The organism is Agilicoccus flavus (assembly GCF_014857905.1).
GTDB classification, from domain to species: domain Bacteria; phylum Actinomycetota; class Actinomycetes; order Actinomycetales; family Dermatophilaceae; genus Agilicoccus; species Agilicoccus flavus.
Genome location: NZ_JACYXE010000001.1, coordinates 342,593 through 399,117, shown reverse-complemented (window position 1 = coordinate 399,117; position 56,525 = coordinate 342,593). Strand labels below are relative to the sequence as shown.

Genomic DNA, 56,525 nt, shown 5'->3' with positions numbered 1-56,525 from the left:
CGACCGCGTAGACCCAGTCGGCGATCGGCGGGGTTCCGGACGGCCCGCCGGGCGCGGCCGGCGACGACGGCCGCGCCGCGACGACCAGGGTGGCGAGGAGCTGCAGCGGGACGCTCACGAGGATCCCCCCGAGCAACCCGGTCCCGACCCACATCGGCAGCAGCACGACCGGCCCGGGCAGCCGCCGGCCCCACGGCGCGACGAAGGCCACCGCGAGCACGAGAGCGACGACCTCCATGGCGAACGTCAGCGCGTTGGCGACCGCCATGGTCGTGCTGCGGCCGAACGCCGGATCGAGGAGCCCGATCCGGCCCCCGAGCAGCCAGTGCACCTTGAGGGCGAGATACGGCAGGCACGCGGCCACGGCGCCCACGCACAGGGCGCGGCGCAGTCCCGTCACGGCGAGAGGCGGTCGGATCCCCAGCGAGGTCGTCATGCCCCCGAGCCTGCTGGGCGGGGCCGGCGCGGCGCGTCACCCGCGGCGGTCGACCGCCTCCCCCGCTCGGGTGCTGCGCGCTCCCCCGCGAAGGGGAGTGCCGCGCGCCCCCACCGCTGCGAGACTGGGGGCGTGCGTCGCCTCATCGGATGGGGAGAGACCGCCCACGTCTTCCTCGGGGCGGCGCTCGCGCTGCCGCCGACGCTGTTGGCCTGGGCGTTCACCCTGACCGCGACCCAGATGGTGCCGTCGGTGGTCAACGTGTTCCTCGTCGTCGCGCTCGGCCTCGTCGCGATCGTCGGCATCGTCGCGGTCGCCTGCGCTCCGCCGGTCCGATCGGTCGAGATCGCCGCCGCCCGCAGCCTGCTCGGTCTCGATCTGCCGGATCCCGTCGCGCCCGGCGACCTCACGCCGCGCCTGCTCGGCGCCGCGTGGTGCGCGCTCGTCGCGCTCATCGGCGGAGCGGTCCTTTTCGCGCTGCTCCTCTTCGTCCCCCTGGGGTTCGGGCTGCTCGCCTTCCCGCTCACCGGTGAGCGTCCCCTCCTGCTCCCGTTGCGCGCCCGGCCGTTCGACGTGGGAACCGGGTGGGCCGCGGCCTGGCTCGTCGTGCCGGGAGCGCTGTCGCTGGCCGCCGCATGGGGGTGCCTCGTCGGGGGTGGCCGAGCCGTGCGCCGGCTGGCGCCGCGCTTCCTCGGGCCGACCGACGCGGATCGCGCCGCCGTCGCCCTGCGCCGCGAGCGAGAGGTCGCGCACGCGAACGCCCTGGCGCGCGATCTGCACGACAGCGTCGGGCACGCCCTCACGGCTATGACGATCCAGGCCACCGCCGCCCGCGTCGCCCTCGCCCGCGACCCCGAGGCCGCACTGCGCGCGATCACCGCGATCGAGGACACCGGGCGGGCCGCCGTCGGCGAGCTCGACGCGATGCTCGGGGTGTTGCGGCGCGGCGCCGACGGTCTGCCCGTCCTCACCGACCCCACGGGCGAGGATCGTCCGGGTGGCGAGGACGCCCCGGTGGCGTCGGCCGACGAGGTGGAGCCGCGCCTGCCCGACCTCCTCGCCGCCGCCCGCCGCGACGTCGGGCTCCAGGCCCGCGTCGACCTCGACCTCGACGGTCTCGATCCGAGGATCCGTGCGGAACTCGCCCGGATCACGAGCGAGGCGTTGGCGAACGTCGCGCGGCACGGCTGCGCCCCGGCCCGGCTGCATCTCGCCCACCGCGAGGACGGGGGCGTGCATCTCGACGTCGCCAACGCGCTCCCCGTCGCGTCGACCCGGGCGGCGCCGATGCGGTCCGGGGGCCGCGGCCTCGTCGGGATCCGCGAACGCGCCCTCCTCCTCGGCGGTACGGCGCACGCCGGGACTCACGGCGGCGAGTGGCTGGTGACCGTCGACGTCCCGGGCGGGGCGCCGTGATCCGCGTCGCGCTCGTCGACGACGACCCCCTCGTGCGGGCCGGCCTGACGGTCATCCTCGGTGCGGAGCCCGACCTCGACGTCGTCGGCGAGGCCGGGGACGGCGCCGACGTCCAGGCCCTCGTCGCGCGGTGTCGACCCGACGTCGTCCTCATGGACGTGCGGATGCCCGGCGTCGACGGCATCGAGGCGACCAGGGCGCTCGCGGCTCGGCCGGCCGCACCGGCGGTCGTCGTCATCACGACGTTCGAGCACGACTCCCACGTCGCCGACGCGCTGCGGGCCGGTGCCCGCGGTTTCGTCCTCAAGCGCGCCCCGGTCGACCAGCTCGTCACGGCCGTGCGCGTCGCCGCGACGACCGACGCCGTCCTCTTCCCCGCCTCGATCCGCGATCTCGTGGCCCGCGCGGACGCGCCGGTGCCCGCGTGGGTCGGCCGCCTCACGGGTCGGGAGCACGACGTCCTCGACCTCGTCGCCCGCGGCCGGACCAACGCCGAGATCGGCGCCACGCTCTTCGTCGGCGCCGAGACCGTCAAGACCCACGTCGGCTCGCTGCTCGCCAAGAGCGGCGCCCGCGACCGCACCGCCCTCGCCATCGCCGCCCACGAGTGCGGCCTCCTCCGCCCCGATCACCGCGAGGCGCCCTCGTGAGCCTGGCGTCCGTCGAATGTCGCGGGCCGTCCGACTGCGGTCAGCGCCGCCCGGTGTGCAGGTCGGACGGCCGCCGGCGCGTGGCGGGGCGCGGGCCGTTCGGTTCGGCGGCGGCGCGCCGGACGACCTCGGCGAACTCGTCGGGGTGGGAGCGGTGGGCGAGGTGCGATCCGCCGATGGCGTGCACGGTCACGCCCGGGCGCCGCGAGAGCGCGGTCGCCTCCTCCGGGCTGAGCAGGTTGAGGCCGTCCTCGGCCTGCACGACGTGCAGGGGGACCTCGATGAGGTCGTAGAGGTCGGCCGTCGGGAAGTACGCCGCGTCGACGTCGATCGTGTAGGCGGCCCGGACCGCCTCGCGGTCAGGGGTGTGCAGCCAGGTGCCGTCGGGGCGGGGGACGAACGAGTACCGGGTCTCGTCGGCGATCCCCTCGCCGACGTCGCGCAGCAGCCAGTCCGTGCGACTGCGCGCCGCCTGCTCGGTCGCGGCTCCCTCGATGTCCTGGCGTGACCCGACGACCTCGCCCAGCCCGAACCGCCGGCACACGTCGTCGAGGAAGTCGTCGGACTGGGCCAGCTGCAGCTCGGCGTGCACCTGCGCCCGGGGCGAGTCGTGCAGCCCGCACTCGAGGGCGACGACCGAACGGATGAGGTGCGGGCTGTCGGCCGCGGCGGCGAGCGCCATCATCGCGCCGGTGTTGGTGCCCACGACGACGGGGCAGCGCAGCCCGCGGTCCGCGATGACCCGGAGGACGTCGCGCCAGTTGGACCCCGCGTCGAGCAGCGGCGCCTGCGCGCTGAGGGCGTGGCCGCGCAGGTCGAGCGCCACGCAGTGCAGGTCCGTCAGCCGGGACATGACGGGGTCCCAGGTCAGGGCGGACAGCCCCGCCGTGTAGACGAAGAGCACGTCGCCGCCGTCGCCCCCGTTGTCGAGGCCGCCGAGGTGGCCGCCGGCCACGGGCACGCTCCAGGTCGAGTAGTCCACGAGATTCCCATCGGGTCGGAGTCGGCCTCCATGATGCCGCCGTCCGTCGGGTCCGGCAGCACTTGCGCACGGCGGTTTCCGACGACACGCCGGGCTACGCGGCCCCGGGTGACGCGGGCGCTCACCCGAGATCGACGCCGAGACGGGTGTAGGTGCGCCGGGCCTGCGCGTCCCGGCTGTGGAGCGGGAGTCCATGGTGGAGCACGGTCGTCGCGATGAGCCCGTCGTACGTCGCGCCTCCCGAGACACCCGCGCCCGCCAGTTGCGTCGGCAGGCGGATCATCGCCTCGGCGGGCAGGCCGACGACCTGGACCTGCAACCGGGCCAACGCCTCCGCGGCAGCCGCAGGAGCCTGTCGATGCGGCGCGGGAAGGCGGGTGAGCACGCTGTACGTCTCGAGGAGGACGTGCGCCGGGAGATGGGTGACCCGGGCGAGGGTGGCGCGGCTGGCGTCGTGGGCCTCATGCCACGGAAGGAGCGCCGCCACGAGCATGCTCGTGTCGCATGCCAGCCCGGTCACCGGCGGGTGGCCTCGATCGTGGCGCGCACGGTGTCGTCGTCGAGCGCGGCTCCAGGCGCGTCGACGGGCCGAATGATCGGGAGCCCGCCGCGCGTCTCCACCGACGCCGCCATCGGCGGGACCTCGATCTCGAGGCGTCCATCGGTCAGCGCGATATCGACGAGCTGCCCTGGGCCGAGGCCCATGTCCTCGCGCATGGACTTCGGGACCACGATCCGGCCCGCGGCATCGATGGTTGTCTGCATGGTAGAAAAATACCATCATCGCGGGGCGCGCGGCCGTGCCGGCGCCCCGCAAAGCGTCTTCGGCCCCCGATCCAGAAGCGACTGTCGTCCCGTCGGAGCTCGGTCCGGGTTGCAGGCCCGTGCACGGGCGCCCGCCGCGAGCGCGGACCCCGCGGCGGAACGGGAGGCCTCTCTCAGGCGGTGGCGGCGGGGACGCGGGCGTGGTGGCGGCCGATGGGCAGGACCATGGGTTTCCCGGAGACGGGGTCGGGGGTGACCTGACTGCGCATGCCGAAGACCTCCTCGACGAGCTCGGCGGTGAGGACGTCCTGCGGGGCGCCGTCGGCGAGCATCCGGCCGCGGCACATCGCGACGAGGCGGTCGGCGTAGCGGGCGGCGAGGTTGAGGTCGTGCAGCACCATGACGATCGTCGTGGCGCGGGTGCGGTTGAGGTCGGTGAGCAGGTCGAGCACCTCGACCTGGTGGGCGATGTCGAGGAACGTCGTCGGCTCGTCGAGCAGGAGGATGTCGGTGCGCTGGGCCAGCGCCATCGCGATCCACACCCGCTGCCGCTGACCGCCGGACAGCTCGTCGACCGAGCGGTCGGCGAGGGAGGCCGTGTCCGTGAGGTCGAGCGCCTCGGCGACCGCCGCGTCGTCCTCGCGCGACCACCGGGTGAGCATCCGCTGGTGCGGGCTGCGGCCGCGGGCGACAAGGTCGCCGACGACGATGCCCTCCGGCGCGATCGGCGACTGCGGCAGCAGGCCGAGGACGCGCGCGACCTCCTTCGTCGGGCGCTCGTGGAGCTCCTTGCCGTCGAGGACGATCCGCCCCTCCGAGGGCGTGAGCAGGCGCGCGAGCGAGCGCAGCAGCGTCGACTTGCCGCACGCGTTGGCCCCGACGATGACGGTGATCTCGCCGGCCGGCACGGCCAGGTCGAGGCCCTCGACGACGGTCCGGTCGCCGTAGCCGAGCGTCACGCCGTGCGCCGAGAGCGAGTGGGCGCGGCTCGAATCGTCAAGGGTCACAGCGAGCCTCCGGAGCGGTTGGTGCGCACGAGCAGGTAGACGAGGTACGGCGCGCCGCAGGCGCCGGTGATGACGCCGACCGGGTACCGGGCGTCGAAGGCCCACTGCCCGACGAGGTCGGCGCCGAGCACGAGCAACGCCCCGACGAGCCCGGCGGGGACGATGAGCGACCCGCCCGCGGGCACGATCCGCGCGGCGATCGGCCCGGCGAGGAAGGCGACGAAGGCGACCGGCCCGGCGGCCGCGGTCGCGAAGGCGATGAGCCCGACGGCGGCGAGGATGCTGATGACGCGCGTGCGCTCGACCCGCACCCCGAGCGCCGCGGCCGCGTCGTCGCCGAACTGCAGCAGCCGCAGGTTGCCGGCCTGGGAGACGAGGACCGGCCCGAGGACGAGCACGGCGATCGCGAGCGGCGCCAGGGTCGACCACTCGGCGTCGTTGACGCTGCCGATCATCCAGCGCATCGCGGCGGGCAGGTCCCACGCCGCGGCGCCCGCGAGCAGGTAGGAGACGACCGAGTGCAGCATCGCGGCGATGCCGATGCCGATGAGGATGAGCCGCGTCCCGGCCACGCCGTCCTGGTACGACAGCACGTAGATCGCCAGCGCCGTCGCGAGCGCGGCGACGACGGCGAACAGGGAGACGAGTCCCTGGTCGAGGTGGAGCACGACGATCGCGAAGACAGCGGCCGCGCTCGCGCCGGCACTGACGCCGATGATGTCGGGCGAGGCGAGGGCGTTGTGCAGCATCGTCTGGAAGGTGACGCCGGCCATGCCGAGCGCGCCGCCGACGAGGAGCGCGAGCACCGCCCGCGGCAGGCGCAGCTCGCCGACGGTGAAGCTCGCGCCGGGCACGGTCTCGCCGAGGACGACGCGCAACACCTCGCCCGGGCCGTAGAAGGTGTGGCCCACCATGAGGCTGATCGCGAAGGCGGCGACGACGCCCACGGCGATCCCGAGGGCGGCCAGGAGCCGGGCGCGGGAGCGGCGGACGCGGCCCGTCGTGACGACGTCGAGGGTGCTCACAGGGCCCTCGCCTTCTGCCGGCGGACGATCGCGATGAACACGGGGGCTCCGATGAGGGCGGTGAGGATGCCGACGTCGATCTCGTCGGGCCGGGCGACGACGCGGCCGAGCACGTCGGCGAGGGTGAGCAGCCCGGCGCCGACGACGGCGCAGGAGGGGAGCAGCCAGCGGTGATCGAGGCCCGCGAGGAGCCGGCAGGCGTGCGGGACGACGAGCCCGACGAAGGCGATGGGCCCGGCGAGGGCGGTCGCGGCCCCGCACAGCGTCACCGACCCGAGGGCCGCGACGACACGGGTGCGCACGACGCGTTCGCCGAGCCCGGCGGCGAGGTCGTCGCCGAGCGCGAGAGCGTTGAGGCCGGTCGTCGAGGCGGCGCTGAGCAGGGCCCCGACGACGAGGAAGGGCAGGACCTGCAGGGTGCGCTCGGCGGTCGCGCCGCCGACGCCGCCGATCTGCCAGAAGCGGAAGGAGTCCATGACGTCGATCCGCGGCAGGAGCACCGCGCTGATGAGCGAGGTGAACGCGGCCGACACCGCGGCCCCCGCGAGGGTGAGCTTGAGCGGGGTCGCGCCGCCGCGGCCGATCGAGCCGACGACGTAGACGAAGACCGCCGCGACCGCGGCGCCGCCGATGGCGACCCACGTGAAGCCCATGGGCGAACCGAGGCCGAAGAACGCCATCCCGACGACGACGGCGAGCGAGGCGCCGGGCGTGATGCCGAGGAGGCCGGGGTCGGCGAGCGGGTTGCGGGTCAGACCCTGCATGACGGCACCGACGACCCCGAGCGCGGCGCCGACGAGCATCGCGAGGAACGTGCGCGGGATCCGCTTGGCGACGGCCGCCTCGGCGAGCGTCTCGTCGTTCCCCGACAGCGCCGACACGACGTCGCTCCAGGCGATCTCGCGGGCGCCGAAGGTGATCGAGGCGACCCCGATGAGCCCGAGCACGACGAGGGAGACGGCGAGCCAGGCAGACCGGCGGGCCGCCGAGGTACGCCGGTGGGCGGAGGTCCCCGACGGCGACGTGTCGCTCGGCGGCGCGAGGGTGGCGCTCACTTCACCTTGGCGACAGCGGTGTCGATCGTCGCCAGGTACCTGTCGAGGCCCCACGCGATGTTGAGCGGCGAGGGGTTGCCGACGGCGGCGAGCGGGGTGTCGTCCGCCAGGAAGTCGATCGCGCCGTTCTTCACGGGTGTCATCTTCGACCACAGCGGGTCGGCCTGCACGGCCTTGAGTCCGGCGGCCGGGTCCTTGCTGTAGGTGACGATGACGTCGACGTCGGAGAACTGGTCGCTGTTCTCGGCGCTCACCGTGCCGTAGAACTCGCCCTTCTCGCCGGCGGTCTCGGCGAGCTTCGGCGTCGTCATGCCGACGTCCTCGAGCAGCTCGGCGCGCGGGTCGATCGTCGTGTAGAAGCCGACCTTGCTCAGGTCCGCGGTGTCGATGAAGGAGAAGAGCGCGCTCTTGCCCTTGAGGGTCGGGTGCTTGGCGCCGATGTCCGTGATCTGCTTCTCGACGTCGTCGGCGAGCTTCTCGCCCTCCGCGGCCATGCCGATGCCCGCGGCGTCCATCTCGATCATGTCCTCGAGCGAGGTGGCCCAGGCGGTCTTGGGGTAGGCGACGACCGGCGCGATCTTGCTCAGCGTGTCGTACTGCTCCTTCGTCAGCCCCGAGTACGCCGCGAGGATGACGTCGGGCTTCGTGTTGGCCACGGCCTCGAAATCGATGCTGTCGGTGTCGTCGAAGAGCACCGGCGTCTGCGCCCCGAGCTCGGTGAGCTTCTCCTCGACCCACGGCAGCACGCCGTCCTTGTCGTCGTCCCCCCACGTCGCCTTGCTCATCCCGACCGGGACGACGCCCAGGGCCAGCGGCACCTCGTGGTTGCCCCACCCGAGGCTCGCGACGCGCTCGGGCTTCTTCTCGATCGTCGTCTCGCCGAAGGCGTGCTTGATCGTGACGGGGAACGACTGGCCGCCCCCGGTGGACGCCGAGGCGGCGGTCGTCGACTGCGCGGCGGGGGTGGTGGAGTTCGACCCGCAGGCGGTCAGGCCGAGCAGGGTCGTCAGGGTGGCGGCGACGACGAGGGAGCGAGGCGACACGAGGTGATCCTTCGAGAGGGACGATATGGTGTGGCTACCCTAAGTTGCTGACGTCCCGGATGGGAAGTTCAGGTCGTCGGTCTCGGGGCCACCGCGGGGGCTCGGGCACGGCTAGGTTGTGGCGCAGCCGATCTCGAAGGGGAGTGCCATGGCCGGTCCTGTGGTGACGTCGTTCGCCTCGCTCGCGTTGTTGGCCGGGGGGATCGTGACCCCGGCGGGGTCCGCCGCCGCGGCGCCCGCGGGCCCGACCGCGGCGAGCCCCGCGGCCCCGACGGCCTGGTCGGCCGGCCCCGCGACGGGCGGCGTGGACGCCGCCCCGCGCCGGTGCCGTTCGGCCCTGCGCCCCGGCACGACCTCGGTGCCGGTCCGCTACGCCGGCACGACCTACCGGGTGCGCGTCCACGTGCCGCCGCAGAAGAGGGCTCAGCGGCGAGCACCGCTCATGCTCAACCTGCACCCGAGCTCGGGCAACGCCCGTCGGCAGGCGGAGCTGACCCGGATGGATGCGGTGGCCGATCGGCACGGCTTCGTCGTCGCCTACCCGCAGGGGGTCCTCCCGCTGCCCCCGCAGGGCGCGCCCGACCCCGAGGGGAACTGGGCGTGGAACGTGCCGAACGTCCCGACCACCGCGGGGCAGCTGCCGCCGCCGGGGTCGCGCGACGACGTCGCGTTCCTGCGCAAGGTCGTGGCGGACCTCGTGTCCCGCGGCTGCCTCGACGCGCGGCGCGTCTACTCCACCGGATTCTCGGGCGGGGCCCGGATGTCCTCCGCGCTCGCCTGTCACGCCTCGGACGTCGTCGCGGCCGTCGCCCCCGTGGCCGGCGTGCGCGCCGGGCGCCCGGAGCCGGAGGCCACCTCGCGCCCGGAGGAGGCCGACTGCCGCCCGGCGCGGCCGGTCCCGGTCGTGACGTTCCACGGGTACGTCGACCAGGTGAACCCGTTCGCCGGCAACGGCGACCGGCGCTGGGGCTACTCGGTGGCCCTCGCGACGGAACGCTGGGCGCAGCTCGACGGGTGCCGGCCCGTGCCCGTCGCGACGGCGCTGACCCCCCACGTGACCCGCTTCCGCTACGGCGGCTGCGACCGGGGGGCGCTCGTCGAGCGCTACGACATCTCCGACGGCGGTCACACGTGGCCCGGCGCGCCCCCGTCGCTCGGCGGCCCCGGGACGAGCCAGGAGATCGACGCCTCGAGCACGATCTGGAACGTCGTGTCGCGGCACCGCCTGCGCTGACGGGACACCCTCGCGGCACGGACTCGCGCGACCCACCGGTGTCGCCCGCCGCGGTCGTGGGTGATGCTGGCAGGCATGGATCAGGACGCCTTCCCCGCCGCGCCCGACCTCGCGGGCCGACTCGCGCAGACGGGCTACCTGTGCGACGAGGCGCTCGCGACGATCGCGTGGCTGGCGCTGCGGCTGCACCGACCCCTGTTGCTCGAGGGCGAGCCGGGTACGGGGAAGACCGCGCTGGCCGAGGGTCTCGCGGCCGTGCTCGACGTGCCCCTGCTCCGGCTGCAGTGCTACGAGGGCATCGACGCGTCGCAGGCGCTCTACGACTGGGACTTCCCGCGCCAGATCCTCCACCTGCGCGCGGTCGAGGCGGTGGCGGGCGCCCGGGACGCGGCAACCGACCTGGAGGCCGTCGAGGCCGACCTCTTCGACGAGCGCTTCCTCTTGGCGCGGCCCGTGCTGCGCGCGCTGCGCGAGGCGCCGTGCGTGCTCCTCGTCGACGAGATCGACCGCGCCGACGACGAGTTCGAGGCGTTCCTGCTCGAGGTGCTCTCGACCTGGCAGGTGACGATCCCCGAGATCGGCACGATCGGGGCGCGGGTCCCGCCCGTCGTCGTCCTCACGTCCAACCGCACCCGCGAGCTGCACGACGCCCTCAAGCGCCGCTGCCTCTACCACTGGATCGACCACCCGGGGCTCGAGCGGGAGCTCGCCATCGTCGCCGCACGCGCCCCGCAGGTCTCCGACCGCCTCGCCCGCAGCGTCGTCACCCTCGTGCAGAACCTGCGCGCCGACCCCGCGCTGCTCAAGGCCCCCGGCGTCGCCGAGACCCTCGACTGGGTGCGGGCCCTCGCCGAGCTCGGCGCCGACGACCTCGACGTCGAGACGGCCGCCGCCACCCTCGGCGCCGCCGTCAAGCACCGCGAGGACGCCGAGCGGGTGCGGGCCGCCCTCGACCGGTTGCTCGCCCGATGAGCAGCCCCGTCGCGGTCGGCTTCCGCGTCAGCGGGCGCGGCGCATCGCCCGCCACGGACCCGCTGCCCGACGGGCCCTTCGGCGCCACCGCGCTGCTCGGGTTCGCGCGCGCCCTGCGCGCCGCCGGCGTCGGGGTGAGCGCCGACCGCGAGCGCGCGTACCTCGCCGCCGCCGCCGAGGTGGGCCTCGAGCACCGCGCGGGCGTCTTCCACGCCGGCCGCGCCACCCTGTGCGGCTCCCCGGCCGACCTCGAACGGCACGACGCCACCTTCGCCGCCTGGTTCGGCCTAGAGCGGCTCGGCGAGAGGCACACCCCGCCGCCGGCGGTGACGCTCACCCAGGCCGCGCTCGAGTCCGGCGCCGCCGAGGCCTCCGGGGCGGGGGAGGAGGAGGACGTGCTGCGGGCGCGGGCGAGTGACGTCGAGGTCCTGCGTCACCGCGACGTCGCGACGATGAGCGCGCGCGAACGTGAGCGGCTCGCGGCGCTCTTCGCCGGGTTGACCCCCCGCGCGCCGCGCCGGCGGGCGCATCGCGGCACCCCGGCCCCCCGGGGCCGGCTCGACGCCCGCGCCACCCTGCGTGAACAGCTGCGCCGGATGGGGGAGCCCGGCCCGATCTCGTGGCGCCGGCGGGGGACCCGGCCGCGGCGCGTCGTGCTGCTCGTCGACGTGTCCGGGTCGATGAGCCCCTACGCCGACTCGCTGCTGCGCCTCGCCCACGCCTACGTGCGCGCCGGCGTGCCGACCGAGGTGTTCACCCTCGGCACCCGGCTGACCCGCGTGACGGCCGCGCTGGGCCGGCGCGACCCCGAGCGGGCCCTCGCGGCCTGCGGGGACGCCGTCCCCGACTGGTCGGGCGGCACCCGCCTCGCCGACGGCCTCGCCGAGTTCCTGCGCCGCTGGGGCCGTCGCGGGCTCGCGCGCGGCGCGGTCGTCGTCGTGTTCAGCGACGGCTGGGAGCGCGACACCCCCGAGGCGCTCGGCGAGCAGATGCGCCGGCTGCGGGCCCTCGCCCACCGGGTCGTGTGGTCCAACCCGCATCGTGGCCGGCCGGGGTACGAACCGGTCCAGGGCGGAATCGTCGCGGCGCTGCCGCACATCGACGACTTCGTGGCGGGGCACTCCCTCGCCGCGTTCGAACAGGTCTGTGAGGTGGTCGCCCGTGCGTGAGGTCCTCCCCGAACTGGTGCGCTGGTGGCGCGCGGGCGAGCCCGTGGCCGCCGGAACCGTCGTCGCGACGTGGCGGTCGGCACCGCGCCCCGCCGGCGCGACCATGCTCGTCGGGCCCGACGGAGAAGCGGTCGGCTCGGTCTCGGGCGGGTGCGTCGAGGGGGCCGTCTACACCCTCGGTGAGGAGGTGCTCGCCGACGGCCGCCCCCGCCTGGAGCGGTACGGCGTGAGCGACGACGACGCCTTCGCGGTCGGGCTCACCTGCGGCGGCATCCTCGACGTCTTCGTCGAGAAGATCGACGCGGACACCTTCCCGGAGCTGGCGGAGGTGGCCGCCGACGTCGAGGCCGGCCGGCCCGTCGCGATCGCCACCGTCATCGCGCATCCGTCGCCGGAGTGGATCGGGCGGCGACTCGTCGTCCGGCCCGACGACGACGGCCGGGGTGACGACGACGGCCGGGGTGACGGCAGCAGCGGCGGGTCGATGACCTCAGGCGGCCTCGGCAGTCCCCGGGCCGACGCGGCCGTGACCGACGACGCCCGCGGCCTGCTCGCGGCCGGGCGCACGGACACCCTCACCTACGGGCCGGACGGCGAGCGCCGCGGCGACGGCATGCGCGTCTTCGTCTCCTCGTTCGCGCCGCGCCCCCGCATGATCGTCTTCGGCGCCATCGACTTCGCGGCGTCGGTCGCCCACCTCGGCACGTTCCTCGGCTACCGCGTCACCGTGTGCGACGCCCGGCCCGTGTTCGCCACGGCGAGCCGGTTCCCCTCCGCCGACGAGGTCGTCGTCGACTGGCCGCACCGCTACCTGTCGGCCGAACGCGACGCGGGACGGCTCGACTCTCGGACCGTCGTGTGCGTGCTCACCCACGACCCGAAGTTCGACGTGCCGGTCCTCGAGGTCGCGCTGCGGCTCCCGGAGGTCGCCTACGTCGGGGCGATGGGCTCCCGGCGCACCCACGACGACCGCCTGGCCCGTCTCCGGGAGGCGGGGCTGAACTCGGCAGAACTCGCGCGACTCGCGAGCCCCATCGGACTCGACCTCGGCGCCCGCACCCCGGAGGAGACGGCGGTGAGCATCGCCGCGGAGATCATCGCCCAGCACTGGGGCGGCCACGGCGACCGCCTCGCGGACCGCGCCGGCCCCATCCACCATCACGAGCACGGCGTGCCGGAGGGAACCGGGACGACGCCCCCCTGACCGTTCGGTCAGTCGTCGTGTGGACCTGCCGGTCAGTCGATGACCTCCTCGCGCAACAGCCGGCTGATCTCGGCGGCGCGGCGATTCAGGACGACGTCGGGGGCGGCCCAGGATGCGGCCGCGCGTCGACGTCCGGCTCCCGGAGCGCCTCGTCGATGCAGGCGAGTTCGAGGATGAGGCTCCGGCTCGTCGGGCGGGCCGACGGCGACCGGGCCCGCCAGGCCTGCAGGACGTCGGGGTGCGTCTCCTCCGTCGAGGTCCGGGTCATGCTGTCGGTGCTCATCGCCACCGGCCCGCCTCGCGGGTCGGGGCATCCGGTGCGCAGGCCGGTGACGTGGTCGGGAGACGGGTGCGGGTCGGACGATGGACGTGACGTGGATCGCGTTCCTGAGGTGAAACCCCCATCGGGGTCGATCACCAGGAATGTCCGGCAGGAGAGCGGAATGCTCGTGGGGTTCCGCAGCGGACGGCGGGCCCCTCCCGGACCGGCTGAATCTCTCAGCGCCTGGACCCTAACACCGCAAGGCCGACCGACGAAAGGGTTACTGCGCCAGACAAAATGTTCACGATGAGGCCGCCGGAGGCCCCTGCTGCGGGTCATCGAGACCGGCGAGAACCGCCCGGGCGGCCACCGCCCGGGCGGCCACCGCCCGGGCGGCCACCGCCCGGTCGCCGCCGAGTTCCGCGGCGAGCTCGTCCAACCGGCGCTCCGCCGCGTCCGGCGCCCACCCCGTCGCGAGCAGCACCCCGACGGCCTGGTCGATGCTCGAGGCGTCGGCGAGCGAGCTCGACACGACCCGCCCGGGTTCGAGGTGCCCGTCGAGGACGATCTCCCCCAGAGGGCGACCGAGCATCCACGCCAGGTCGGCCGCCAGGTCGACGAACGCCCCCGGCACGCTCGCGTGCACGATCATCTCTGTCGCCTCGTCGGCCAGGGAGCCGAGGCGCACCCAGAGCGACGATCGGGGGGCGTCGGCGTGGGCGTCGTCGTGGGAGGAGAGCCGCACCGGACCGCGCGACGCCGCGAGGACGAGGGTCAGTCCGCAGAAGGACGGCACGGCGTGCCCGAGGGCCTCGAGCACACCGTCGAAGGCGTGGCGCAGGTCGCCGTCCGGCTCGTCGAGCGCCTGCGTGAGCAGGGCGAGCAGAGCGTCGAGGTCACGGCCGACCGCCATGGGCGTGCTCCTTCGAGCGCTCCCGAACGCGGTCCGTCACCTGGCACCGGGCCGCCGGTCTGCAGCCCTCGCGGAGGGGCGGACGGCGTCAGGACCCCGCCCGTCACGATCCTCCAGGCCTCTCACGCTACTCCGCCGCGTCGTCCGATCCCGTCGAGGGGAGGTGCTGGTCCCGGGCCCGACCCACCGCCGAGTCCACCACCTGGCGGGCGACGTCGACCACCTTGATGTGCTCGCGGTGGCTGATCTCGCGCAGGCGGTCGAAGGCCTCGTCGGCGGTGAGGCCGCTGCGGGCACGCAGGACCCCGATCGCCTGGTCGATGACGGGCCGACGCGCCAGGGCGGTCTGCAGCGTCTCGGTCAGCCGGAGCGCCTCGGCGAGGACGTGGGCGTTGTGCAGGGCGACGGCGGCGGGTTGCGCGAAGGCCTCGCCGAACTCGGCGGCCGTCTCGTGGAACGCGTCCTTCTCCCGGGCGTAGGCGTTGATGGCGCCGACGACCTTGCCCGGCAGCTTCAGCGGCAGGGACAGCGCGCTGTGCACGCCGAGGCGGCCGACCCGCGGGCCGAACCGCGGCCACATCTTCTCGCCGCCCAGGGAGCCGGTGCGCACGGTCCGTAGCTCGCGCACCGCGGTGATGCAGGGCCCCTCGCTCAACGTCTCGTACTGGAGGGCGTCGATCTCGACGACGAAGGGGTCGCTCGCCGCGAGCGCCTCGACGCGGCTCGTCGACGCCTCGTGTCGCAGCAGGGTCACGCCCACGCCCTCGGCGCCGGGATGGCGCGTACCGCGTACTGAGCGATCTGCTCCATGAGCCCCTCGAGGCCCCAGTGTCCCGTGACGAGGCTCGCCAGGTCGGTGATGCTGCCCCGGAGGTTGGCCTCGTCGGCCTGGCTCCACCGCTGTCCTGCCTCGTCCATCGTTACCTCGCAGTGAGTCCCGTTGCCTCGCTCGCGCCAGGGCGGGCGAGGTCTACCTCGCTCGAGGCTACTCCCCGCCCGACATGCGTGGATCGCCGAGTGTGACCGGTTGTCCATCCCGGTGCCAGGGGTGAGGATGACGACAGGCACAGCGCTGTGACCGGACACGAAGGAGTGAGGCATGACCCGCATCAACGTCAAGGTCGACGGGGTCGACCACACCGACGAGGTGGAGCCGCGCATGCTCCTCGTCCACTACCTGCGAGAGCAGGTGGGCCGGACGGGGACCGTCGTCGGCTGCGACACGAGCAACTGCGGCGCCTGCACGGTCCACCTCGACGGGCGCAGCGTGAAGTCCTGCAACGTGCTCGCGGTGCAGGCCGACGGGCACGAGGTGACCACCATCGAGGGCATCGCCGACGGCGACCGGCTGCACGCGATGCAGCAGGCGTTCCACGACTGCCACGCCCTCCAGTGCGGGTATTGCACGCCGGGGATGATCATGCAGAGCATCGACCTGCTCAACGACAACCCGAACCCGTCCGAGGACGAGATCCGGCACGGCCTCGAGGGCAACCTCTGCCGCTGCACCGGCTACCACAACATCGTCAAGGCCGTGCAGCAGGCGGCCGGGGCGGGCGTCGGCGGGGGTGGCGGGCGATGAGCGTCCAGACCGAACCCCGGGCGAGCCGCGAGATCGGCAACGCGCGCAAGCGCAAGGAGGACCGCCGGCTCATCACGGGCCGCACCCGCTGGACCGACAACCTCGTCCTGCCCGGGATGCTGCACCTCGCGATGGTCCGCAGCCCGTTCGCGCACGCGAAGATCCTCTCCGTCGACGTCGAGCAGGCGAAGGCCGCGCCCGGGGTCGTCCAGGTCATCACCGGCGCCGACGTCGCCGACGTCCAGGGCGCCCTGCCGTGCGCGTGGCCGATCACGGCCGACCAGAAGGCCCCCGACCACCCGGCGATCGCGGTCGACCGGGTCGCCTTCTCCGGCGAGGTCGTCGCCGTCGTCGTCGCGGCGAGCGCCGCTCAGGCCCGGGACGCCGCCGAGCTCGTCGACGTCGACTACGAGCAGCTCCCCGCGGCCCTCGACCTCAAGAAGGCGCGCGCCGACGAGGCCCTCGCGCACCCCGACCTCGGCACGAACACGAGCGCCGTCTGGCAGTTCGACTCGGCGCAGGCCGGCACGGGCGGCGACGTCGACGAGCTCATCGCCGCGGCCCGCGTCGACGGCGTCGTCGTCGAGCGGGAGTTCCGCAATCAGCGGCTCATCCCCTCCTTCATGGAGCCGCGCTCGACGGTCGTCGACCCCACGGGCGAGCAGTTCGTCATGTGGTCCTCCACGCAGGTCCCGCACATCCTGCGGCTCATGCTCGCGACGACCCTCGGGGTGAGCGAGTCCAAGGTGCGCGTCATCGCGCCCGACGTGGGCGGCGGCTTCGGCGGCAAGCTGCAGGTCACGCCCGAGGAGGTCATCACCTTCCTCGCCGCGCGCCGCACCGGCCGCCCGTGCAAGTACACCGAGACGCGCAGCGAGTCCCTGCTCGCGGCCCACCACGGCCGCGACCAGTGGCAGAAGCTCACGCTCGCCGCCGACAAGGACGGCACCGTCCGGGCGCTCAAGGTCGACATCACCGCCGACATGGGCGCCTACCTCGGCCTCGTCACCGCGGGCACGCCCATCCTCGGCGCCTTCATGTACAACTCGATCTACACGTTCGACGCCTACCAGTTCACGTGCACGAACGTCTTCACGAACAAGACGTGGACCGACGCCTACCGCGGCGCCGGGCGGCCGGAGGCGACGTTCGCGATCGAGCGGATGATGGACGAGCTCGCCGTCGAGCTCGGCCGCGAGCCGATGGAGTTGCGGCAGCAGAACTGGATCCGCCACGAGCAGTTCCCGTTCACGTCGGTGTGCGGGCTCGAGTACGACTCGGGCAACTACGAGGCCGCCACCGCGCGCGCCATGGAGCTCTTCGACTACGACGGGCTCCGGCGCGAACAGACGGAGCGGCGCGAGCGGGGCGACAGCGTCCAGCTCGGCATCGGCATCTCGACGTTCACCGAGATGTGCGGCATCGCGCCGTCGCGGATGCTCGGCGAGCTCAACTACGGAGCGGGTGGCTGGGAGCACGCCGACGTGCGGATGCTGGCCACCGGCAAGGTCGAGGTCGTCACCGGCTCGAGCGCCCACGGCCAGGGCCACGAGACGGCGTGGAGCCAGCTCGTCGCCGACAAGCTCGGCGTCGCGTTCGAGGACGTCGAGGTGCTCCACGGAGACACCCAGATCGCGCCGAAGGGCCTCGACACCTACGGGTCCCGCTCGCTCGTCGTCGGCGGACAGGCCGTCGTCCGCGCCGCCGACAAGGTCATCGAGAAGGCGAAGCCGATCGCGGCGCACCTGCTCGAGGCGGCCGCCGACGACCTCGAGTTCACCGACGGCCGATTCGCAGTCCGGGGCGCGGGCGAGGGTGGGAAGAGCGTGTCGATGGGCGAGGTCGCCCTGGCCACGTTCGCCGCCCACGACCTGCCCGAGGGGATCGAGCCGTCGCTCGACTCCGCGGCGACGTTCGACCCGGTCAACTTCTCGTTCCCGCACGGCACCCACCTGTGCGCCGTCGAGGTCGACACCGAGACCGGTCAGGTGAGCATGCGGCGCTACGTCTGCGTCGACGACGTGGGCACCATCGTCAACCCGCTCATCGTCGAGGGGCAGATCCACGGCGGGCTCGCCCAGGGGATCGCCCAGGCGCTGTGGGAAGAGGCGGTCTTCGACGACCAGGGCACGCTCGTGTCCGGCTCGTTCGTCGACTACACCCTGCCCACGGCGGCCGACACGATCAGCTTCGTCACCGACAACACGGTCACCCCGGCGACGACGAACGACATCGGCGCCAAGGGCGTCGGCGAGGCCGGCTGCATCGCCTCGACCCCCGCAGTCGTCAACTCGGTCATCGACGCCGTCCGGCACCTCGGGGTGAACGACATCCAGATGCCGTGCACGCCGCAGCGGGTGTGGACGGCCATCCGGACCGCGGGCCGGACGACGGCCGACCCGACCACGCCGGAGTCGACGTCGCACTTCGACCCCGACCAGCCCAACCAGGACCCGCCGGGTCCCGGCGACCACACCGGCGTCGACGACCAGAAGGGAACGGGCGCATGATCCCGGCATCGTTCGACTACGTCGCACCGGCCACCCTGGACGAGGCCCTCGCCGCCCTGCAGCGGCACGGCGACGGCGCGAAGATCATCGCCGGCGGGCAGAGCCTGCTGCCGATCCTGCGGATGCGGCTCAACGCCCCCGAGATCCTCGTCGACCTCGGCAAGGTGAGCGAGCTGCGCGGGGTCTTCGACGACGGCCCCGGCCTCGTCATCGGGGCCATGACCCGCTACGACGAGCTGCTGTCCGACCCGCTGGCGGGGGCGCACGCGAAGCTGCTCGTCGACGCGGTCGCCACCGTCGCCGACCCGCAGATCCGGCACCGCGGCACCGTGGGCGGGGCGCTCGCCCACGCCGACCCCGCCGGCGACGTCGGCGCCCCGGCACTCGCGCTCGACGCCCAGTTCGTCGTCGTCGGGCCCCGCGGGCAACGGGTCGTCGACGGGGCCGACTTCTTCGTCGACCACTTCACGACCGCCGTCGGCGACGACGAGATCCTCGCGGCGATCCGCATCCCGAAACACACCGGCTGGGGCACGCGGTACGAGAAGTTCGTGCGCGTCGTGCACCAGTGGTCGATCGTCGGGGTCGCGGCCGCCGTGCGCGTCGAGGGCGACACGATCGCCGAGGCGAAGATCGGGCTGACGAACATGGGCTCCACCCCGGTGCGGGCCCGGTCCGCCGAGCAGGCCCTCGCCGGCGTGCCCATCGAGGAGGGCGCCGTCGCCGCGGCGGTCGCCTCCGTCGCGGAGGGCACGAACCCACCGTCCGATCTCCAAGGAGACGCCGACTACCGCCGCCACCTCGCGCAGGTGCTGACCCGCCGCGCCGTGCTCGCGGCCGCTGGAGCGTGATGAGCCCGTGGAACTGACCCATTCGTTCACCGTCCCCGCCTCGATCGACACGACGTGGGCGACGTTCATGGACCTGCGCGAGGTGGGGGAGTGCTTCCCCGGCGCGACCGTCACCGACGTGTCGGCCGACTCGTTCACCGGCCAGGTCAAGGTCAAGCTCGGCCCGATCGCCATGGTCTACGCCGGCACCGGCACGTTCCTCGAGCGCGACGACGCCGCCCACCGCGCCGTCATCGAGGGCCGCGGCAAGGACAAACGCGGCAACGGCACCGCCGGCGCGACCGCGACGATCGCGCTCTCCGACGCCGGGTCCGGGAGCACGAAGGTCGACGTGACCACCGACCTGCAGATCACCGGCAAGCCCGCCCAGTTCGGCCGCGGCGTCATGCAGGACGTCTCCGACAAGCTGCTCGCCCAGTTCGTGGCGTGCATCGAGGGCAAGGTGAGCGGGGATCGTCCCGCCTCGTCGTCCTCCGGCGCGCCCGCCCCCGCGGCGGCGCCGTCGTCGGCGGGCTCGGGTGCGGACGTCGAGTCCGGGGTGTCGACCGGCCGACCCGCCGCCCCGCGCGAGGTCGGTACCGCCGCGATGTTCGGCGCCACCGCCGGGTCGGACAGCTGGGAGGCCCGCCGCGGTGGGTCGAACGGCTCCTCGGGCGGAGCATCGGCCGGCTCGGGTGGTTCCGCCGGGGCCCCGGCGGCGCAGCGCTCCTCGGTGAGCGCCGCTGCGTCGGGTTCGCCGACCGCCAAGGCCGCACCGATCGCGCCGCAGGGCAGGGCCGGGTCCGACGACGCGCTCGACCTCGGGTCGACGGTGCTGCCGATCATGCTGAAGTCCTACGGCAAGGAGATCGGCATCGGCGTCCTGGGGTTCGTCCTCGGGTGGAAGCTCGGTCGGTTCCTGCCGGGCTGACGTTCCACCACGGTCGGATCTCACGGCGGACGGTGCCTGCGGCGCCGTCCGCCGTGCGGCGTTCTCGGCCCCGGCCAGGGATGGACCGACCGGTCAGGAGCCGTGCGCGCGCTGCAGCGCGACGAGCCCGGCCTCGATGGACCGGGCGTTGCGCTGCGGGGCCTTGAGGCGCTCGAGCAGCGCCGGCACGCGGGAGGTCGAGTAGTCGAACACCTCGGTGACGAGGGTGGTCTCGTCGGCCTGCGGCTCGAACTCCCAGCGCCAGCGGTGCCCGCCCGGGTGCTGCCACTCGACGACCCGGTCGGGTTCGAGGGCGGTCACGGTGCTCGTCATCCGGTACGGCAGCGGCCCCATCCGCATCGCGACCTGGAACCGGTCGCCGAGCCGCAGCTCGCGCGGCCCGATCACCTCGGGGCGGACCGTGCCGCTCCCGTCGACCTCGTGGTGGCGGTGCGGGTTCGCCACGAGGGCGAACAACTCGTGCGCCGGTGCGGCGACGCGGGCCCGCCGGGCGACCTTGCGGGGGCCTGCCTCGACGGGGTGGACGGCGTTCGTCTCCATGTCTGCGACCCTACGGCCGGCGCGCGTCGGAGGAGTACCGTCCCGTCTCCGCGACCGGACCACAAGTCAGCTCGCCGCGTACAAGAAGCTCGATCCGCGGTGGCACGAGTGGGGCTTCGACCTACCGGAACGGCCGGGTGAGCCCCTCCGCGACCCTGGTCCACCGGATGGAGCAACTCGTCGCGCGCTCAGGCGCGCGGGTCGCCGACGCGCGTACGCCCACCGCTCCGGTGCCCCGCGGCGATTCGTCGCTGCCGACGAAGACGGCCGTCGAGCGTCCGTGACAGGGTGGGGGCGGTTCGTCGTGGGAGACCTCCGCCCACGCGCATCGGCGGGAGCAGGCGATGCAGTTCTACGCGGACGGCTTCTACGGTGGCGACCCGGACATCCACGCCCCGGCGCCCGACGTCGCGGCGGGTGAGCAGGCCGACGTCGCCGACGTGATCGTCGTCGGGTCGGGGCCGGCCGGGCTCCTGCTCGCGGCCCAGCTGTCGGCCTTCGAGGACATCACGACCCGGGTGCTCGAGCGGCGCGAGGGGCCGCTCGTCATGGGGCAGGCCGACGGCGTCGCCTGCCGCACCGTCGAGACGTTCGACGCGTTCGGGCTGAGCGCCCGCCTCGTCCGCGAGGCGTACTGGGTCAACGAGGCGACGTTCTGGGGCCCCGACCCCGCCGCCCCCGAGCGGATCGTGCGCACCGGACGGGTGCAGGACGTCGAGGACGGGCTCTCGGAGTTCCCGCACCTCATCGTCAACCAGGCGCGGCTGCAGGCGTTGCTGCTGCAGAAGATGGAGCGGTCACCGCGCCGGCTCGTGCCCGACTACGGCGTCACGGTCACGTCGGTCGAGGTCGGCGCCGCCGACGAGCCGGTGACCGTGCACGTGACCCGCGCCGACGGGTCGACGGGCACGATGCGGGCGAGGTATGTCGTGGGCTGCGACGGCGGGCGCTCGGCGGTGCGCGCCTCGATCGGCCGTGAGCTGCGCGGCGACCGGCAGGACAAGGCGTGGGGGGTGCTCGACGTCCTCGCGGTCACCGACTTCCCCGACATCCGGCGCAAGGTCGTCGTCCAGTCGAGCGAGCACGGCAACATGCTCATCATCCCGCGCGAGGGCGGCCACCTGGTGCGCCTCTACGTCGACCTCGGCGACGTCGAGGCCGGCGACCGCGGGATCCGCGAGCGCACGACCTCCGACGACGTCATCGAGCGGGCGCGTCGCATCCTCGCGCCGCACACGCTCGACGTGCGCGAGCTCGTCTGGTGGTCGGTCTACGAGGTGGGCCAGCGGCTCACCGACAAGTTCGACGACGTCGAGCTCGCCGACCCGCTGCCCGACGACGGGCTCGCCACCGACGCGCCGCTGCCGCGGGTCTTCATCGCCGGCGACGCCTGCCACACCCACAGCGCGAAGGCCCGGCCAGGGCATGAACGTGTCGATGCAGGACGCCTACAACCTGGGCTGGAAGCTCGCGGCGGTGCTCCAGGGCCGCAGCCCGGCGGCGCTGCTGCACACCTATTCGGCCGAGCGGCAGCGGATCGCCCAGGACCTCATCGACTTCGACAAGGACTTCGCCCGCACGATCGGGGGCAAGCACTCGGGCGAGGGTGAGGGTGGGCTCGACAGCGCTGAGGTCGCGCGGCGCTTCCAGGAGGCCGGGCGGTTCACCGCCGGGGTCGCGACGCACTATCCGGCCGGGCCGCTCGTCGGTCCCGGCACCCACCAGGGGCTCGCCGCCGGATTCTCCATCGGGATGCGCCTGCACTCCGCGCCGGTGCTGCGGGTCGCCGACGCCAAGCCGATGCACCTCGGTCACGTGCACACCGCCGACGGCCGGTGGCGGATCTACCTCTTCGCCCCCGCCGACGGGCTCGGTCCGGGTTCGCGCGCGGCGGCGTGGTGCGACGCGGTCGCCCCGATCGTCGCGCGCTCCGCGCCGGCCGGGGGCGACCTCGACGCGGTCGTCGACGTCCGGGCCGTCACGCAGGCGTCCTGGCAGGACCTCGAGGTGGGCGACGTGCCGCCGCTGCTGCGGCCGACGACGGGCCGGCTCGGGCTGACCGACTACGAGAAGGTCTTCTCGAGCGTGACCCCGACGGGCGACGACGTCTACGACCTGCGGGGCGTCTCCCGCGAGGAGGGGGCCGTCGTCGTCGTGCGGCCCGACCAGTACGTCGCGCACGTCCTCCCGCTCGACGCGACCGACGAGCTCGGCGAGTTCTTCGCGCGGTTCACGACGCAGCGGTAGGTCGGCTTCACGAACGGGACGGTCGAGAGGTGCGACACGGGATCGTCGGCGCTCGCGGAACGGCACCACGACGGGTGGACCGCATGCCCGGGCGGGCCGGTCCCCGTGACACGGATGAAGCGCGGCCGAAACCGTGCGGACACACTGCGGCCCTAGCGTCCCCGCCATGACCGTCTCCGGGACCCTGCCCACCCCGAGCCCGACCCGTTCGCTGCGCCGGCTCGGCGTCGAGGAAGAATTCCACCTCGTCGACCTGTCCACGCGACGGCTCGCTCCGCGGGCCCCGGAGCTGCTCGACCGGTTGGCCCGGCACGGCGAGAGCGCCTACGTCGCGGAGATGCAGCGGTGCGTCGTCGAGGCCAACTCCGACGTGTGCGACGGCCTCGCCGAGCTGCGCGACGAGCTCGTCCGGCGCCGCGCCGTCCTCGTCGAGGTGACCGCCGAGCTCGGGCTCGGCATCGTCGCCGCCGGCGCCGTGCCGCTCTCGGTGCCCGCCGACCTGCAGGTCACCGAGACGCCGCGGTTCCGGCGGATGCTCGCCGACTACCAGCTCCTCGCCCGCGAGCAACTCATCTGCGGCACCCAGATCCACGTCGACGTCGCCGACCGGGACGAGGCGGTGGCCGTCGCGGCCCGGGTCGCTCCCTACCTGCCGACGCTGCTCGCGCTGACCGCCTCCTCGCCGTTCTGGGCCGACGGAGAGGACACGGGGTACGCGAGCGCGCGGACCCTCATCTGGCAGCGCTGGCCCATGACGGGGCTCGCGGCCCCGGTCGCGACCGCGGCCGAGTACGACGCGCTCGTCGAGGACCTCGTCCGCTCGGGGGTCATCACCGACCCCGGGATGATCTACTTCGACGTCCGCCCCGCCCGGCAGGCCGGGACGATCGAGCTGCGGATCTGCGACAGCTGCCCGTCGGTCGACACGATCCTCCTCGTGGCGGGGCTGTTCCGGGCGCTCGTGGCCCGGGAGGCCCGCGCGCACCGGGAAGGGCGCCCGCCGCTGACCATGTCCCCGGTCCTCGGCCGGGCGGCGGTCTGGCGCGCGGCCCGCTCCGGTCTCGAGGAGGACCTCGTCGACGTGGTCACCGGCGAGAGCCGGCCCGCCGCGGACGTCGTCCGCTCCCTCGTGGCCTCCCTCGCCGACGACCTCGAGGCCGGCGGCGACCGCGCCCTCGTCGAGCGGCTGACGACGAGCGTGCTCCTCGCCGGCAGCTCCGCCGCGCGGCAGCGCCGGGCCCGCCGCCGCCGTGGCCTCCTCACCGACGTCGTCGACCTCCTCCTCGCCGAGACCGCGCACGCCCGCACCGAGGTCGAGGCGACGAGCGCCGACACGCTCTTCCTCGGCTACCGGCCGGCCGAGGGCACCACCCCCGAGGACAACCTCCCCGTCGACCGCAACGACGAGGCCATGGACCCCCACGGTCGGCCGCGGGAGGCGTACGCGGACATCGTCGAGCGCCTCGACGCCCTCGGCCTGGCCTCGCTGCGCCACCGCGAGTCCCGGATCGAGGACCTGCAGCGCGCCGACGGCGTGACGTTCAAGGTCAGCGGGCACGAGGGGTCCCGCGTGTTCCCGCTCGACGTCGTGCCCCGCATCGTCGGCCCGGACGACTGGGCCCACATCCAGGCCGGCGCGGTGCAGCGCACCCGCGCCCTCGACCGGTTCCTGCGCGACGTGTACTCCGACCAGGAGATCGTCGCCGACGGGATCGTGCCGGAGGAGATCGTCGACCGGTCGCCGGGCTACCGCTCCTCGGGGCTCCTCGGCGGGCGCGGGGTGCGCGCCCACGTCAACGGGCTCGACCTCGTGCGCGACGACCGGGGACGCTGGTGCGTCATCGAGGACAACCTGCGTATCCCCTCCGGCGTCGCCTACGCGATGTGGAACCGCGGCTTCACCTCGCGGTTCCTGCCCGAGCTGCCCACGCCGGCCGGACTGCTCGGGGTGGACACCGTCCCCGAGACGCTCGCCGAGACGCTGCGGGCCTCGCTCCCGCACCGGGCCGCCGACGACGCCGAGATCGTGCTCCTCACGGCCGGGCCCGACGATTCGGCGTACTCCGAGCACTGGCACCTCGCGACGTCGATGAAGGTGCCGATCGTGCGGCCCCAGGACCTCTACGTCGAGAACGCCCAGCTGTACCGCCCGGTCGGCACGGGCCGGCGGCCGGTGGGCGTGGTCTACGCGCGGCTCGACGAGGACGTGTTCCTCTCGTCGATCGGCCACGACGGGGCGCCGCTGCGCAACGGCATCATCGACGCCCTGCACCGCGGCACCATGGCCATGGCCATGGCCAACGCCTCCGGCAACGGCGTCGGTGACGACAAGGCCGTCTACGCCTACGTGCCCGCAATGATCGAGTACTACCTCGGCGAGACGCCGATGCTGCACACCGTGCCCACGTGGGTGTGCGGCGACCGCGAGCACCGCGACCACGTGCTGGCGCACCTCGACTCCCCCTCGTCACCAAGCCGATTGACGGGTACGGCGGATCGGGCGTGCTCATCGGGCCCGACGCGAGCGAGGCGCAGCTCGCCGCCCGCCGCGAGGAGCTGCGGACGATGCCCGAGAAGTTCCTCGCGCAGGAGGTCGTGTCGCTCTCGACGCACCCCACCTTCGACGGCGAGCTCTTCCGCCCCCACCACATCGACCTGCGCGTCTTCACCCACCTGCGGCCCGACGGCCGCGGCGACGCGTCCGGCCTCGTCGTGCCGGCCGCCCTGACCCGCGTCGGCGCGGCGGGCAGCAAGATCGTCAACTCCTCCGCCGGCGGCGGCAGCAAGGACACGTGGATCCTCGGCCCGACCCTCGGCCCGACCCCTGGCCCGACCCCCGACAAGACCGCCGGCCCCTCCGGCGCCGCCTGATGTGCGGTCTGTGCGGCGAGATCCGGTTCGACGGGGGCACCGCGGACGTCGGCGCCGTCGCCGCGATGACGGAGGCGATGACCCCGCGCGAGCCGGACTCGTGCGGGTCCTTCGCCCGGGGGCGGGTCGCGCTCGGGCACCTGTCGATCATCGACCTCTCCACCCGGGGCGGGCAGCCGATGGTCGACGCCGATCTCGGCCTCGTGCTCGCTTCAACGGGTGCATCTACAACCACGTCGACCTGAGCAGACAGCTCGAGGGTCTCGGCTACCGGTTCTTCTCCCACGCCGACGGCGAGGTCATCATCAAGGCGTTCCACGCGTGGGGGCGCGACGCGGTGGAGCGGCTCCAGGGGATGTTCGCCTTCGCGCTGCTCGACCTCGACTCGGGCGTGACGACCCTCGCCCGCGACCGGCTCGGCATCAAGCCGCTCTACCTCGCGGAACGCGCCGGCCGGCTGCGGTTCGCCTCGACCGTGCAGGCCCTGCTGGCGGCCGGCGACGTGGACACCGACCTCGATCTCGTGGCCCTGCACCACTACTTCAGCTTCCACTCCGTCGTGCCCGCGCCGCGCACGATCCTGCGGGGGATCCGCAAGCTGCCGCCCGCCACGGTGCGCACGATCGGCCCCGACGGGCGCAGCGAGGACCACCTCTACTGGCGCGCGGCGTTCACGCGCGACCCCGACCGGGCCGACTGGAGCGTCGGCGACTGGCAGGAGGCGCTGCTCGGGGCGCTGCGGCGGGCCGTGAGCCGGCGGATGGTGGCGGACGTGCCCGTCGGGGTCCTGCTGTCGGGCGGCTTCGACTCCAGCCTCATCGTCGCGCTCCTCGCCGAGCAGGGGCAGCGCGGCCTGGGCACCTTCAGCGTCGGGTTCGACCCGGCCGGGGGCGAGTCGGGCGACGAGTACGCGTACTCCGACCTCGTCGCTCAGGCGTTCGGCACCGATCACCACCGCATCCACGTACCCACCGACCGGCTCCTGCCCGCGGTGCCCGGGACGATCGCGGCCATGAGCGAGCCCATGGTCAGCCACGACTGCATCGCCTTCTACCTGCTCTCGCAGGAGGTGAGCCGGCACGTCAAGGTCGTCCAGTCGGGGCAGGGGGCCGACGAGGTGCTCGGCGGCTACGACTGGTACCCGCCGCTCACCGGCGTGCCGCGGGGGGACGTGAGCGAGCACTACCGCCGGGTGTTCGTCGACCGCGACCACGCCGACATCGCCGGCCTGCTGAACCCGGCCTACGCGCTGGCGGAGGACCCGAGCGCCGCGTTCGTCCGGGCCCACCAGGGCGCCCCGGGCGCGCGGCAGGCCCTCGACGCGGCGCTGCGCATCGACACCGAGGTGATGCTCGTCGACGATCCGGTCAAACGGGTCGACACGATGACGATGGCGTGGGGCCTCGAGGGGCGGGTGCCGTTCCTCGACCACGAGTTCGTCGAGCTCGCGGCGTCGTGCCCGCCGGAGCTCAAGCTCGCGAGCGGGGGCAAGGGGATCCTCAAGGACGCCGCTCGTCCCCTCCTGCCCGCGGCCGTCATCGACCGGACGAAGGGGTACTTCCCCGTCCCCGGCATCCGTCACCTCGACGGCGCCGTGCTCGACCTCGTCCGCGACACCCTCGCCGCGCCCGCCGCCCGCGAGCGCGGCCTCTACCGGCCCGAGGCGGTGCGCGACCTCCTCGCCGACCCCAACGCGACCCGCACCACCCTCGACGCCAACGCGTTGTGGCAGGTCGCCGTGCTCGAGAGGTGGTTGCAGGGGATGCTGCCGTGAGCCGGGCGACCTCCCGGGTCCGGACGGCCGCCCGGGCGTCGGCGCCGGGGTCGCTGCACCGGCCGAGCCAGGGCGCGTCGGTCGCGCCCGACGGCAGCGCGGTCGCGCACATCGTCGACGACGGCGGCTATCCCCGCGCGGTGCAGCGCTTCCTCGACGGCATGCGCGTCAGCGCCGCCCGCGACGTCACCCTGCCCGTGGAGGGTCCGATCACCCGCGTCGTCCACTCGCCCGACGGGCGCTGGCTCGCCTGCCAGGTGGCGCCGCACGCGGGCAACCGGTCGCAGGTGTGGGTCGTGACGACCGATCCCGAGGACCGGCGGGCGATCTGGGTCGACGGCAGCGACGCGGGCACCGCCGAGCTCGTGGGCTGGGACGGCCCGCTCGTCGCCGTCACCGTCGAGGGCGAGGACGGCGTGGGGGAGGCCCGGCTCGTGCACCCCGTGACCGGCCGGGTCGAGGTGCTCGCGCGCCGCCCCGGGCTGCGACTCGTCGACGCGTGGTCCGGGACCGCCGTCGTCCGGCTCGGCCCCCGCGGCGACCGGCGGCTGCTCCTGCTGCGCGGCGGGCGCGAGATCCCGCTGTTCCGCGACGATCCCGGCTCGACCGGCGATCCCGCGATCATCCTCGACGACCACCGGCCGCGCACCCTCCTCGGCGGGCGCCGCTACGCACCCGCGACCGAGGTGCCCGACGCCCTGCAGGGGTACGTCCGGGTGCTCGTCCGCACCGACCACGGCGCCGACCGCCTGCGTCTCGTCCAGGCCACCGTGACGCCCGAGGGGGTGTCGCACCGGGTCGTCGCGGCGCGCGGGGACGCCGACCTCGACGAGTTCATCGTCAGCGACGACCTCTCCCGCGTGGCGCTGCTGTGGAACGTCGATGGCGGCCGCAGCGAGTTGCAGGACGTGGAGTTCACCGACGGCACCCTCGGCGACCCCGTTCCGCTGCCCGAGGCGGTCGCCTCCGACCTGTCCCTCAGCGCCGACGGCCGGCTGCTCGCGCTGACCTCCAGCGGCATCGGGCGCGCCCGCTGCGTCGAGCTCGTGGCCCCCACGAGCGGGGAGTGGGTCGCGCTCGAGCGGCCCCCCGCCGAGACCGGCCCCGTCCACCCGAGCCTGCTGACCCTCCGGGCGCGGGACGGGCTCGAGCTGAGCGGCTGGCTCTACCGGCCGGCAGACCGCACCGAGCGCGTCGAACTCGGTGGGCCCGACACGCTCGGAGACCCCGACACGCCGGACGAGCCCGGCCCGATGCTCATCTGGCTGCACGGCGGCCCGGAGGGTCAGTCCCGGCCCGAGCACAGCGACACCCTGCCGACGATCCTGGCCGCCGGGTACCCGGTGTTCGCGCCGAACGTGCGCGGGTCGGGGGGTTTCGGGCGGGCGTTCTCGCACGCCGACGACGTGGGGAACCGGATGCGCTCGATCGAGGACGTCGAGGACGTGGTCGCGCACCTCGTGGCGCGCGGGCTCGCCGACCCCGCCCGCGTCGTGTGCAGCGGGCGTTCCTACGGCGGCTACCTTACGAACGCGATGCTCGCGTTCCGGCCGGGGCTGTTCGCCGGCGGCATCAGCATCTGCGGGATGAGCGACCTGCTCGCCTTCTACGCCGAGACCGAGCCGTGGATCGCCGCCGCGGCGGTGTCGAAGCACGGCGACCCGGACCGCGACGCCGAGCTGCTCACCGCGGTCTCGCCGATCCACCGCGTCGCCGACATCGACGTGCCGATGCTCGTCGTCCACGGCGGAAACGACACGAACGTGCCCGTCGGGGAGTCCCGGCGCATGGTCGAGGCGCTGCGCGCCGCCGGCGGCCAGGCGGACCTGCTCATCGTGGAGGGGGAGGGGCACGACTTCACTCGCCCCGAGAACCGGGCCCTGCTCGCGAACAGGATGCGCGACTTCGTGCGCGAGGTCGTCGGGCCGGCCTGACGGGCGGCGCGCCCCCCGACCTCGAGGCTCTCCAAGAGTTCGAGATGGCCCAGGACGTCACCGCCTACCGAGCGGCCCGAGCCGATGATGACGGTGTTCGTCCGTCGCTCGACCAGGTTCGCGCCGCTCCCGTTTCGTGAGTTCACCGGGCCCTACGGGAGCGACCGCCCCGGGCCCTCAGGCCCGAGGCGGTCGCACGCGGCGTCGGTGGGCGACGCGAAGAGCGCGCTCGCTCAGGCGGGGACGCCCGCGACGGTGACGTCGATGTTGCCGCGCGTCGCCTTGGAGTAGGGGCAGAACTCGTGAGCCTTCTCCGCGAGGGCCTGCGCCTTGTCGGCGTCGACGCCGGGGATGGTCGAGGTCAGCGCCACCGCGAGGCCGAATCCGGAGTCGGTCTTGCCGAAGGTGACGTCGGCCGTCGTCGTGGAGCCGCTGGTGTCGAGGCCCTCCTGCGAGGCGACGAGGTTGAGCGCCCCGTTGAAGCACGCCGCGTAGCCGGCGGCGAACAGCGTCTCGGGGTTGGCCTTGGGGTTGCTCGTGCTGCCGGGCTTGCCCAGCGGGAGATCGACGACGCCGTCCTCGCTGGTCACCTTGCCCTCGCGGCCGCCCTGGGCGCTCGCGGCGATCGTGTACAGGGTCTCGTTCACGGACTCGTGGGGCATGCGGTCCTCCTCGTATCGGTGGGATGTTCCTGCGTGGGTGCCAACACGGGCGCCGGGTCGAGGATTCCGAGCGCGCGGCGTTCTCCCCTGCGCGCCCGGTCGGGCCGCGGACTACCGTCGAGCCCGTGACCGACTCCCCGGCCGGCGGCACGACGCCCCCGACGCCCTCATCCACGACCGACGCCCTCTCGTCCGGCGGGAAGAAGCCCGGCGGCGAGAGCATCGTCACCGTGCTCGTCGCGCTCGCGGCCAACACCCTCATCGCTGTCGCCAAGACCGTCGCGGCCATGATCACCGGTTCGGCGTCGATGGTCGCGGAGGCCGCGCACTCCTGGGCGGACACCGGCAACGAGATCTTCCTGCTCATCGCCGAGCGGCGCAGCGAGAAACCGCGCGACGACCGGCACCCGTTCGGCTACGGCCGCGAGGCCTACGTCTGGGCGATGGTCGCCGCGTTCGGCCTCTTCACGGCCGGGTCGATCCTCTCGATCAGCCACGGCATCGGCCAGCTCGGCGCGGCCGAGGAGGAGACGAACTACACCGTCGCCTACGTCGTGCTCGCGATCGCCTTCGTCCTCGAGGGCACGTCGTTCATCCAGGCCGTCCGCCAGACCCGCAGCCAGGCCCGCCACTACGGACTGCGGCCCCTGCACTTCGTCCTGTCCACCTCGGAGACCACGCTGCGGGCCGTCTTCTTCGAGGACCTGGCCGCGTTGCTCGGCATCCTCCTGGCCGCCGGGGGCATCGCCGCCCACGAGGTGACGGGCGACGCGATCTACGACGCGATCGGCTCGATCCTCGTCGGGGTGTTGCTCGGCGTCGTCGCCATCCTCCTCATCGTCCGGAACGGCCAGTTCCTCGTCGGGCAAGCGGCCCGTCCGGCGCTGCGCCGACAGGCGCTCGACCTCCTCCTGCGCCACCCCGACGTCGACCGGGTCACGTTCCTCCACCTGGAGTGGGTGGGCCCCTCCAAACTGCTCGTGGTGGCCGCGGTCGACCTGTCCGCCGACGACCGGGAGTCCGTCCTCGCCGTCCGCCTGGAGGCGCTGGAGGACCGGGTCGACGATCACGACCTCGTCGAACGCTGCATCCTCACCCTGTCCGCCCCCGGCGAGGCGGACGTCGTCGCCTGACCGACCCCCGCCCGTCGACTCCTCGCCCTCGGGGGTGTCGATCGGGCCGTGGCGCTGTTGCCGAACGGGCCCTCGGGTGCAAGGTTGCCGGAAGCGACCGATGCGCACCCACGACGAAGGAGTCACCATGACCGCCCCGACCAGCGACGGCCTCACCGAGGAGACGATCTTCACGTGGGGTGCGCCGCCGTTGAAGTTCGGCGCGGGCGCCCTCGACGAGATCGGGGTCGACGTCGCCCAGTACGGGGTGAAGCGCGTTCTCGTGCTCACCGACGCCAAGCTGGCCGGGCTCGGGTTCGGGCAGCGGGTCGTCCACTCCCTCGCCGAGCAGGGCATCGACGGCCGGGTGTACGGCGACGTCCACGTCGAGCCGACCGACGCGAGCTTCCTCGCGGCCGTGGAGTTCGCGCGCGAGGGCGGACCGTGGGACGCGTACGTCGCCGTCGGCGGCGGCTCGGTCATCGACACGGCCAAGGCCGTCAACCTCATGATCACCGACGGCGGCGAGCTGACCGACTACCTCAACAAGCCCATCGGCGAGGGGAAGGCGCCGTCCGGGCAGCTCAAGCCCCTGTTCGCCGTGCCGACGACCGCGGGCACGGGCGCCGAGTCCACCGCGGTGTGCATCCTCGACGTGCTGTCGATGAAGGTGAAGACCGGCATCAGCCACTGGCGCCTGCGCCCGACGATGGCGATCGTCGACCCGGTCCTGACCATGTCGCTGCCGCCCGAGGTCACCGCCGCCTCGGGCATGGACATCGTCTGTCACGCCCTCGAGTCGTACACGGCCCGGTACTACTCCGACCACGCCCGCAAGCAGGCGCAGGACCGGGTCGCGTACTGCGGCTCCAACCCTGTCTCCGACATGTGGAGCGAGAAGGCGATGACGCTGCTCGCGCAGTCGTTCCGCACCGCCGTCTCGCACGGGGCGGACGTCGCCGCGCGCGGCGACATGATGCTCGCCGCCACCTTCGCGGGCATGGGCTTCGGCAACGCGGGTGTGCACATCCCGCACGCGAACGGGTACCCCATCGCCGGCAACGTCAAGGACTACCGCCCGCGCAACTACCCCCAGGACGAGGCGATGGTGCCGCACGGGGAGTCGGTGTCGCTGACGGCGCCCGAGGCGTTCAGGTTCACTTTCGACGCGGCGCCCGAGCGCCACCTGCGGGCGGCCGCGCTGCTCGACCCGGAGCTGGACACGCTCGACGACGCCCGCGAGCAGCTCCCGACCGCGCTCATCCGGCTCATGCGCGACATCGGCATCCCGAACGGCATCTCGGCGGTCGGGTACACGGAGGCCGACATCGCCGACCTCGTGCCCGGCACGATGAAGCAGCAGCGGCTGCTGACCACGTGCGCGAAGACCCCGACCGAGGACGACATCGCTGCGATCTTCGCCGGGTCGCTGACCAACTGGTGACGCGGTCGCCCGCAGCGTGAGGGATGGGGCCGGTTCCGCCGTTCGGGCGGGGGCGGCCCCTGCCCGTCAGTGCCCTCCGCTCGCGAGGATCGGCAGTTCGACGACGTCGGTGACGCCCGCGGCCCGCAGGATCACCCGCGCCGGGGCGGGCATCCGGGCCAGGCCCACCGCCGGGTCGAGCGTGCGCGGCGGGCCGAGGGTGAGGATGTGCTCGCCGACCCGCATCCGGCCGCCCCCGGCGGCGACGACGTTGCGGTACCAGTCCACCCGCGGGCCGTAGGTGAGCGCGCACGTGACCGTGGTGCGGTCCTCGTCGAGGAAGCCGCACAGCGGGACCCGCCGGACCGTCCCGGTCCGGCGGCCGACGTGCTCCAGCTCCACGAACGGGCCGTGCCCGACGAGGTGGCGCATGACGCGGTTGAGGTAGCGCTTGTTGAACCTCGTGACTCCCAACGGGATCGGCATGCCGCCAGCGTGACACGTCCCCGGCGGGAACGAAGTGACTCCGAATCCTAGACAGGTGACCTTTTGGTCACCTATTCTGGTGCCATGGACGACGACCTCGTGTTCAAGGCGTTGGCCGACCCGACGCGGCGGCTGCTCCTCGACGCGCTGTTCGTCCAGGGCGGGCGCAGCCTCGGCGATCTCGAGCAGGTCGTGGCGCAGCGCACCGAGATGACCCGCTTCGGGGTGGCCAAGCACCTCCGACTCCTCGAGCAGGCCGATCTCGTCGTCACGTGCAAGCAGGGCCGGGAGAAGCTGCACTACCTCAATCCGGTCCCGATCCGGTTGATCCACGACCGGTGGATCGACAAGTACACGCAGCACCACGTCACCGCACTCACCGATCTCAAACGCCAGCTGGAGGAATCACCATGAGCGGCACCGACGTCCGCACCATGACCGAGGGAAGCGACCGTACCGCCGACGAGCTGCAGGTCTTCCGGGTCTACATCGAGGCCCCGGCGCAGCAGGTCTGGGACGCGATCACGAGCCCCGAGTTCAGCGTCAAGTACGGCTACGGCGGCGAGGTCTCCTACGACCTGACCGCGGGCGGCGACTACGTCAGCCACACGACCGCCGAGATGAAGCAGATGGGCATGGGCGACGTCGCCGCCACCGGCAAGGTCATCGAGGCCGACCCGCCGCGCCGGCTCGTCCAGACCTGGATCGCCGCCTGGCACAACGAGGAGACGACCCTCACCTGGGAACTCACCGAGTACGACGGCCCGCTCACCGGCCTGACGCTCACCCACGACTGCTCGGGCGCCCAGAACACGGCCCGCGACATCGAGGGCTCCGGCGACGCGGCCCAGGGCGGCGGCGGCTGGCCGTGGATCCTCGCCGGCCTCAAGACCTACCTGGAGACCGGCCGGCAGATGGCGGGCTCCGGGTCCTGAGCCGCGTCGCGCGACGGTCCGCCGACGAGGTGTCGTCGGCGGCCCGTCCGCCGCGCCGGGAGCCGGCGGGGTTCCGTACCGTGGGGCGGGTGGCGCCCGCAGGCCCGGTCCGCGGGCGCCGACCCGTGCGGGGCGAGGGCGACCTCCGCGACCGGACCCGGTCGCGCCGGCAGCCGGAGGGACCCAGGATGAGCGACACCCCGACCGAACGACCGCTTCCCCGCAGGGGTGGCAGCGCCCGGTTCGTCGCGCTCGGCTCCGCCCTGCGCCTCCTCAAGGCGTTGCCCGGGCCGGTGCGGGAACGACTGTTGGACCACACCGTGGGCGGGGTCAGTGCCGCCCCGCCGCCCTTCGGCGACGTGCTGCGGATCGTGGGCGCCGCCGGCGGGATCCCCGACGGGAGGCGCTGGCAGGAGCGGCTGCTCGCGCAGCGCCCGGACCTGCGGGCGGTGCGGGTCCACGACGTCGTCGACGACGCCGATGGGCGCCTCCGCATCCGCGTCTACCGACCGCCGGCCGACGCCCCCACGGCCCGGGCCGGCTTCGTCTGGGTGCACGGCGGCGCGTTCGTCCTCGGCGGTCTCGACGCGCAGGAGGCGCACTGGCCGGCGATCGAGCTGGCCGCGGCGGGCATCCCCGTGGTCTCGGCCGACTACCGCATGTGCATCGACGGCGTGCACTACCCCCAGCCGCAGGACGACGTCCTCACCGCGTGGCGGTGGGCGCGCGCCCACGCCGACGAGCTGGGCGTGGACCCCGACCGCCTGCACCTCGGCGGCGGGAGCGCCGGAGCGTGCCTCGTCGCCGGCGCGACGCTGCGCCTGCGCGACGAGGGCCTGCCCCTGCCGGCCTCGCTCTACCTCGGCTACCCCGTGCTCCAGCCGCACCTGCCGCCCGCCCCGCCGCGGGTGGCGGCCGAGCTGGCGACGGTCGACCTCGTCTCCGACGAGTGGGTCCGCGAGATGATGGAGAACTGGGCGGGCTCGGCGTCCCTGGAGGACCCGTACGTCTCCCCGGGGCTCGCCGACCCGGCCGGCCTCCCGCCGACGTACGTGCTCACGTGCGGCCTGGACGGCCTGCGGCGGGCGAGCGAACCGTTCGTCGAGCGCCTCCGCGACGCCCGGGTGCCGGTCCCGCAGGACGTGCTGGCCGGGGCGAGGCACGCGCCCCTCAACGACCCGAGCAACCCCCACGGGCAGGAGGCCCTCCGGCGGCTGCGCACCTGGCTCACCGGCGGCCTGTCGGCCATGGCCGAGTAGAGCGCGCCGCAGCGGACCCGCCGGGGCTCGGGCCGGCCGCGCCCGGCGCACGGGGCTGTCCGTACACTTCCGCGGGTGCCCGCGGTCCCCTCACCTCACCCCGGCATGGGGGCCGTGCCGCACGACGGGGGCGTCACCTTCCGCGTGTGGGCGCCGCACGCCCGCAACGTCGCCGTCGTGGGCGACTTCTGCGGCTGGGACCGGGCCCGCAAGACCCCGCTGGCCCCCGACCACGCGACCTCGGGCACGTGGTCGGGGTTCGTGCCCGGCGCCGACGTCGGGTCGGAGTACCGCGTCCTCGTGCGGCGGGGCGGCCCCTACCTGTGGCGGATCGACCCGTTCGCCCGGCAGGTGACCCACTCCCGCGGCAACGCCGTCGTCCTCGACCCGGGCCGGTTCGACTGGGGCGGCGGGGACTTCGTCATGCCGGGCTGGGACGACCTCGTCGTCTACGAGATGCACGTGGGCACGTTCGCGGCGGACGGCCCCGGCGGCGGCACCTTCGACACGGCCGTCGGTCGGCTCGACCACCTCGCCTGGCTGGGGGTCAACGCCGTCGAGGTCATGCCGCCCTTCGAGTTCGCCGGCACGGCGAGCTGGGGGTACAACCCCTCCCACGTGTTCGCGATCGAGAGCTCCTACGGCGGCCCGTACGCCTTCGCACGGTTCGTGCGCGCGGCCCACGAGAGGGGCATCGCCGTGCTCCTCGACGTCGTGCACAACCACCTCGGGCCGACCGACCTCGACCTGTGGCGCTTCGACGGATGGCACCGCCGCGGCTACGGCGGGATCTACTTCTACAACGACGCCCGGGCGCAGACCCCGTGGGGCGCGACGCGGCCCGACTACGGCCGCAAGGCCGTTCGCAACTTCCTCCGCGACAGCGCGATCATGTGGCTCGAGGACTTCCGCGTCGACGGCCTGCGGTTCGACGGCACGAACTACGTGCGGTCCCGCTGGGGCGATGTGCGCGACCCGGGGCAGCGGATCGGGGCCGGCCACCGCCACCTCGCCGCGCTGACCGACGACATCCGCTCCCGCCAGCCGTGGAAGATCCTCGTCTCCGAGGACATGCAGCGCGACCCCGCCGTCACCGCCCCGAGCGCGCAGGGCGGGCTCGGCTTCCACTCGCAGTGGGACGCCGGCTTCGTCCACCCGGTGCGCGCCGCCCTCGAGGCCGCCCACGACGCCGACCGCGACGTGCACGCGGTGGCCGCCGCCGTCGTCGGCCACGACCTGCGTGCCGCCCACGAGCGCGTCGTGTTCACCGAGTCCCACGACGAGGTGGCCAACGGCAAGAGCCGAGTCCCTGAATCGATCACGCCCGGCGCCGCGGACTCGTGGCACGCGCGCAAACGCGCCGCCCTCGGCATCGCGCTGACGATGACGAGCGCGGGGATGCCGCTGCTGTTCCAGGGTCAGGACGTTCTCGAGGACGGCTGGTTCGACGATCGCCGCCCCCTCGACTGGTCCAAGGCCCACCGCCACGCCGGGTTCCTGCACCTCGTCCGGCACCTCGTCGCGCTGCGCCGGAACCTCGAGGGGGTGACCGGCGGGCTGAGCGGGGCCCACACCCGCCTCGTCCGGGTCGACGACGACCGCAAGATCCTCGCGTTCCACCGGTGGCGGCGCGGCGGCCCGCGGGACGACACCCTCGTCGTCGTCAACCTCACGACGAGGCCGGTCACCGGCTACGGCATCGGGCTGCCGCGGGCCGGCCGGTGGCGGCTGCGTTGCAACACCGACGCGGCCGTGTACGGCGACGGCTTCGGCGGGGTGCACGCCGGCGACCTGCGGTCCGCGCCCGGGTGGACGGACGGCCGTCCCCAGTGGGCGGCGGTGGACGTCGGCGCGTACGCCGCGCTCGTGTACTCCCAGGACGAGTGAGCCGGGACGTCACGCCGCCTCGAACCGGTTCGAGTCGAACGATGTGGGTCCACCGCGAAGAACCGCAGGTCAACGGCCCGGCTTGGGGGTGGGTGCTCGCCGAGGTGGGCCGGGCGCGCGGTACGGTGGCGAGCGCCCACGACATCGACGTCGCGTCGGCGTCGCCCCGAGGAGGAGTCCGAACATGACCGCGTCCCTGATCCCCGCGGAGCTGACCCCGGAGGCGCTGCGCGCCGTCGAGCTGCCGGCGCTCGCCACCGACTACCTGGGCCTGGACGCGTCGTTCTCGGCGGAGGAGCTCGCCACCCGCGACCGGGTGCGGACGTTCGTCGACGAGCAGATCCGCCCGAACATCGCCGACTGGTACGAGGACGCCCGCTTCCCGCTCGAGATCGTCCCGCTCATGGGTGAGGCGGGGCTGCTCGGCATGCACCTGTCCGGCTACGGCTGCCCCGGCCGCAGCGCCGTCGAGTACGGGCTCGCCAACCTCGAGGTCGAGGCGGGCGACTCGGGCCTGCGCACGTTCGTCAGCGTCCAGGGGTCGCTCGCGATGAGCGCCATCCACAAGCACGGCTCGGAGGAGCAGAAGCAGCGCTGGCTGCCCGACCTCGCCGCCGGGCGCGCCATCGGCTGTTTCGGACTGACCGAGCCCACCGCGGGATCCGACCCGAGCGCGATGCGCACCTTCGCCCGGCGCGACGGAGACGACTGGGTGCTGGAGGGGAGCAAGCGGTGGATCGGCCTGGCGTCGGTCGCGCAGGTCGCCGTCGTTTGGGCGGCCACGGACGACGGCATCCGCGGGTTCGTCGTCCCGACGAACACCCCCGGGTTCAGCGCGACCCCCATCGCGCCGAAGCTCTCGATGCGCGCGTCCATCCAGTGCGACGTCCGCCTCGACGGCGTGCGGCTGCCCGCCGACGCGATGCTGCCGCAGGCCCGGGGCCTGTCGGGGCCCTTCTCGTGCCTCAACGAGGCCCGGTACGGGATCATCTGGGGCGTCATGGGCGCCGCCCGCGACTCGTACGAGACGGCCCTGCGCTACAGCCTCGTCCGGCAGCAGTTCGAGCGGCCGCTCGCCGGGTACCAGCTCACCCAGCGCAAGCTCGCCGACATGGCGCTCGAGATCGGCAAGGGGCTCCTCGTCGCGCTCCAGCTCGGGCGGCGCAAGGACGAGGGGACGCTCGTGCCGGCCCAGATCTCGTTCGGCAAGCTCAACAACGTGCGCGAGGCGATCGAGATCTGCCGCGCCGCCCGGGAGATGCTCGGCGGCAACGGCGTCGTGCTCGACTACCCCCCGATGCGGCACGCGAACAACCTCGAGAGCGTCCGCACCTACGAGGGCACCGACGACGTCCACCAGCTCGTCATCGGGCAGGCCATCACCGGTCTGCCGGCGTTCCGCTGAGGTGTGAGCGCCGCGAGGGCACGGTGTGAGCCGGGTGTGAGGCGGCGTTCCTAGCCTCATGGTCATGACGACGAACACGGAACTCGCCCACGCCCGCCGCGAGATCGAGGCGGCCCAGACCCGCTACGAACAGGCCCGCGCCGACGTCGACGCCCTCGACACGCTCATCGCCCACCTGTCGAGCACGATCGAACGGTTCCACGAACTCGACGCGTTCAGCCGCGGCGCGGGGCCCCGGTACACCGCGACGGTGCACGCCGGCGACCCCGACGCGGTGACGCCTCCGGTCGTCAACGAGGACGCCGTGTGGGAGCTGGGCACCGACCTCGACGAGCGACTGCAGCGGCTCCTGCGCGTCGTCACCGCCGAGCTCACCTCCGGCCTGGACTCCCCGGGCTGCTGAGGCCCGCCGTCGGGCGGGGCGGCCGGCGTCCGGGTCAGAGCTCCTGGGACGCCCCTGGAACGGGACCGCGACAGCCCCCTACGGTGGAGGCGTCCCGGTGTCGGACCGAGGGAGTGGTCGTGTCGCGAGCGAGCTGGTGGATGCCGGAGCGTCGGCGGGTGTCGGCGGCGGCCGGGGTGGCCGCCGCGACGGCCCTGACGTGGGCGTGGGGGGTCCCGCCCGAGGCCGGCTTTCTCGGCCACGTGATGGTCCTGCTCGCGGCCTACCTCGCGGCGTACGTGGCCCTCACGTTCCTCGTCTCCGCGCGGGTGCCCGACCACGAGTGCCGGACGTGGGCGGCCTCGACCCGGCCGGGGACCCGGATCGGGCGCTGGCTGCTCGGCACCCAGCCGGGCGCGGGTCTGGCGACGGTGTGTCGGGGTTCGCGCTCGTGGCCGTGCTCGCCGGCCTGTCCGCGACGTTCTGGACGGATCTGCGCCTGCCCACGGGCTTCGCGGTGGTCGTCGTCGCGATGCTCCTCGTGTCGTCGTGGCTCGCGGTCACCCTCACGTACGCGGTCGAGTACCTGTGCCGCGACCAGCGCGAGCCCGGCGTGCAGCTCTCCTTCCCGGGCGACAAGGACGCGGCCTGGGCGGACTACCTGTACTTCTCGTTCGCGGTCTCGACGACGTTCGGCACCACCGACGTCGACGTGCGGAAGACGACGATGCGAAGGACGGTGACGGGGCACGCCGTCATCTCGTTCCTGTTCAACACCGTCATCCTCGCCGTCGCCATCGGGGCGATGGCCTGAACGCCACCCGCCGCCCGGCGCGGGGATCGACGGCCGTTAGGCTCGCATCCCACCGTCCACAGCAGGGAGCTCCGATGTCCGTCGACCGAATCGAGACCACCCACGCGGGGTCGCTGCCGCGCACCCCCGAGATCCTCGCCGCCAACGAGGCGCGCGCCCAGGGCCGCGACCAGGGCGAGCTCGACCGCCTGCTCGAGGAGGCGGTCGTCGACGTCGTCGCCAAGCAGAAGGCGGCCGGCATCACCATCCCCAACGACGGCGAGTACGGGCACACGATGACCGGGCCGGTCGACTACGGCGCCTGGTGGAACTACTCCTTCGGACGCCTCGGGGGACTGCGCGAGAGCGATTACGACCGCTGGGCCGACACCGAGAAGAAGCGGTCGAGCCCGGGGAACATCGTGCTCACGTCGTTCAGCGACCGCCGCGACCGCGAGCGGTTCCGGGAGGCGTACGAGGAGCCCACCTCGGGCGTCCTCGCCCACCGCGCGGCCACCACGCAGCCGGTCGTCGCCGGCCCGCTGACCTACACCGGCCAGGCCGACGTCGGCCGCGACACCGCGCACCTGCGGAACGCGCTGGAGCGCAACGGGGTCGAGCAAGGGTTCGTCGCGGCGCTGTCGCCGGGCTCGTGCGCCCGGATCACGAACGAGTACTACCAGACCGAGGAGGAGCTGCTCTTCGCCTGCGCCGACGCGATGCGCGAGGAGTACCAGGCGATCCTCGACGCCGGCCTCATCGTGCAGCTCGACGACCCCTCGCTCGCCGAGAGCTGGGACCAGATCAACCCCGAGCCGGCGCTCGAGGACTACCGGAAGTACATCGAGCTGCGGATCGAGGCGACGAACCACGCCCTGCGCGACCTCCCGCGCGAGCGCATCCGCATGCACGTGTGCTGGGGGAGCTGGCACGGCCCGCACACGACCGACATCCCCTTCGCCGACATCGTCGACGTCGTGCTCAAGGCCAACGTCGGCACCGTCGTCTTCGAGGCCGGCAACGTGCGCCACGAGCACGAGTGGCGCCTGTGGGAGACGACGAAGCTGCCCGACGGCATGCGCATCGCGCCCGGGGTCGTGTCGCACGCGACGAACGTCGTCGAGCACCCCGACCTCGTCGCGGACCGCATCGAGCGGTTCGCGAACCTCGTCGGCAAGGAGAACGTCATCGCCACGACCGACTGCGGCCTCGGCGGTCGAGTCCACCCGCAGATCGCGTGGGCGAAGCTCGAGGCCCTCGGCGAGGGAGCCCGCCGCGCCACCGACCGCCTCTGGGGCTGAGCACTTCTCGGTTGCTCCGGCGCCCGAGCGTTGCTTGGCTGGGGGGATGACGCCACCGGTCGTCCCCGCACTCCACGACGGCACCGTCACCCTGCGCGCGCACGCCGAGGGCGACATCCCTCGGATGATCGAGTTCGCGAACGACTCGCGGGCCCGGCTCGGCATCCGCCTGCCCACCCCTACGGGCAGGCCGAGGCCCGCGCGCGGCTCGACGCCGTGCGGGAGGGGTGGACGAGCGGGCAGCGCCGGGAGTGGGCCGTCGAGGTTGACGGGCGGTTCGCGGGATCGGTGGGCATCCGGGCCGATCCCGGCGGGCGCGACGAGCTCGGCTTCGGGCTCCACCCGGACGTGCGGGGCCGCGGAATCGCGACGCGCGCGGCCCGGCTCGCCCTGACGCACGTGTTCGACACGGACGATGCGCGTCTCGACGTCGTGCTCTGGCGGTCTCGGGCCGACGACCTTGCCTCGTGGCGGGTCGCCTGGGCCTTGGGATTCCAGCTCGACGGCACCCGCCGCATGATGCACGTCGACACCGAGGGCCGTCTCGCCGACGAGCGGGTCGCGACGCTGCGCGGCGAGCCGATGACCCCGCGGCACCCGTGGTGGGAGCCGAAGCTCCTGCTGGGCGAGCGGATCCGACTCCGCCCGTGGCGCGTGGACGACGCCCCGGCCGAGGGGCCCGACGAGGTGGCGCAGCAGTTCCACGGCGCCGCCCCGCCCGGTCCCGAGACCTTCGCGCGGTGGCGCGCCGACCGGGAGCAAGGCATGTCCGCCGGCGCCTTCGTCGAATGGTGCATCGCCGACGTCGAGAGCGACGAGCCCCTCGGCAGCGTGCAGGTGAGCAGGCTCGACGAGGCGTTCACCCGCGGCACCGGTTGGCTCGGCTCCTGGCTGCACCGCGAAGCCCGCGGGCGCGGAGTCATCGCCGACGCGCTCGACCTCCTCGTCCCCCACGCCTTCGCCCCGCGCGACGGCGACGCAGGCCTCGCCGGTGGACTCGGCCTGCACCGGCTCTACGCCGGCACCGACGAGCAGAACCGTGCGTCCCAGCGCGCGCTGCGCCGGGCCGGGTTCCGCGAGGTCTCCCGTGAGCGCGCCGCCATCGCCCACGACGATCGCCCGGCCACCGGGGCGATCTCGTTCGAGCTGCTCGCCACCGACGACCGGGTCTCCCAGGCCGTCGAGCCGGCCGACATCCCCGTCCTCGAGACCGAGCGCCTCCGGTTGCGGCCGTGGCGACCCGACGACGCGCCGCCGCTCGACTACGAGCTCGACCGGGACTCCCTGCGCTTCATGCCCGCCGGCGTGCAGCCGACGGCCCGCACCTTCGCCGACTGGCTCGCCCGGCGAGGTGCCTTGATCGACGCCGGCGACTACCTGTGGTGCCTCGCCGATCGGGCCACCGACGCCCCGCTCGGCATGATCCAGGTCTTCCAGATCGGCAAGGACGCGCCTGGTTCCGCTGAGGTCGGCTATTGGCTGTATGTCCCGCACCGCGGGCACGGCTACGTCGGCGAGGCGCTGACCGCGGTGATCGAGTTCGCCTTCACTCCCGTCGCCGACGGCGGGCTCGGGCTGCACCGGCTGCACGCCGGCACCGACGCCGAGAACGTCGGCTCCCACCGGATCTTGCTGGCCGCGGGGTTCAGCGAATGGGGCCACGACCACCAGGCCTACGCCCGCGCCGACGGGTCGCTCTCCGACGGCCGCTACTTCGAGTTGCTCGCCGCCGACGACACGGGCCGCGCAGAAGTGGGGGCACCGACGCTGACCTGACGACAACATTTGTGGCCGATATTGGGTACTATAGTTGCTATGGCTGATGCGACCCTCGTCCGGCTGGGATTGATTGCCGAACAACGCTGGGGCCTGGTCAGCACGGCTCAGGCCGAGAGCGTCGGGGTGTCCCGCAAGCAGCTCTCCCGGATGGCCAGGGCAGGGGCGCTCGAACGCGTCGCCCAGGGCGTCTACCGGATCTCCGGGGCGCCACCACACGTCCTCGAGGCGGTCTACGCGACGTGGCTGGCGTTGGGCGGGGCACAGGAAACCCGTTCCACTTCCGGCGTCGCGCCTGTCGTCGCTGCCGGCTCCACCGCAGCCGTCGTGCACGGCATCGGTGACTTCTCCCTCGATGGCCTGGATTTCGTCGTCCCGCGCCGGAAGGGAACGCGACTGGCGGGGGTCCGCCTGCGCATCCGCGATCTGTGCCCAGAGGAGGTGCTCCCGGTCGATGGCCTCCCCACGTTGACAGTTGAACGCACCATCGTCGACCTGATCGACATCGGAACCGATCTGTCTCTCGTGGCCGACGCGCTCCGAGATGCGGTCCGAGCCGACAAGCTTTTGGCCCCAGACCGACTCGTGCGACATCTCTCGACCGCCGCCACCCACCGCACCGGAAGTGCCGCAGCATTGGCCAGGGATCTCTTCGAACGTGCCGGCGTCGTGCCGGAGGGCTGGGCGCATGTGTGACGACGGGGCTACGCGGATTGGCGTTCGACAGCGGGGCCGTGCGCGGCTCACGGCCCCTGGCTTCCCGGAACGTGTCAGTGCGCCACGCCGGGGGCGGTGGCGGCGTCGACGGCCGCGGCGCCCGCGCGGGAGCGACGGCCCCACCGGACCCCGAGGCCCACCGCGAGCGCGAGGAGGCCGACGGCGGCGACCGCGGGGCCGAGGCCGCCGAGCGCCGCGCCGAGGGCGATGACGACGATCGGGCAGACGAAGTTGCCGAGGAAGCTCGCCGACGTCCACAGCCCGGTGCCGCGGCCGTGCTGCTCGGCGGTGAGCGGGGTGAGCGCCCACGTGAGCAGCGACGGCAGGAGCAGCCCGTTGCCGAAGCCGGTGACGACCGCGGCGGGGACGAGGAGCGCGAGCGAGGGGGCGAGCCCCATCCCGAGGAGCCCGACGCCGGAGAGGCCGAACGCGAGCGGCACCGTCACGGCCGGGCCCCGGCCGGCGATCCGGGTGAACGTGAACGACCCGGCCGCGGTCCCGACCGACGCGATCGCGCTGAAGAGGCCGATCTGCGCGGGCGACGTGACGCCGACCTCGACGAGGCGGTACGACAGCTCGACGATGAGCACGTAGAAGACGAGGCCGCCGAGGAAGGTCACGCCGATCGGCGCGAGCAGGGAGCGCCACGGGACCGGCGTCAGATCGCCCTCGGGGCGGGCGGTGTGGGCCGGGTTGAAGAGGAACACCGCGCAGAGGACCGCGAGCACGGCGGCGACCGCGTACAGCCAGAACGGGGTCCGCCAGCTCGAGGCGCCGAGGGCTCCGCCGAGGCCGAACAGCACGGTCGCCGCGATCGTCGTCGTCATGACCTGGTAGCCGAAGTAGCGCTCGCGTGTGTGGCCGTGGAAGTAGTCGGCGAGCAGCGTCGTGCAGCACGTCATGATCGCCGCCTCGCAGAGGCCGACGAGCACGCGGCTGCCGACGACGAGGGGCAGCGTCGGCAGCCACAGCGGGGCCGTGCCGGCGACGGCGTAGAGGACGAGCGAGACGACGAGCAGCCGCTGTCGCCCCACCCGGTCGACGATGCGCCCGGCGACGAGGGCCGTGAGCCCGACCATGAGCGCCGGCAGCGTGACGACCATCGGGGTGAGGATCTCGACGCCCGGGGTCGTCGCGAACGCCTCCTGGATGCGCGGCAGGTTCGGCGCCATGAGCACGGCGGCGAGCACCGACATGCACGCGCACGCGAGCAGGATCGCCCCCTCGAACCGGCCGGCCGGGCGCCCCGTGCGGGGATTGATCGGACCGGCCGGTTCGGCCGCGCCGATCGGGTCGATCCGACGGGTCGGGCCGACCGGGCCCGTCGCGGGCGTGCCGGGCCCGTGGTCGGCGGAGGCGGCCGGGGGTGACGCAGCGGACATGATGGCTCCTGCTCGGCTCGGGGCGACGTCGCGTCGCCGGCCCCCGCTCCGGTGCGGGCGCCGTTCGGATCAGGGTCGCGGGCGAGGACCGGGGTGGGAAGCGACGATCCCGGCTGCCAGGTATGCACCCGAGTGATAGCCGCGAGACCGCCGGGCGCGCGACGGGATTCGCGCCCCCGACGGGCCGGGGCGGCAGCGGCGGCCGCCCCGGCGATGCCCCCGCGCGGCCCGACGGGTGGCGGGGGCGGCGAGGTCCGACGCATCCACGGCGTCGATACCCCGCATCGCCCGGACGCTCTTCCCCGCCCCGGCCGCGGCGCCCAGAGTGGACGACGACCCACCGATGCGAAGGACGACAGACTCCATGACGATCGACGACGACCTCATCGAGACCGCCCCCGACGAGCGCCTCATCACCCACCTGCGCCATGTCGATCTCGCCGTGCCCGACTACGACGAGCAGCTGCGCTTCTACACGGACATGTGGGGCCTGGAGGAGCAGGTGAGCGAGGGCGGCATCGCGTTCCTCGCCGCGGCCGGCTCGCCGGAGCAGTACTCGGTGCGGCTGCGCCGGGCCGAGGAGAAGCGCATCGACCTCGTCGCCTTCGGCGCGGCCACTCCCGCCGACGTCGACGCGCTCGCCGAGCGCCTCGGCCGCGAGGGCGTGCGACTCGTCGGCGACCCGGGCCCGCTGCAGACCCCCGGCGGCGGCTACGGCGTGCGGTTCTTCGACAACGACGGCCGCACGGTCGAGGTCTCCGCCGACGTCGAGGTCCGGGCGCATCGCAAGCTCGAGGAGGGCGAGTCGGTGCCGGTCAAGCTCTCGCACGTCGTCGTCAACAGCCCGAACCCCGAGCAGACCGTCGCGTTCTACCGCCGCCACCTCGGCTTCGCGCTCTCCGACACCCTCATGCACCCGCGGATGGGCCGGATGATGTGGTTCCTGCGCACGAACTTCCTGCACCACAGCTTCGCCGTCGCCCGCGGCCCGCACGTCTCGCTGCACCACGCCTCCTTCGAGATGCGCGGCATCGACGAGTACATGCGCGGCACCGGCCGGCTCCTGCGCGGCGGGATCGAGAAGGTGTGGGGCCCGGGGCGGCACATGGCGGGCAACAACACGTTCAGCTACTTCCTCGACCCGCACGGCAACACGATCGAGTACACGACCGAGCTCGAGCGGCTCGACGAGGACTCGTGGCACCCGCACCTCTACGACTTCACCGACCCAATGGTCAGCGACCAGTGGGGCACGGCGAACCCGATGAACGAGTTCGTCGCGCAGCGGTCCTTCAACGACCCCGACCGGGGCGTCTTCGTCGCCCCGCCGGTCTGAGGCGGATCCGGCGGGCGACCCACGCGGGGGCCGACAATGCGGGACATGAAGGACGTTGACCTCAACCTGCTGCCGTCGCTGCAGGCGCTGCTCGAGCTGCGCAACGTCTCGCGCGCCGCCGAGCGGATGCACCTGAGCCAGTCGGCGATGAGCGCCTCCCTCGGCCGGTTGCGTCGGCATTTCAACGACGAGCTGCTCGTGCGCTCCGGGCGGGGGTACGAGCTGACGCCGTTCGCGCAGGCGCTCGCGCCCCGCGTGGACGTGGCGATGGCCGACGTGCAGGACGCGCTGCAGCTGCACGCCGACTTCGACCCGGCCTCCAGCGACCGCACGTTCGTCATCGCCGCCTCCGACTACGTCACGGGCGTGCTGCTGCGGCACGTGCGCGCCCGGATCACCGCCGACGCCCCCGGCATCCGGGTCGACATCGTGCCGACCTCGCGGCCGGCCATCGGCACGGGGTCGCAGGCCTTCGGCCAGATCGACCTCATCATCGGCCCGATGGGCTTCGACCTGCCCGGCGCCTCCCGGTCCCTCTTCCACGACGACTTCGTCGTCATCACCGACCCCGGCCACGCGCTGCTGACCCGCGACCGGCTCACCGTCGCCGACATCGCGTCGGCCCCGCAGGCCGTCGGTGAGTTCGGCGGCAGCATCGTCACGCCGCCGATGCGCTTCTTCGCCGAGGCCGGGCAGCCCACCCGCATCGTCGCCCGCATCTCCGGCTTCCAGGCGCTGCCCTCGATCGTCGAGGGGACCGACCTCGTCGCGCTCGTGCCCCGCCACCTCGCGGCCCCGGCGACCCGCGACGGCAGGGTCGTCGCGATCGACTTCGCCGACGACCTCGACGTCCCCCTCGTCGAGGGGATGTTCTGGCACCCCCTGCAGAGCGCCGATCCCGGCAACGCCTGGCTGCGCGACCTCGTCCGCGGGGCGGTCGGCGACCTCGCCGACCCGGTGCTCGACGTGCACCCCGTGCGCATCACCGCGGGCTCCGCGCCGACGGCGCCGAGCGCGCCGGCCGCGGACGCCGAGCCCGGCTGAACGGGCGCGTCGCCGGCCGAGACATCGGCGGCTATCGATCGCGTCGATAGCTCCTAGCCCGCAGCGCCGCTTCCCCCGCCCCCAAGGGCGCGTCGAGGATGAGGGAAGGATCGACGGGCGCCGCGCGGCGCGGGTGCAGCATGCCTGGGTTGCGCGTGCGGGGCCCGAGGCGAGCGCGAAGTCGGCAACGCAAAGGAGCGGGTCATGGCAGCAGTGAACGACGTCCTCGTCGTCGGGGCGGGGATGGCGGGCGTCAGCCTCGGCATCCTCCTCGCCGAGGCAGGGGTGGACGTCCGCATCGTCGACACCAAGGACGGCGTCCACGCCCTCGGGTCCGGCATCACCCTCCAGGGCAACGCCCTGCGCGTGCTGCGCGTCCTCGGGGTGTGGGACCAGGTGGCCGCGCACGGTTACGCCTTCGACGGCCTCGGCCTGCGCGCCCCCGACCCCCACGGCAGCCTCGTCGCCGAGCTCACGGAGCTGCGCACCGGCGGCCCCGACCTGCCCGCCACCCTCGGCATCTACCGGCCCGACCTCGCGCGGATCGTCGTCGACCGCGCCGTCGAGGCCGGGGTCCGCTTCGACTACGGGCTCGGCATCGAGTCGCTCGATTCGGGGCCGGACGCGGTGAGCGTGGCCTTCACCGACGGCACGGCGGGCCGCTACGACCTCGTCGTCGGCGCCGACGGCATCCGCAGCCAGGTGCGTTCCCTCATCGGCATCACGACGGAGCCGCGCCGGACGGGGATGGGGATCTGGCGCGCGTTCACGACCCGGCCGGAGTCCGTGACCCGCACCGACCTCTACTACGGCGGCCCGAGCTACATCGCCGGCTACTGTCCGACCGGTCAGGACAGCCTCTACGCCTACGTCGTCGAGGACTACGACCCCGCCCGGCTCGAGTTGTCCCCGCAGGACGGGCTCGACGTCATGCGCGAGCTGTCGACCGCCTACCACGGGCCCTGGGACGACATCCGGGAGCGGCTCACCGACCCCTCCCGGGTCAACTACACGAAGTTCGAGACCCACGTCGTGCCGGACGCCTGGCACCGCGGGCGGGTCGTCCTCGCCGGCGACGCGGCGCACTCCTGCCCTCCCACGATCGCGCAGGGCGCCGCGATGGCCCTCGAGGACGCGGCGGTCCTCGCCGAGATCCTCACCGCCGCCGACGATTTCGACGACGCGCTGCTCCGGGCGTACGCCGACCGCCGGCTCCCGCGGGCCGGGGCCGTCGTCGAGGGCTCGGTGCAGCTCGGCGACTGGCTGCTCGCCCACGAGCGCGGCGACGTGCCCGGCCTCATGGGCCGGATCAGCGGCATGCTCGCGCAGAAGCCGTGACGGCGACGACGCGCTGCCCGCTACCGATGCTGCCGAGGTCCCCGAGGAGACGCCCATGAGGTTCGCGACGATCCACGTTCTGGCCGAGCCGGCCGACGCGGCCGGAGAGCATAACACTGCCGGACCGAGCGGTCAGGACGGCTCGCGGGCGCGTCGCGCGGCCGTCGTCGTCGGCGACGACCGGGCGAGCGCCGTCGTCCACGTCGTCGAGGGGCACGACCTCGACGACCTCGTGGCCCTCGGCCTGCCCGCGGCCCTCGAGCTGGGGGAGCGGGCGGTCCGGGACGCGGCGCCGGTCCCGCTCTCGCAGGTGCGTCTCGGCGTGCCCGTCCGGCCCGGCGCGATCCGCGACTTCGTCGCCTTCGAGGAGCACGTCGAGGGCGTCCGCCAGGGCATCGAGGGCGTCGCCGGGGTGCCCGAGCGCTGGTACGCGGCCCCGACCTATTACTTCACGAACCCGCACCGGCTGCTCGCCGACGGCGACGACGTCGCCGTCCCCGGCGGCAGCGTGGCGCTCGACCTCGAGCTCGAGGTCGGCGCCGTCGTCGGGACGCCGACGCGGGACGCCGACCCGGCGCACGGGCGGGCGGCGATCTTCGGCTACACGCTGTTCAACGACTGGTCGGCCCGCGACCTGCAGGGCGCGGAGATGCAGGTGGGCCTCGGCCCGTGCAAGGGCAAGGACTTCGCGACGAGCCTCGGCCCGTGGATCGTCACCGCCGACGAGCTCGAGGGCCGCCACGACGACGACGGCTTCCTCGACCTGGCCTGCCGCGTCGAGATCGACGGGCGCCTCGTCGGGGCCGACCTGCTCTCGCACATGGGCTGGACGTTCGGCGCGCTCGCCGCCTACGCGAGCCGCGACTCCCTGCTGCGCCCCGGCGACGTGCTCGGCTCGGGCACGACCGGCAACGGCGGCTGCCTCGCCGAGCTGTGGGGTCGCCCCGGCGAGCGCACCCCGCCGCCCCTGACGCCGGGGTCGGTCGTGACGATCACCGTCGAGGGCCTGGGGTCGCTGACGAACCGCGTCGTCGCCGGCCGCGCGCCGGCGCCGCTGCCGGCCCCCCGACGCTTCGACGCCGCGGAGCGGGTCGCCCGGCGCGAGGCCCGCGGGCTCCCCGGGCACGCCCCGTGAGCGAGCCGGGCCGCCTGGCCGGCCGGGTCGTCGTCGTCACCGGCGCCGCGCGCGGCCTCGGCGCGGCGGTGGCGCAGCGGGCCCGCGCCCTCGGTGCCCGGGTCGTGGGGCTCGACCGCGCGCCCGCCCCCGGCGTCCGCGAGCTCGACGTCACCGACGAGGGGGCCTGGGCCGACCTCGCCGCCGACCTGCGGGCGGAGCCCGGCCGGGTCGACGGCGTCGTCACCTGCGCCGGCATCACCCGCCGGGCCCGGGCGGCCGACCTCGACGCGGCCGACCTGCGCGAGGTGCTCGACGTCAACGTCGTCGGTACCCACCTGGCCGTGCGCAGCCTGCTGCCGCTCCTGCCCGTGGGCGGCTCGGTCGTCATGATCGGCTCGCTCGCGGCGCGCACCGGGCACTACCCGGCCGCCTACACGGCGAGCAAGTGGGCCGTCCGCGGGCTGGCCCACGCCACCGCCCTCGACCTCGGCCCGCGCGGCGTCCGCGTCAACGTCGTGCACCCCGGCTTCGTCGACACCGAGATGACCCGCAGCGCCGCCCCGGCCTTCCGCGCGGCGTCGACCGACGCCGCGCCCCTCGGCCGCGTCGGCCGGGCCGACGAGGTCGCCGACGCCGTCGCCTTCCTCCTCTCGGACGAGGCCTCCTACGTCCACGGCGCCGAGCTCGACGTCGACGGCGGCGCCGCCTCCCAAGCCGGCGCCAAACCGATCGCCGACGCGATGCGACTCGCGTCGACCACTCCCGACCACCCCACCCCGCCGACCGACGGAGAATCCTGATGTTCGAGTACTTCCCCGGCAACTACGTCTGGAACCTGGGCGTCGTCGCCACCCTCAACTCCGGCGGCCTCATCGACGAGGTCGACCGCGCGTGCCGGCCGTTGAAGGAGATCGCCCAGCAGGGGGCCGACGTCGGCACGAAGGACTTCCTCGCCGCGTGGACGGCCGTCGCCGACGACCTCGAGGCGTCCGCCCGGGCCGACGAGGAGCGCGGCTGGGTGCGCTCGGCGGGGGAGAAGTACTTCCGCGCGGCGGCCTACCTGAGCCAGTCCGAGCGGATGCAGGAGGCGGGGGAGGAGCGCAACGTCGCCTACCGCCACCTGCTCGAACTCATGAACAAGACGTTCGAGCTCCTCGACCCCGCGACGAGCCGCGTCGAGGTCCCCTACGAGGGCGGCAGCATCCCCTGCTACTTCACCTCGGCCGGGCCGGGCGCACCCGTCGTCATCATGGTCAACGGACTGGACTCGACGAAGGAGCACATCTACACGGCGCGCTTCCCGGCGATGCTCGCCGAACGCGGCATCTCCTGCCTGTCCGTCGACCAGCCCGGCGCCGGCGAGGCGTTGCGGCTGCGCGGCATGACCGCCCGGCCCGACACCGAGGCCTGGGTCGGCGCCTGCGTCGATTACCTCCTGGCGCGCGGGGACGTCGACCCCGACCGCATCGGCCTCGCCGGCTGGTCGCTCGGCGGGTATTACGTGCCGCGCGCGGCGGCGTTCGAGAAGCGGCTCGCGCTCGCGGTCGCGTGGGGGGCCAACCACAACTGGGGCGCCGTGCAGCGTCGCCGGCTCGAGCGGGAGGGGGAGAACCCCGTGCCGCACTACTGGAAGCACGTGCTGTGGGTGTGGGGATACGACGACCTGGAGGAGTTCATCGACTTCGCCGACGGCATCCACCTCGACGGGATCGTCGAGCAGATCACCTGCCCGTTCCTCATCACGCACGGCGAGAACGACCGGCAGATCCCGCTCGAGTACGCCCACCGTTCCTACGAGCAGGCGACCGCGTCACCGAAGCGGGAGCTGCGCGTCTTCACCCGGGCCGAGGGCGGCGCCGAGCACATCGGGCTCGACAACTTCCCCTACGTCGCGCAGTTCACCGCCGACTGGATCGCGGAGACCTTCGCCGAGGTGCCCGGCGGCGGGTACGCCGTGCCGGCCCCGGGTCAGCAGCGCGGCGCGAGGGCCGGCGCGTGAGCACCGACCGGGACCGCAGCACCGACCGGGACCCCAGCGCCGACTGGGACCGCAGCGACCCCGAGGGCGCCGTCGCCGCCGCGGCCCGGCGCTGCTCGAACTGGGGCCGGTGGGGGCCGGACGACGTGCTCGGCACGCTCAACCTCCTCGACGACGCCAAGCGCGTGCAGGGGGCGCGGCTCGTGCGCCGCGGGGTCGCGTTCTCGCTGTCGCAGCCGTTCGGGATGGACGGGCCCCAGAAGGGGTGGCGCCGGCGGACCAATCCCGTGCACACGATGCTCGACACGGGCACCGACGCCGAGGCCGGCACCCAGGGCTTCCCCCACGGCATCGGGGGAGCCGACGACGTGGTCGCCATGCCGCTGCAGTGCTCGACGCAGTGGGACGGGCTCGGGCACATCTTCGACCACGGCATGGCCTGGAACGGGCGCCGGGCCGGGCAGGTCGTCACCTCCGAGGGCGACCGCCTCACCGGCATCGAGACCGTCGGCAGCCGGATGGCCGGCCGGGCGGTGCTCCTCGACGTCGGCCGCGCGATCGGATCGGACGGCGAGCTGCCCGACGGGTTCGCCGTGACGGCCGAGCACCTCGAGGCGACGATCGCCGCTCAGGGAGACTCCAGTGCGGTCGGCTCCGGCGACATCCTCCTCGTGCGCACCGGCCAGCTCACGCGCGCCCGCCGCGAGGGCTGGGGCGACTACGCGGGCGGCCCGGCCCCCGGCCTCTCGTTCGGCACCGCGGACTGGCTGCGCGGGCGCGACATCGCCGCGATCGCCACGGACACGTGGGGGTTCGAGGTGCGGCCCAACGAGTTCGACGTCCCCGCCTTCCAGCCCCTGCACCAGGTGGCCATCCCGAACATGGGTCTGTTCCTCGGCGAGATGTGGGACCTCGACGCCCTCGCCGCCGACTGCGCCGAGCACGGCTCCTACGAGGTCATGCTCGTCGCCGCCCCCATCCCGATCACCGGGGCCGTGGGCTCCCCGGTCAACCCGATCGCGCTGGTCTGAGTGCCCACCTCCTCGACCGACGCTCGTATCAGGATCGTCGGTGCGAGGGCAGCTGAGCGCCGTCAGGCGTCGAACGTGAGGATCCGGCCGGCGAACAGGGGCACCGTCTCCGCCTCGAACCGGTGGGCCAGAGTGCGCTTCCGACGCCCATCCGGGAGCGCCGCGATGCCGAACCGGACCTCGGCCAGCGTGACGGTCGTGAGGTAGAGGGTGTCGATGTGTTGGGCGTCGAGCCAGGCCACGACGCGTTCGGACGGGGCTGTGCGCAGCGGTTCGGACACCACGTCGGTGTCGAGTGGTCGCGCGGCGGCCGCCCCTCCGCCGGCCGGATTGTCCACACTGGGGTGATGGGTGAGTCGGTGACGGGGCGGGTGGTGCGCCTGCTGGACTGCTTCTCCGCCGCGGACCCCGTGCTGACCGTGTCGCAGCTCGCCACCCGCTCGGGTCTGCACGTGGCCACGGCGAGCCGGCTGGTCGCCGAGCTCGAGCGGCAGGGCCTCGTCGAGCGGACGGGCGACCGGGGCGTGCGCCTGGGGATGCGCCTGTGGGAGCTGGGGTCGCGCGCCCAGCCGACCCTCCTCCTGCGCACCCTCGCGCTGCCGCACCTGGCCTGGCTGCAGGGAATCGTGGGTCAGAACACGCAGTTCGGCGTCCGGGACGGCGACGAGGTGCTCTTCCTCGAACGCGTCCAGGCGCCGGGGGCCGTCGTCAACTACACGACGGTGGCGGGGCGGCTGCCGCTGACGGCCTCGTCGTCCGGGCTCGTGCTGCTGGCCCACGCCGACCGGGCCACGCTCGCCCGCGTGCGCGCTCAGGTCGCGCCGAGCTACACGCCGCACACCCCGACCGACCCGGAACACATCCGCCGCCTGCTCGCGCACGTGCGCCGTGAGGGCTACGCCCTGTGCCGCGGCTTCCTGCACGCCGACGCGGCCGGGCTCGCGGCCCCCGTCCGGGACGCGGACGGCGGGGTCGTCGCCGCCGTCTCGGTCATCGTGCCGAACGACGCGGGCGCGACGCGCCACGTCGGCGTCCTCCTCGAGGCGGCCCGGCGCATCGACGCCTCGTTGACCGAGCACGGCTTCTCTCACTCAGCGAGAACGTAGGACCGCGCGGCCGACAGGCCGGCGCATGCTCGGGTCATCGACCTCGACGAGGAGGACCCATGTCGGAGACCGGACGAACCCTGGTCGTGGCGGACAAGCGGCTCGTGGCCGCGGGTGTCGCTGCGATCGAGCTGCGAGATCCCGACGGCGCCCGGTTGCCGGACTGGACCCCGGGCTCGCACATCGACCTCGTCCTGCCCGACGGCGTCGTCCGGCAGTACTCGCTGTGCGGCGATCGGCGCGACGCGCACGTCTACCGCATCGCCGTGCTCCGCGAGGTCGCCGGCCGGGGCGGCTCGGCCCAGGTCCACGACCGCCTCGTCGTCAGCGACCGGGTCGGCCTCGGCGGACCACGCAACGCGTTCCGGCTCGCGCCGGCCGCGCGCTACCTCTTCGTCGCCGGAGGCATCGGCATCACGCCGATCCTGCCGATGATCGACGCCGCCGAACGGCTCGGCGCCCAGTGGCAGCTCCTGTACGGCGGCCGCAGCCGGGCGTCGATGGCCTTCCTGGACGACCTGTCCCGGTACGGGGACCGCGTCGTGGTCCACCCCGTCGACGAGGCCGGACTGCTGCCGCTGGACGCCCACCTCGGGGAACCCGCCCCCGACCGGAAGGTCCACGTCTGCGGCCCGGGGCCCCTCCTCGATGCCGTGCACGCGCGGTGCGCGGGGTGGCCGGCCGGGTCGCTGCGGACCGAGCGTTTCGTCGCGGCCGAGGTCGACGCCACGAACGACCGGGCCTTCGACGTCGAGCTCGCCTCCAGCGGGCGCACCGTCCCCGTCGGGCCGGGGATCCCCGTCGTCGACGCCCTGCGCGCGGCGGGGGTGTCGGTCCTCACCTCGTGCCGGCGCGGGCTGTGCGGCACGTGCGAGGTCGACGTCCTCGACGGCGTCCCCGACCACCGCGACAGCCTTCTCGACGACGAGGAACGCCGCTCCGGGCGGAGCATGTTCGTCTGCGTCTCGCGCTCTCGTACCCCTCGACTCGTCCTCGACCTGTGAAGGAGCCGGCGATGACCTCCACCACCACCGACGCGACCGCCTCGATCCCGCCGCCGGCGCCCGAGCCCGGGGGCGACGTCCCGGTCCTCGACGTCGACCCGTTCTCGCCCGAGGTCCTGCTCGACCCGCTGCCGATGCAGCACGAGCTGCGGGAGACCGGCCCCCTGGCGTACCTGTCGCGGTACGGGGTCTACGCGATGGGCCGGTACGCGGACGTGCACGCCGCGCTGACGAACTGGCAGGGCTTCATCTCCTCGGCCGGGGTCGGGGTGTCCGACTTCCGCCGCGAACCGCCGTGGCGTCCGCCCAGCCTGCTGCTCGAGGCGGACCCGCCCCACCACGACGCGCCCCGGGCGGTGCTCACCTCGATCCTGTCGGCGCGGGCCCTGCGCCGGCTGCGCGACCGGTGGCTGGAGGACGCCCGCGAGGTCGTGGCGGCCGCGCTCGCCCGGGGAGGCGACCTCGACGGGGTCGCCGACCTCGCCGAGGTATTCCCGCTGCGGGTGTTCCCCGACGCGGTCGGCCTCGGCCCGGACGGGCGGGAGCACCTCATCCCGTACGGCAGCTTCGCGTTCAACGCCTTCGGGCCGCGCAACGACCTCCTGACGTCGGCGGAGCGGGACATCGGCCCGACGATCGCCTGGATCGGGGAGCAGTGCCGCCGGGAGAACCTCGCGCCGGGCGGCTTCGGCGCCCAGATCTGGGCGGCGTCCGACCGCGGCGACATCACCCCCGAGCAGGCCCCGCTCGTCGTGCGTTCCCTGCTCACCGCGGGCGTCGACACCACCGTCAACGGCCTCGCCGCCTGCCTGCACGCCTTCGCGACGCACCCCGACCAGTACGCCCGGCTGCGCGCCGAGCCCGCTCTGGCCCGGGTCGCCTTCGACGAGGCCGTGCGGTGGGAGTCACCCGTGCAGACCTTCTTCCGCACCGCCGAGGTGGACATCGACGTGTCCGGCTTCCGCGTGCCCGCGGATCGGAAGATCCTCATGTTCCTCGGCTCGGCCAACCGCGACCCGCGGCGCTGGCAGGCGTCGGACGCCTTCGACCTGGGCCGCGACCCCTCCGGGCACGTCGGCTTCGGCATGGGTCTGCACCAATGCGCCGGGCAGCACGTCGCCCGGCTCGAGGCGGAGGCCCTGTTCACGGCCCTCGCGGAGCGCGTCGAACGCGTCGAGCTGGTCGGCGAGCCGACCCGCAAGCCCAACAACACGCTGCGGACGTGGCAGCAGCTGCCCATCCGGCTCGTGCCGACAGGGTAGGGCCCCACTCGCGTGACGCGAGTGATCAGGCCGGTCGCACGGCGAGGTCGATGCCCACGCCGGCGACGTCGGCTGTCAGGCCGGCACGGGCGGGCGTCTCATCGGGCCGCGCCGTCCGGTCGAGCCATTGCCGGAGCTCGCAGGCGGGCTGCGGGCGGGCGTAGTGGTAGCCCTGGGCGACGTCGCATCCGTAGCCGGTCAGCTGTGCGGCCGCGGCCTGATCCTCGACGCCCTCGGCGACGATTCTCATGCTCAGGGAGTGCGCCAGGTCGATCGTCGCGCGAACGATCGAGGCGGCCCGTGGGTCCTGCGTCATCGGGCTGATGAAGGAGCGGTCCAGTTTTAGTTCGTCGACCGGCAGCTCGCGCAGGTACGACAGCGACGAGTACCCGCTGCCGAAGTCGTCGATCGAGATG

At 73.9% G+C, this 56,525-nt stretch carries 53 protein-coding genes and 4 pseudogenes (2 of these 57 running past the window's edge); 39 read left to right on the top strand and 18 right to left on the bottom strand.

Going from position 1 to position 56,525, the window contains the following annotated elements; genetic code table 11:
• On the bottom strand, positions 1-436 hold the 5' end (the start) of the coding sequence (locus ICW24_RS01750) for a hypothetical protein (RefSeq protein ID WP_226343990.1). Its footprint begins 539 nt before the window's first position; 436 of the gene's 975 nt are visible here — the first part of the coding sequence; it begins with the start codon at positions 434-436; its stop codon lies beyond the left edge, outside the window.
• 132 nt (positions 437-568) lie between these two features.
• On the opposite strand from ICW24_RS01750, the gene ICW24_RS01745 reads away from it, so the two are divergent.
• The gene (locus ICW24_RS01745; protein WP_226343989.1) at positions 569-1,852 is read left to right on the top strand and encodes a sensor histidine kinase; all 1,284 of its coding nucleotides are present in this window, start codon (positions 569-571) and stop codon (positions 1,850-1,852) included.
• Positions 1,849-2,502: a response regulator gene (locus ICW24_RS01740; RefSeq protein ID WP_226343988.1), complete on the top strand. Its 654-nt coding sequence runs from the start codon at positions 1,849-1,851 to the stop codon at positions 2,500-2,502. The genes ICW24_RS01745 and ICW24_RS01740 overlap by 4 nt, the downstream gene beginning before the upstream one ends.
• Before the next feature lie 40 nt (positions 2,503-2,542).
• Here the strand turns inward: ICW24_RS01740 and ICW24_RS01735 are convergent, their stop codons facing one another.
• The 7 genes from ICW24_RS01735 to ICW24_RS01705 form a co-directional block, all read right to left on the bottom strand.
• Positions 2,543-3,484 carry an alpha/beta fold hydrolase gene (locus ICW24_RS01735; RefSeq protein WP_226343987.1) on the bottom strand — a complete coding sequence of 314 codons (942 nt, stop codon included), beginning with the start codon at positions 3,482-3,484 and terminating at the stop codon, positions 2,543-2,545.
• Positions 3,485-3,605: 121 nt separating this feature from the next.
• Positions 3,606-4,004: a PIN domain-containing protein gene (locus ICW24_RS01730; protein ID WP_226343986.1), complete on the bottom strand. Its 399-nt coding sequence runs from the start codon at positions 4,002-4,004 to the stop codon at positions 3,606-3,608.
• The gene (locus ICW24_RS01725) at positions 4,001-4,249 is read right to left on the bottom strand and encodes an AbrB/MazE/SpoVT family DNA-binding domain-containing protein (protein ID WP_226343985.1); all 249 of its coding nucleotides are present in this window, start codon (positions 4,247-4,249) and stop codon (positions 4,001-4,003) included. The genes ICW24_RS01730 and ICW24_RS01725 overlap by 4 nt, the downstream gene beginning before the upstream one ends.
• A 173-nt stretch (positions 4,250-4,422) precedes the next feature.
• The gene (locus ICW24_RS01720; RefSeq protein WP_226343984.1) at positions 4,423-5,256 is read right to left on the bottom strand and encodes an ABC transporter ATP-binding protein; all 834 of its coding nucleotides are present in this window, start codon (positions 5,254-5,256) and stop codon (positions 4,423-4,425) included.
• Positions 5,253-6,281: a FecCD family ABC transporter permease gene (locus tag ICW24_RS01715; protein ID WP_226343983.1), complete on the bottom strand. Its 1,029-nt coding sequence runs from the start codon at positions 6,279-6,281 to the stop codon at positions 5,253-5,255. The genes ICW24_RS01720 and ICW24_RS01715 overlap by 4 nt, the downstream gene beginning before the upstream one ends.
• The gene (locus ICW24_RS01710) at positions 6,278-7,336 is read right to left on the bottom strand and encodes a FecCD family ABC transporter permease (RefSeq protein ID WP_226343982.1); all 1,059 of its coding nucleotides are present in this window, start codon (positions 7,334-7,336) and stop codon (positions 6,278-6,280) included. Before ICW24_RS01710 ends, ICW24_RS01715 begins: the two co-directional genes overlap by 4 nt.
• Positions 7,333-8,379, bottom strand: a complete 1,047-nt coding sequence (locus tag ICW24_RS01705) for an iron-siderophore ABC transporter substrate-binding protein (protein WP_226343981.1) — start codon at positions 8,377-8,379, stop codon at positions 7,333-7,335. Before ICW24_RS01705 ends, ICW24_RS01710 begins: the two co-directional genes overlap by 4 nt.
• A gap of 148 nt (positions 8,380-8,527) precedes the next feature.
• Between ICW24_RS01705 and ICW24_RS01700 the strand changes: the two genes are divergently transcribed.
• The 4 genes from ICW24_RS01700 to ICW24_RS01685 all read left to right on the top strand — a co-directional run bounded on the left by ICW24_RS01700 (position 8,528) and on the right by ICW24_RS01685 (position 12,958).
• Positions 8,528-9,613, top strand: coding sequence for an extracellular catalytic domain type 1 short-chain-length polyhydroxyalkanoate depolymerase (locus ICW24_RS01700; RefSeq protein ID WP_226343980.1), 1,086 nt, complete (start codon positions 8,528-8,530; stop codon positions 9,611-9,613).
• Between the two features lie 75 nt (positions 9,614-9,688).
• A complete protein-coding gene (locus ICW24_RS01695) occupies positions 9,689-10,585 on the top strand; it encodes an AAA family ATPase (protein ID WP_226343979.1) in 897 nt (298 codons plus the stop codon).
• The gene (locus ICW24_RS01690) at positions 10,582-11,754 is read left to right on the top strand and encodes a vWA domain-containing protein (RefSeq protein ID WP_226343978.1); all 1,173 of its coding nucleotides are present in this window, start codon (positions 10,582-10,584) and stop codon (positions 11,752-11,754) included. The genes ICW24_RS01695 and ICW24_RS01690 overlap by 4 nt, the downstream gene beginning before the upstream one ends.
• The gene (locus tag ICW24_RS01685) at positions 11,747-12,958 is read left to right on the top strand and encodes an XdhC family protein (RefSeq protein ID WP_226343977.1); all 1,212 of its coding nucleotides are present in this window, start codon (positions 11,747-11,749) and stop codon (positions 12,956-12,958) included. Before ICW24_RS01690 ends, ICW24_RS01685 begins: the two co-directional genes overlap by 8 nt.
• 85 nt (positions 12,959-13,043) lie before the next feature.
• Here the strand turns inward: ICW24_RS01685 and ICW24_RS01680 are convergent, their stop codons facing one another.
• The 4 genes from ICW24_RS01680 to ICW24_RS01665 form a co-directional block, all read right to left on the bottom strand.
• Positions 13,044-13,241: a hypothetical protein gene (locus ICW24_RS01680; RefSeq protein ID WP_226343976.1), complete on the bottom strand. Its 198-nt coding sequence runs from the start codon at positions 13,239-13,241 to the stop codon at positions 13,044-13,046.
• A 280-nt stretch (positions 13,242-13,521) separates the two neighbouring features.
• A complete protein-coding gene (locus tag ICW24_RS01675) occupies positions 13,522-14,133 on the bottom strand; it encodes a hypothetical protein (RefSeq protein ID WP_226343975.1) in 612 nt (203 codons plus the stop codon).
• A gap of 127 nt (positions 14,134-14,260) precedes the next feature.
• Positions 14,261-14,887, bottom strand: coding sequence for a GAF and ANTAR domain-containing protein (locus ICW24_RS01670; protein WP_226343974.1), 627 nt, complete (start codon positions 14,885-14,887; stop codon positions 14,261-14,263).
• On the bottom strand, positions 14,884-15,051 hold the full coding sequence (locus ICW24_RS01665) for a hypothetical protein (RefSeq protein WP_226343973.1): 168 nt from the start codon (positions 15,049-15,051) through the stop codon (positions 14,884-14,886). The genes ICW24_RS01670 and ICW24_RS01665 overlap by 4 nt, the downstream gene beginning before the upstream one ends.
• Positions 15,052-15,232: 181 nt before the next feature.
• Between ICW24_RS01665 and ICW24_RS01660 the strand changes: the two genes are divergently transcribed.
• The 4 genes from ICW24_RS01660 to ICW24_RS01645 are packed head-to-tail and all read left to right on the top strand — an operon-like array spanning position 15,233 to position 19,986.
• A complete protein-coding gene (locus ICW24_RS01660; protein ID WP_226343972.1) occupies positions 15,233-15,715 on the top strand; it encodes a (2Fe-2S)-binding protein in 483 nt (160 codons plus the stop codon).
• A complete protein-coding gene (locus tag ICW24_RS01655) occupies positions 15,712-18,225 on the top strand; it encodes a xanthine dehydrogenase family protein molybdopterin-binding subunit (protein WP_226343971.1) in 2,514 nt (837 codons plus the stop codon). Before ICW24_RS01660 ends, ICW24_RS01655 begins: the two co-directional genes overlap by 4 nt.
• Complete coding sequence (locus tag ICW24_RS01650; protein ID WP_226343970.1) at positions 18,222-19,076, top strand: FAD binding domain-containing protein; 855 nt, start codon at positions 18,222-18,224, stop codon at positions 19,074-19,076. The genes ICW24_RS01655 and ICW24_RS01650 overlap by 4 nt, the downstream gene beginning before the upstream one ends.
• Before the next feature lie 7 nt (positions 19,077-19,083).
• On the top strand, positions 19,084-19,986 hold the full coding sequence (locus ICW24_RS01645; RefSeq protein ID WP_226343969.1) for an SRPBCC family protein: 903 nt from the start codon (positions 19,084-19,086) through the stop codon (positions 19,984-19,986).
• Positions 19,987-20,079: 93 nt separating this feature from the next.
• On the opposite strand, the gene ICW24_RS01640 is transcribed toward ICW24_RS01645, so the two are convergent.
• Positions 20,080-20,547: an SRPBCC family protein gene (locus ICW24_RS01640; protein WP_226343968.1), complete on the bottom strand. Its 468-nt coding sequence runs from the start codon at positions 20,545-20,547 to the stop codon at positions 20,080-20,082.
• A gap of 344 nt (positions 20,548-20,891) precedes the next feature.
• Here ICW24_RS01640 and ICW24_RS19525 point away from each other — a divergent pair.
• The 7 genes and pseudogenes from ICW24_RS19525 to ICW24_RS19505 all read left to right on the top strand — a co-directional run.
• Positions 20,892-21,794 (top strand): annotated as a pseudogene (locus ICW24_RS19525) (FAD-dependent monooxygenase); the annotation flags it as partial.
• 190 nt (positions 21,795-21,984) lie between these two features.
• Entirely contained in the window at positions 21,985-22,794 is an 810-nt protein-coding gene (locus ICW24_RS19520) for an FAD-dependent monooxygenase (protein ID WP_307781270.1), read from the top strand.
• A 166-nt stretch (positions 22,795-22,960) separates the two neighbouring features.
• Positions 22,961-25,195, top strand: a pseudogene (locus ICW24_RS01630) (glutamate--cysteine ligase); the annotation flags it as partial.
• A 5-nt stretch (positions 25,196-25,200) separates the two neighbouring features.
• Positions 25,201-25,470, top strand: a pseudogene (locus tag ICW24_RS19515) (circularly permuted type 2 ATP-grasp protein); the annotation flags it as partial.
• A 36-nt stretch (positions 25,471-25,506) separates the two neighbouring features.
• Positions 25,507-25,665 (top strand): hypothetical protein, encoded by a 159-nt coding sequence (locus ICW24_RS19510; RefSeq protein ID WP_307781287.1) that lies wholly within the window; start codon positions 25,507-25,509, stop codon positions 25,663-25,665.
• A pseudogene (locus ICW24_RS01620) lies at positions 25,665-27,439 on the top strand (N-acetylglutaminylglutamine amidotransferase). Before ICW24_RS19510 ends, ICW24_RS01620 begins: the two are co-directional and overlap by 1 nt.
• On the top strand, positions 27,436-29,373 hold the full coding sequence (locus ICW24_RS19505) for a S9 family peptidase (RefSeq protein WP_226343967.1): 1,938 nt from the start codon (positions 27,436-27,438) through the stop codon (positions 29,371-29,373). Before ICW24_RS01620 ends, ICW24_RS19505 begins: the two are co-directional and overlap by 4 nt.
• Before the next feature lie 233 nt (positions 29,374-29,606).
• On the opposite strand, the gene ICW24_RS01610 is transcribed toward ICW24_RS19505, so the two are convergent.
• Positions 29,607-30,035: an organic hydroperoxide resistance protein gene (locus ICW24_RS01610; protein ID WP_226343966.1), complete on the bottom strand. Its 429-nt coding sequence runs from the start codon at positions 30,033-30,035 to the stop codon at positions 29,607-29,609.
• Positions 30,036-30,160: 125 nt separating this feature from the next.
• On the opposite strand from ICW24_RS01610, the gene ICW24_RS01605 reads away from it, so the two are divergent.
• A complete protein-coding gene (locus ICW24_RS01605; RefSeq protein ID WP_226343965.1) occupies positions 30,161-31,168 on the top strand; it encodes a cation diffusion facilitator family transporter in 1,008 nt (335 codons plus the stop codon).
• A 127-nt stretch (positions 31,169-31,295) separates the two neighbouring features.
• On the top strand, positions 31,296-32,591 hold the full coding sequence (locus ICW24_RS01600; protein WP_226343964.1) for a hydroxyacid-oxoacid transhydrogenase: 1,296 nt from the start codon (positions 31,296-31,298) through the stop codon (positions 32,589-32,591).
• 66 nt (positions 32,592-32,657) lie between these two features.
• Here ICW24_RS01600 and ICW24_RS01595 read toward each other — a convergent pair whose 3' ends face one another.
• Complete coding sequence (locus tag ICW24_RS01595; RefSeq protein WP_226343963.1) at positions 32,658-33,056, bottom strand: nitroreductase family deazaflavin-dependent oxidoreductase; 399 nt, start codon at positions 33,054-33,056, stop codon at positions 32,658-32,660.
• A gap of 84 nt (positions 33,057-33,140) precedes the next feature.
• Between ICW24_RS01595 and ICW24_RS01590 the strand changes: the two genes are divergently transcribed.
• The 10 genes from ICW24_RS01590 to ICW24_RS01545 all read left to right on the top strand — a co-directional run bounded on the left by ICW24_RS01590 (position 33,141) and on the right by ICW24_RS01545 (position 43,490).
• Positions 33,141-33,470, top strand: coding sequence for an ArsR/SmtB family transcription factor (locus ICW24_RS01590; protein ID WP_226343962.1), 330 nt, complete (start codon positions 33,141-33,143; stop codon positions 33,468-33,470).
• Positions 33,467-33,991 (top strand): SRPBCC domain-containing protein, encoded by a 525-nt coding sequence (locus tag ICW24_RS01585; protein ID WP_226343961.1) that lies wholly within the window; start codon positions 33,467-33,469, stop codon positions 33,989-33,991. Before ICW24_RS01590 ends, ICW24_RS01585 begins: the two co-directional genes overlap by 4 nt.
• Positions 33,992-34,179: 188 nt before the next feature.
• Positions 34,180-35,250, top strand: coding sequence for an alpha/beta hydrolase (locus tag ICW24_RS01580; protein WP_226343960.1), 1,071 nt, complete (start codon positions 34,180-34,182; stop codon positions 35,248-35,250).
• Between the two features lie 75 nt (positions 35,251-35,325).
• The gene (locus ICW24_RS01575; protein ID WP_226343959.1) at positions 35,326-37,137 is read left to right on the top strand and encodes an alpha-amylase family glycosyl hydrolase; all 1,812 of its coding nucleotides are present in this window, start codon (positions 35,326-35,328) and stop codon (positions 37,135-37,137) included.
• Between the two features lie 184 nt (positions 37,138-37,321).
• On the top strand, positions 37,322-38,542 hold the full coding sequence (locus ICW24_RS01570) for an acyl-CoA dehydrogenase family protein (protein WP_226343958.1): 1,221 nt from the start codon (positions 37,322-37,324) through the stop codon (positions 38,540-38,542).
• Positions 38,543-38,606: 64 nt separating this feature from the next.
• Positions 38,607-38,945, top strand: a complete 339-nt coding sequence (locus ICW24_RS01565) for a hypothetical protein (RefSeq protein ID WP_226343957.1) — start codon at positions 38,607-38,609, stop codon at positions 38,943-38,945.
• 97 nt (positions 38,946-39,042) lie between these two features.
• Positions 39,043-39,738 carry a DUF1345 domain-containing protein gene (locus tag ICW24_RS19840; protein WP_372360460.1) on the top strand — a complete coding sequence of 232 codons (696 nt, stop codon included), beginning with the start codon at positions 39,043-39,045 and terminating at the stop codon, positions 39,736-39,738.
• Between the two features lie 74 nt (positions 39,739-39,812).
• Positions 39,813-41,018 carry a cobalamin-independent methionine synthase II family protein gene (locus tag ICW24_RS01555; RefSeq protein WP_226343955.1) on the top strand — a complete coding sequence of 402 codons (1,206 nt, stop codon included), beginning with the start codon at positions 39,813-39,815 and terminating at the stop codon, positions 41,016-41,018.
• 30 nt (positions 41,019-41,048) lie between these two features.
• The gene (locus ICW24_RS01550) at positions 41,049-42,794 is read left to right on the top strand and encodes a GNAT family N-acetyltransferase (RefSeq protein ID WP_226343954.1); all 1,746 of its coding nucleotides are present in this window, start codon (positions 41,049-41,051) and stop codon (positions 42,792-42,794) included.
• Between the two features lie 39 nt (positions 42,795-42,833).
• Positions 42,834-43,490 (top strand): type IV toxin-antitoxin system AbiEi family antitoxin domain-containing protein, encoded by a 657-nt coding sequence (locus ICW24_RS01545; RefSeq protein ID WP_226343953.1) that lies wholly within the window; start codon positions 42,834-42,836, stop codon positions 43,488-43,490.
• 74 nt (positions 43,491-43,564) lie between these two features.
• Here ICW24_RS01545 and ICW24_RS01540 read toward each other — a convergent pair whose 3' ends face one another.
• Positions 43,565-44,893, bottom strand: a complete 1,329-nt coding sequence (locus tag ICW24_RS01540; protein WP_226343952.1) for an MFS transporter — start codon at positions 44,891-44,893, stop codon at positions 43,565-43,567.
• A gap of 364 nt (positions 44,894-45,257) precedes the next feature.
• On the opposite strand from ICW24_RS01540, the gene ICW24_RS01535 reads away from it, so the two are divergent.
• The 7 genes from ICW24_RS01535 to ICW24_RS01505 all read left to right on the top strand — a co-directional run bounded on the left by ICW24_RS01535 (position 45,258) and on the right by ICW24_RS01505 (position 52,737).
• Positions 45,258-46,229, top strand: a complete 972-nt coding sequence (locus tag ICW24_RS01535) for a VOC family protein (RefSeq protein WP_226343951.1) — start codon at positions 45,258-45,260, stop codon at positions 46,227-46,229.
• A 45-nt stretch (positions 46,230-46,274) separates the two neighbouring features.
• Positions 46,275-47,273: a LysR family transcriptional regulator gene (locus ICW24_RS01530; RefSeq protein ID WP_226343950.1), complete on the top strand. Its 999-nt coding sequence runs from the start codon at positions 46,275-46,277 to the stop codon at positions 47,271-47,273.
• 204 nt (positions 47,274-47,477) lie between these two features.
• The gene (locus tag ICW24_RS01525) at positions 47,478-48,611 is read left to right on the top strand and encodes an FAD-dependent monooxygenase (RefSeq protein WP_226343949.1); all 1,134 of its coding nucleotides are present in this window, start codon (positions 47,478-47,480) and stop codon (positions 48,609-48,611) included.
• A 55-nt stretch (positions 48,612-48,666) separates the two neighbouring features.
• Positions 48,667-49,746, top strand: a complete 1,080-nt coding sequence (locus ICW24_RS01520) for a fumarylacetoacetate hydrolase family protein (protein ID WP_226343948.1) — start codon at positions 48,667-48,669, stop codon at positions 49,744-49,746.
• The gene (locus ICW24_RS01515) at positions 49,743-50,528 is read left to right on the top strand and encodes an SDR family NAD(P)-dependent oxidoreductase (RefSeq protein WP_226343947.1); all 786 of its coding nucleotides are present in this window, start codon (positions 49,743-49,745) and stop codon (positions 50,526-50,528) included. The genes ICW24_RS01520 and ICW24_RS01515 overlap by 4 nt, the downstream gene beginning before the upstream one ends.
• A complete protein-coding gene (locus tag ICW24_RS01510) occupies positions 50,528-51,727 on the top strand; it encodes an alpha/beta hydrolase family protein (RefSeq protein WP_226343946.1) in 1,200 nt (399 codons plus the stop codon). Before ICW24_RS01515 ends, ICW24_RS01510 begins: the two co-directional genes overlap by 1 nt.
• On the top strand, positions 51,724-52,737 hold the full coding sequence (locus ICW24_RS01505; protein WP_226343945.1) for a cyclase family protein: 1,014 nt from the start codon (positions 51,724-51,726) through the stop codon (positions 52,735-52,737). Before ICW24_RS01510 ends, ICW24_RS01505 begins: the two co-directional genes overlap by 4 nt.
• 62 nt (positions 52,738-52,799) lie before the next feature.
• Here the strand turns inward: ICW24_RS01505 and ICW24_RS01500 are convergent, their stop codons facing one another.
• Complete coding sequence (locus tag ICW24_RS01500) at positions 52,800-53,018, bottom strand: PIN domain-containing protein (RefSeq protein ID WP_226343944.1); 219 nt, start codon at positions 53,016-53,018, stop codon at positions 52,800-52,802.
• Positions 53,019-53,084: 66 nt separating this feature from the next.
• On the opposite strand from ICW24_RS01500, the gene ICW24_RS01495 reads away from it, so the two are divergent.
• Genes ICW24_RS01495 through ICW24_RS01485 form a run of 3 tightly spaced genes read left to right on the top strand, consistent with a single transcriptional unit; the run spans position 53,085 to position 56,109 of the window.
• Entirely contained in the window at positions 53,085-53,843 is a 759-nt protein-coding gene (locus ICW24_RS01495) for an IclR family transcriptional regulator (protein ID WP_226343943.1), read from the top strand.
• Positions 53,844-53,902: 59 nt separating this feature from the next.
• Complete coding sequence (locus tag ICW24_RS01490; protein WP_226343942.1) at positions 53,903-54,847, top strand: PDR/VanB family oxidoreductase; 945 nt, start codon at positions 53,903-53,905, stop codon at positions 54,845-54,847.
• An 11-nt stretch (positions 54,848-54,858) separates the two neighbouring features.
• A complete protein-coding gene (locus ICW24_RS01485; RefSeq protein ID WP_226343941.1) occupies positions 54,859-56,109 on the top strand; it encodes a cytochrome P450 in 1,251 nt (416 codons plus the stop codon).
• A gap of 25 nt (positions 56,110-56,134) precedes the next feature.
• On the opposite strand, the gene ICW24_RS01480 is transcribed toward ICW24_RS01485, so the two are convergent.
• A protein-coding gene (locus tag ICW24_RS01480; RefSeq protein ID WP_226343940.1) for a putative bifunctional diguanylate cyclase/phosphodiesterase crosses the window boundary here: on the bottom strand, positions 56,135-56,525 show its 3' portion. It continues 2,006 nt past the right edge of the window; only the last 391 of its 2,397 coding nucleotides appear in the window; its start codon lies beyond the right edge, outside the window; it ends in the stop codon at positions 56,135-56,137.

Bases quoted from the DNA above. Each gene is read 5' to 3' on its own strand.
- ICW24_RS01565 (WP_226343957.1), top strand. From the start codon at position 38,607: ATGACGACGAACACGGAACTCGCCCACGCCCGCCGCGAGATCGAGGCG.
- ICW24_RS01570 (WP_226343958.1), top strand. From the start codon at position 37,322: ATGACCGCGTCCCTGATCCCCGCGGAGCTGACCCCGGAGGCGCTGCGC.
- ICW24_RS01655 (WP_226343971.1), top strand. From the start codon at position 15,712: ATGAGCGTCCAGACCGAACCCCGGGCGAGCCGCGAGATCGGCAACGCG.
- ICW24_RS01650 (WP_226343970.1), top strand. From the start codon at position 18,222: ATGATCCCGGCATCGTTCGACTACGTCGCACCGGCCACCCTGGACGAG.
- ICW24_RS01545 (WP_226343953.1), top strand. From the start codon at position 42,834: ATGGCTGATGCGACCCTCGTCCGGCTGGGATTGATTGCCGAACAACGC.
- ICW24_RS01660 (WP_226343972.1), top strand. From the start codon at position 15,233: ATGACCCGCATCAACGTCAAGGTCGACGGGGTCGACCACACCGACGAG.
- ICW24_RS01510 (WP_226343946.1), top strand. From the start codon at position 50,528: ATGTTCGAGTACTTCCCCGGCAACTACGTCTGGAACCTGGGCGTCGTC.
- ICW24_RS01490 (WP_226343942.1), top strand. From the start codon at position 53,903: ATGTCGGAGACCGGACGAACCCTGGTCGTGGCGGACAAGCGGCTCGTG.
- ICW24_RS01580 (WP_226343960.1), top strand. From the start codon at position 34,180: ATGAGCGACACCCCGACCGAACGACCGCTTCCCCGCAGGGGTGGCAGC.
- ICW24_RS01680 (WP_226343976.1), bottom strand. From the start codon at position 13,241: ATGAGCACCGACAGCATGACCCGGACCTCGACGGAGGAGACGCACCCC.
- ICW24_RS01690 (WP_226343978.1), top strand. From the start codon at position 10,582: ATGAGCAGCCCCGTCGCGGTCGGCTTCCGCGTCAGCGGGCGCGGCGCA.
- ICW24_RS01495 (WP_226343943.1), top strand. From the start codon at position 53,085: ATGGGTGAGTCGGTGACGGGGCGGGTGGTGCGCCTGCTGGACTGCTTC.
- ICW24_RS01485 (WP_226343941.1), top strand. From the start codon at position 54,859: ATGACCTCCACCACCACCGACGCGACCGCCTCGATCCCGCCGCCGGCG.
- ICW24_RS01595 (WP_226343963.1), bottom strand. From the start codon at position 33,056: ATGCCGATCCCGTTGGGAGTCACGAGGTTCAACAAGCGCTACCTCAAC.
- ICW24_RS01610 (WP_226343966.1), bottom strand. From the start codon at position 30,035: ATGCCCCACGAGTCCGTGAACGAGACCCTGTACACGATCGCCGCGAGC.
- ICW24_RS01540 (WP_226343952.1), bottom strand. From the start codon at position 44,893: ATGTCCGCTGCGTCACCCCCGGCCGCCTCCGCCGACCACGGGCCCGGC.
- ICW24_RS01640 (WP_226343968.1), bottom strand. From the start codon at position 20,547: ATGGAGACGAACGCCGTCCACCCCGTCGAGGCAGGCCCCCGCAAGGTC.
- ICW24_RS19520 (WP_307781270.1), top strand. From the start codon at position 21,985: ATGCAGGACGCCTACAACCTGGGCTGGAAGCTCGCGGCGGTGCTCCAG.
- ICW24_RS01520 (WP_226343948.1), top strand. From the start codon at position 48,667: ATGAGGTTCGCGACGATCCACGTTCTGGCCGAGCCGGCCGACGCGGCC.
- ICW24_RS01530 (WP_226343950.1), top strand. From the start codon at position 46,275: ATGAAGGACGTTGACCTCAACCTGCTGCCGTCGCTGCAGGCGCTGCTC.
- ICW24_RS01590 (WP_226343962.1), top strand. From the start codon at position 33,141: ATGGACGACGACCTCGTGTTCAAGGCGTTGGCCGACCCGACGCGGCGG.
- ICW24_RS01665 (WP_226343973.1), bottom strand. From the start codon at position 15,051: ATGGACGAGGCAGGACAGCGGTGGAGCCAGGCCGACGAGGCCAACCTC.
- ICW24_RS01555 (WP_226343955.1), top strand. From the start codon at position 39,813: ATGTCCGTCGACCGAATCGAGACCACCCACGCGGGGTCGCTGCCGCGC.
- ICW24_RS01695 (WP_226343979.1), top strand. From the start codon at position 9,689: ATGGATCAGGACGCCTTCCCCGCCGCGCCCGACCTCGCGGGCCGACTC.
- ICW24_RS01525 (WP_226343949.1), top strand. From the start codon at position 47,478: ATGGCAGCAGTGAACGACGTCCTCGTCGTCGGGGCGGGGATGGCGGGC.
- ICW24_RS01600 (WP_226343964.1), top strand. From the start codon at position 31,296: ATGACCGCCCCGACCAGCGACGGCCTCACCGAGGAGACGATCTTCACG.
- ICW24_RS01725 (WP_226343985.1), bottom strand. From the start codon at position 4,249: ATGCAGACAACCATCGATGCCGCGGGCCGGATCGTGGTCCCGAAGTCC.
- ICW24_RS01585 (WP_226343961.1), top strand. From the start codon at position 33,467: ATGAGCGGCACCGACGTCCGCACCATGACCGAGGGAAGCGACCGTACC.
- ICW24_RS01675 (WP_226343975.1), bottom strand. From the start codon at position 14,133: ATGGCGGTCGGCCGTGACCTCGACGCTCTGCTCGCCCTGCTCACGCAG.
- ICW24_RS01535 (WP_226343951.1), top strand. From the start codon at position 45,258: ATGACGATCGACGACGACCTCATCGAGACCGCCCCCGACGAGCGCCTC.
- ICW24_RS01700 (WP_226343980.1), top strand. From the start codon at position 8,528: ATGGCCGGTCCTGTGGTGACGTCGTTCGCCTCGCTCGCGTTGTTGGCC.